Consider the following 56,492-nt stretch of genomic DNA (forward strand, 5'->3'; position numbering starts at 1 on the left):
TGCCGAGTGGTGGGGTAAGAGCGTTTTGCTTACTTTTGCGCTGTTCAAAAGTGAGCCGCCGTCAGGCGGAACCCATATCAGCCGTTACCGCAAGAATGGATATGTACTCCGCCTAATCCAACACCCCAGAGGCCGCCACGCGAGCAAGCGCCCTCGCCACAGGCCGCTACAACGTTGTGTAGATTCCTATGCTGCAGATGTGCAGGACAGGTGTCACTTGCCATGCCGGATACAGCGACAGTTGCCGGAGACACCTGTTACATCCACCGTCGCGCCAGATGCCCTGCAAGAAATAAATGCATTCCTGCAGGCGCTGTTTTTCCTTGTGAAAACAGCTGGTTGAGTAGCAGCCTGGGTTGCCGCCAGGAGGACTGCGTCATTCGTGGCACCCCAATTGCTATAGCTTGCTTAGCCAGTCGCCGGCATAACGGCCATTGATCCATAAAAACAATAAAGTCAGGAGAACCAAATGAGCGACTTTTCGCGCCGCAACTTTCTCAAAACGGCCACCCTTGCTTCTGCCGCCGTTGCCGCCGCCGGGCTCGGTCTGTACAGCGGCAAGAGCCAGGCTGCCGAGTTCAAGCTGAAGTTTGCCAACAACATGCCCATCAGCCACTCCATGAATGTGCGGGCGCGGGAAATGGCCAAGGCGATTCGTGAAGAAACCAACGGCGCGGTGCAAATCCAGATCTTCCCCAGCAGCCAGTTGGGCAGCGACACCGATACCCTGGCCCAAGTGCGCTCGGGTGCCGTCGACATGTTTGCCCTGTCGCCGGTGATCCTGGGCACGATGGTGCCTTCAGTGCAGATCAGCGCCGTCGGGTTCGCCTTCAAGGATTACGAGCAAGTATGGAGTGCGATGGACGGTGAGCTCGGCGCGCATGTGCGGGCCGAGATCGCCAAGACCGAGACCCTGTTTGCGTTCGACAAAATCTGGGACAACGGTTTTCGGGTGACCACCACCAGTACCCGCCCGATTGCCACCCCCGACGACCTCAAGGGCATGAAGCTGCGCGTGCCGCCGAGCCCCATCATCATGTCGATCTTCCGCGCCTTTGAAGCGGCGCCGACCAGCATCAACTTTTCCGAAGTGTACTCGGCACTGCAGACCCGCATCGTCGAGGGCCAGGAAAACCCGCTGACCCTGGTGGCCTCGGCGAAACTCTATGAAGTGCAGAAGTACTGCTCCCTGACCAACCATGTCTGGGATGGCTTCTGGATGCTGGGTAACAGCGCCTCCTTCAAGCGCTTGCCCGCGGACGTGCAGGCCGTGGTCAGCAAACACATCAATACCGCCGTGCTCGCGCAGCGCGATGACCTGGCCAAGCTGCAGGGCACCATCCGCGATACGCTCAAGCAGCAAGGCCTGGAGCTGGTGGCGGCGCCACCGGAACCGTTCCGCGAGCGCCTGCAAAGCGCCAATTATTATGGCGACTGGCACGACAAGTTCGGCGACGCCGCCTGGTCCATCCTCGAGAAATATGCCGGGAAACTGGCATGATGGTCGCGCCAGCGGCAGTGGCCCCCACGTCTACCATGCGCCTGCCGGCCCGGGCGCTTGTCTGTCTGAACACATGGACCATGCGGGCAGTCGGGTTGATCACCGTCGCGTTGATGGTGATCGAAACCTGCGTGCTGCTGGCGGGAGTGATTTACCGCTACCTGCTCCACAGTCCGCTGATCTGGTCCGATGAGCTGGCGTCTTCGCTGTTTATCTGGATGGCCATGTTTGGTGCGGTGCTGGCGCTGGACCGCGGCGAACACATGCGCATGTCGGCGCTGGTGAACAAGCTGCCGCAAGCCTGGCGCGGCTTCTGCGAGACGCTGTCGGCGCTGGTGGTGTGCCTGTTCGTGGTGATGATCATCGCCCCGGCCATGCAGCACTCCCATGAGCAGATGTCGATCACCACCCCGGCGCTGGGCATTCCCGATGGCCTGCGCGCAGCGGCCTTGCCGGTCGGTGCGGTGTTGATGCTGCTGGCCGCCGTGTCGCGCATGGCGCGGTTTTCCACGGTGCGCCAGTTCATGGCCGGGATTGCCGTGGTGGCGCTCGTGGCCTCGGTGTTGTGGATCAGCCAGCCGTTGCTGGTGGACCTGGGCAACTACAACCTGATTATCTTTTTCCTGGTGCTGCTGGGGGCCTGTGTCTTCGGCGGGATTCCCATCGCGTTCGCCTTCGGCACCGCGACCATGGCGTACCTGGCGCTGGCCACCCATGCACCGTTGTCGATTGTGGTCAGTCGCATGGACGAAGGCATGTCGCACATGGTGCTGCTGGCGGTGCCACTGTTCGTGATGCTGGGCGTGGTGCTGCAACTGTCCGGCATGGCGCGCACGCTGATCGACTTCATGGCCTCGTTGCTCGGTCATGTGCGCGGCGGCCTGCAGTATGTGTTGCTGGGGGCGATGTTCCTGGTCTCGGGGATTTCCGGTTCCAAGGTCGCCGACATGGCGGCCGTAGCACCGGCCCTGTTTCCTGAAATGAAAAAACGCGGTTCCGAGCCCGAAGAACTGGCCGCGCTGCTGGCGGCGACCGGGGCGATGACCGAGACCATTCCGCCAAGCCTGGTGTTGATCACCATCGGCGCGGTGTGCAGCGTCTCGATTACCGCGCTGTTCATCGGTGGGCTGATGCCGGCGGTGGTGGCCACCGTGGTGATCGCGCTGGTGTGCTGGTGGCGCTCACGCAAGGAAGCCATGCCCAATGTTCAGCGTGCGCCGCTGTCGGTGGTCGCGCGCACGTTCATGATCGCTGTGCCGGCGCTGGCCCTGCCGGTGCTGATCCGAGTGGCAGTGCTGGAAGGCGCGGCCACCGCGACCGAGGTCTCCACCATCGGTGTGGCATATGTGGTGATGGTCGGGCTGGTGATGCACCTGTTCATGCGCCACATCGAGTTCAAGAAGGTCTACCCGATGATGCTCGAAGCGGCGGCACTCTCCGGCGCCATCCTGCTGATCATCGGCATGGCGTCCGCCATGGCCTGGGCACTGACCCAGTCGGGCTTCTCGGCATCGCTGGTGGACCTGATCAGTGAAATCCCGGGCGGAGCCATCGGCTTCATGATCGTCACCATCGTCACTTTCGTGATCCTGGGCAGCGTGCTCGAAGGCATCCCGGCGATCGTGCTGTTCGGGCCACTGATGTTCCCGCTGGCCGAGATGCTTTCGATTCACCCGGTGCATTACGCCATGGTGGTGATCCTGGCCATGGGCATCGGCCTGTTCGCACCACCCCTGGGGGTTGGTTTCTACGCCGCCTGCGCGATCAGCAAGGTTTCCTCCGACCTGGTCATCCGGCGTGTATGGGGCTACCTCGCGGCATTGATCCTGGCGTTGATTATCGTCGCCTGTTTCCCATGGATTTCCATCGGTTTCCTTTAAGAGAGCACTTGTCATGAGCCAATCAGCCAAACAACAACTGCCAGGCGCCGCGGAACTTGGGCGCGTGGCCCTGGTGACCGGGGCCGCCATGGGGATCGGTGCCGCCATCGCCGAACGCCTGGGGCACGACGGGCATACCGTGGTGGTGGCCGACATCAACCTGGCGGCGGCACAAGAAATGGTCGCCGGGCTGGATGCCCAAGGCATAACGGCGATGGCCCTGGTCATCGACGTCGGTGACGCGCAGTCCATAGCCGCGGCGTTTGCCTTGCTGCAAGCGCGCTTCGGGCGCTGTGATGTGCTGGTCAACAATGCCGGGGTGGCCAAGACCCAGGCGTTCCTGGAGTGCGACCTCAGCGACTGGCAGCGGGTCCTGAACATTAACCTGACCGGTTCGCTGCTCTGCGGCCAACACGCGGCGCGGCTGATGCAGGCCAATGGCTGGGGGCGGATCATCAACGTCGCCTCGATCAGCGGTCTGCGCGCCAGCTTGGGCCGCACGGCCTACGGCACGTCCAAGGCCGCGCTCATCGGGCTGACCCGGCAGATGGCCGTCGAGCTTGCCGAGTACGGGATTACCGTCAACGGCATTGCCCCAGGCCCGGTGGATACCCCGTTGACGCAGAGGCTGCACTCGGCCGCGACGCGCGATTCCTATGCCCGCGCCGTACCGATGCGCCGCTATGGCACTCCGGCGGAAATGGCTGGGGCGGTGGCCTTCCTGGCATCCGATGATTCGTCGTACATCAGTGGCCATGTGATTCCGGTGGACGGCGGTTTCATGGCATCGGGCATTCTGGAGATCTGAAGGGGCGCGGTGGACAGGAGCGCGCCTGGGTCCTTATGCTGCCGGGTTCATACAAAAACAAACAAAAAATTATGAACCCCAACGCTCCAACCTCTGTGCTGTGGCACTGGCTCGCGCGTCCGCGGCGCAGTCTGGTGGCGCGCTACACCCTGCTTTCCGTGGTGGTCATGAGCATCGCCCTGATTGCCCTGGCGATTTTCTACGAGCAACTGGCCAAGGATTTGCTCAACCGCTTGACCGGTGAGCGGCTCGATGCCCAGGCGCTGTCCACGGCCAACCGTCTGTCATCGTTTCTCGATGACCGCTTCTACCAGCTGTCGGCGTTGTCCAACCACCCGAACATGCCGGACTTCATCACCGACCAGTCGCGTCCCAGCAGCGATGTGGATTCACTGCTCAAGCTCGAGGGTGACCTGCCGTTCCTGTACGGCGTGCTGTTCTTCGATGAGCACGAGCAGTTGCTCAATGTGCTGCCCGGCCAAGCGGCCTCGGGTGAACCCTACTGGACCAATTCGCAGTGGTCGGTCGCCGGTTTGCCGAGCACCCGCGTCGGTGATGTCGAGGTGATCGGGCCGTTGCTGCCCAAGGCCGGACGTTCCGGTGGATTTTTGATTCGCAAGCTGATTCGCAGCGGACGCACCGATCATGGGGCGAGTATCGCCTTGCACCTGCGCCTGGCGTCGTTGACCGAACTGCTGGTCAGCGCCGGTATGAGTGGGGTGGTCGCACCGTTGTTGCGGGTGCCGGGCGGGGTGTTCATCGATCCCACCGGGCGCGTGGTTCCGGCCCCCACGCAGTGGCGCGAGGGACCGCAGATCCTGCCGGGTTGGCAACTGGTATTCAGCGTCCAGCCGGGGGCGATCCTCGAACCCTTGAACGATGCTCGCCAGTGGTTGTACTGGGTGGCCGCGAGCTTCATCGGGTTTATCCTCATCGTGTTTTTCACCCTGTCGCGGCAACTGCGCGCACGGGTCAGTACCCTGCTGCAGGGGGCTCATCAATTGTCGATGGGCGACCTCGGTTATCGCCTGGCGGAGCAGCCGCACAACGACGAGATCGGGCATGTCGCCAGGGCCTTCAATGTGATGGCCGAGCGTTTGGCGGCTGTGATGGAAAACACCGTGCGCAGTGAAAACCTGGCGGTGTTGGGTACGTTCGCCACCGGCGTTGCCCATGAGGTGCGTAACCCCCTGGCAACCATGAAGACCACCGTGCAAGCGCTGCTGCGGCGTGAACAGGAGCCGGAGCGGCGGATGCTGTTGAGCGATCTCGGTCAGGAAATCGATCGACTGTCCCATGTCACCAGCGACCTCCTGGAGTACGGCCGGCCACACCCGGCCCAGCCCCAGGCAGTGGACGTGGCGCAGTTGTTCGAGCGCATCGCACGGCAGGTGGCGGCGGATAGCCAGGCGCACAATATCGAGCTGCGCTGTTGGACCGAACCCGGGTTGCAGCTGTACGTCGACCCGGAGCAAGCCCAGCAAGTGCTGCTCAATCTGTGCCTGAACGCGGTACAGGCCAGTCCCGATGACCAGGTGGTGCACCTGCGCGGCGAAGCCTCGGGCGAGCGCGTTTGCATCAGCGTGCTGGACCGTGGTTGCGGGATATCCGAGGCCGACCTGCAACAGATTCGCCAACCCTTTTTCACCTCCAAAGCCCGGGGCACCGGGCTGGGCTTGAGCATTTGCCAACAACTGCTGGAGGCCAACGCCGCCCGCATGGAAATCGTCAGTACGCTGGGGGAGGGCACGCAGGTCACGCTTGATTTCCCTGGCCTCAGTGCACGCGCTAAGTGAGCCGTTGATGTCTGAAATTCACGTTTTGATCGTTGATGATGAAGAGGCGCTGGTGCGCTCTCTGAGCTATGCCTTGCGTGCGGAGGGCATGCGCATCAGCACGGCCGGCAGTGGCGAGGCGGCGCTGGAGCGGGTCAAGGGCGGGCCCGCCGACATCGATATGGTCCTGCTCGACCTCGGCCTGCCGGGCATCGATGGCCTGGCCACGCTCGACGGCCTGCGCGCGCTGCAGCCCGGGTTGCCGGTGATCATGATCTCTGCGCACGGCGATACGCGTGCGGCGGTGCAGGCGGTGAAAGGCGGGGCGACCGACTACCTGACCAAACCCTTCGAACTGGATGACCTGTTGGCGACCATCGCCAGCACCCTGGCCACACCCGGGCCCGTGGCCGAGTCGGATGGCCAGCGGATGGACGCCGGCCTGCACGGCCAGAGCCCGGCGATGTGCACCCTGAGTGCGGCGGTGCAGCGCATCGCCCGCAGTTCGGCGACGCGCATCTTGCTGCTGGGCGAGTCCGGTACTGGCAAGACATTGGTGGCGCAGGCGCTGCATGCCCATAGCTCGCGGGTGGCCCACGCCTTTATCGAGGTCAATTGCGCCGCCTTGCCGGAGCAGTTGATCGAGGCCGAGCTGTTTGGCTCGGAGAAGGGCGCCTATACCGGTGCCCATCAAAAGCGTGTGGGGCTGGTCAGCCAGGCCGATGGCGGAACGCTGTTTCTCGATGAAATCGGCGAGTTGCCCCTGGCGTTGCAAGCCAAGCTCCTGCACTTCCTGGAGAACGGCAGTTACCGTGCGGTGGGGGCCAATCGCGCCAGCAACGCCGACGTACGGGTGGTGGCGGCGACCAATCGCGACCTGGCGGAAGATGTGCGCCTGGGGCGGTTTCGCGAGGACCTGTTTTATCGGCTGAACGTGATCACCGTGGACATCCCGGCCCTGCGCGAGCGCGGCGATGATGTGCTGCTGCTGGCCGAGTATTTTGCCCGACGCCAGGCCCTGGAGGAGGGCGTCGAGGCGATCCGGTTCGAGGCGGACTGTCTGGCGGCGCTGCGTGCCCATCGCTGGCCGGGCAATGTTCGCGAGCTGAAGAACCTCATCGAGCGCCTGACCATCCTGTCCCCGGGCCGGGCGATCAGCGCAGCGTTGTTGCCGGCACCGATGCACGGCCCCGAACTGGCGAGCGAGGCCCAGGCGCTGGGCGATCAGCTGGAGCGCGCCGAGCGCGAGCTGGTGACCGATGCCCTCAGCCGGACCGCCGGGCACAAGGGCCTGGCCGCGCACCTGCTGGGGATCTCCCGGCATGCGCTCAAGCGTCGCTTGCAACGCCTGGGCATCGAGCGCTAACCGCTCAACCTTGCGCGGGGGATGAGCGCTAACCGCTCAACATCCCCGCTACCACCACACCCGCCAAACCCTTGTGGGAGCGAGCCGGGCGGCGCTCCGCTTGCTCGCGATGGCGGTGTGTCAGGCACCGTTGATGTTGGCTGTGCCTGCCCCATCGCGAGCAAGCCGCAAGCGGGCGCTCGCTCCTACAAGGGTTTGGCTGGTTCGCTTTGCCCATCCTTGAGACCTTCCCCAACACCTCTGGCACAGCCCTTGCTCTAGCAACCCGGCTGTCCAACAAGAGGCGTTATCAACGCCCAACAGGAATTCATTGTATGTCCCTGCCCCGTCATTGGTTTCAGGTTGCCCTGGCCTTCAGCAGTGTGCTCGTGAGCGTTGCCGCCTGTGCCCAGGTTGGCCGGCTGGAGTTAGGCGTGGCCGCCGGTCAGGCCGACCTGACCATGGGCTGCCTGTACCCGATGACCGAGCGCGCCGCGATCTACGGCCAGGACAGCATCGTCGGCATCCAGGTGGCCCTGGACGAACTGCATGCCCGGCGTGAGGCGGGCGAGTTGCTGCCGCGCCTGCGGGTGATCGTCGATGACGACCAGTCGAAGGCGTCCTATGGCGTCAGCCTGGCCAAGAGTTTTATCCACAAGGACGGCGTGCAGGTGTTGTGCGGCATGGTGTCTTCGGGGGTGGCGCTGGCGGTCAGCGAGCTGGCCTACCAGGAGCGGGTGCTGATGATCGGCACCGACCATGCGTCCTCGCGCATGACCCTGGAAAACGGCCATCCGTATTATTTTCGCGTGACCAACGACACCTGGACCTCGATGGCGGCCGGTGCCCGTTATCTGCAAGCGCTGCAGAAAACCACGGGGTGGAAGCGCCTGGCGTTCATCGGCCCGGACTACGAGTACGGCCACGTCTCCCGTGATGACCTGCATGAAGCCTTCAGCCAGTTGGGCGTGCAATTCGAAGATGTCACCGAGCTGTGGCCACGGCTGTACGAGCCGGACTATTCGGCGTACATCGCCGCCCTCGAGCAGGCCAAGCCCGACATCATTGTCTCGGCCCTGTGGGGCGGCGACCTGCACGCCTTCATCAAGCAGGCAGCCGGTACCCGGTTGTTCGAAACCTCGCGCCTGGCCAACTTCGACACGGGTGGCAACTACGACTTCCTGGTGTCACTGGGAGCCAAGGCGCCGCCGGGGTTGATTCTCTCGGCCCGCCACCACAACAACTGGCCGGCCACCGAGCGCAACCATTCCTTTGTCGAGCGCTTTCGTGCCCTGAGCGGGCGATACCCGACCTACGCCGCCCAGGGCGCCTACACCGGCGTGATGGTGCTGGCCAAGGCCTATGAGAAAGCCGCCGGGGCCACCGACAGCCAGGCATTGATCAAGGCGTTGGAGGGGCTGGAGATTGCCCTGCCGGAAGACCCGGACGGTTTCGCTTCACGGATTGACCCGATCACCCACCAGATCCAGCAAACCCAAGCGGTTGGCACTCCTGTGGCCAATTCCGATTTTCCTCCGGCGCAACTGATGCTGGGGGAGTGGTCGGTGTATTCGGCGCAGGAGCTGCAGCTCGATGACGCCACGCTGGCGCGGCGACTGGCCGCACGTAAACGCAGTACCGAGGGCCAGGCACCTTAGGCCGTTCATTCATCCACCGAGACATCAGCCCATGTACAACTATAAAAAAACCATGCTCAAACACCCCCTGGCCCTGGCCATCGCTGCCACGGGCCTGGCCCTGTCCTTGACCACCAGCGTCCAGGCAGCCGAGAACGGCAAGTTCCGCATCGGTATCGTGACCTTCCTCTCGGGCCCTGCGGCCGGCCCGTTCGGCGAACCCTCGGCGAATGCCGCCAAGGTGCTGGTGGAAGGGCTGAACCAGGGCAAGCTGCCCGCGCCCTACAACACCATTGGCATCAACGGTGCCGAGATCGAAGTGGTGATCATCGATGAGGCCGGTGGTGCGGCCAAGCAGGTGGAAGAGTTCCGTAACCTGGTGCAGCGCCAGAAGGTCGATGCAGTGGTGGGCTACATCTCGTCCGGCGACTGCCTGGCCATTGCCCCGGTGGCCGAAGAGCTGGGCGCGATGACGGTGTTCTACGATTGCGGCACTTCGCAGTTGTTCAATGAAGACAAGACCCCGCAGTTCGTGTTCCGCACCAGCCTCGATGCGGCCGTGGACAACATCGGCGCGGCGCGTTACCTGGCCAAGGTCCGCCCGGACGCGCAGAAGGTCGCCGGGATCCAGCAGAACTACGCCTGGGGCCAGGACAGCTGGAACGACTTCACCCACTCCATGGAGCAGTTGATGCCCAAGGCCAAGGTGGTCGAGTCGCAAATGCCCAAGGTGTTCCAGGGCCAGTATGGCGCCGAGATTTCCGCCTTGTCGGTCAAGCGCCCGGACATCATCCACTCCAGCTTCTGGGGTGGCGACATGGAGGCCCTGGTACTGCAGGCCAACGCCCGTGGCCTGCTGGAGGATGCAACCGCCGTGCTGACGTGCGGCGAGTCGGCGATCGACCGCTACAAGGACCAGGCACCCAACGGCATGATCATCGGCGGCCGTGGGCCATTCGGTGCGTTTGCCCCGGATAACGAGCTCAACCGCTGGTTCAAGGGCAGCTACCAGGCGGCCTACAAGACCGACCCGACGTACCCGGCGAGCAAGATGGCCCAGGCGATTCTCGGCCTCAAGCACGCGGCGGAGAACGCCAAGGTCGAGTCGGGCAAGGTCCCGGCACCGCTGGAGATCGCCAAGGCCTTCAAGGGCGCGACCTTCGAGTCGGTCTCGGGCCAGGTGCAAATGGCCCGGGCCGGTGGTCACCAGGCGATGCAAGGCATTGCCTACGGCGAGTACCAGTACGACGCGGCGAACAAGAAGGGCGGCGTGCAGAACGTCATCGCCTTCAACGGTGAGTGCGTGACCCCGCCGGACGGTACCACCGCGCTGGAATGGATCAAGGCCGGCTTCCCGGGTGCCCAGTGCAACTGAGCCGCGCCGCGTGATTGATCCACTGTGGCGGGCCTGCGGGCGCCGCCACCTCTTTGCCAAGGTAGGACCCCTATGATGAGTCTTTTTGCGGTGCTGATTGACGGCACCATCTATGCCTCGTGGCTGTTCCTGGTAGCCGCCGGGCTTACGGTGATCTACGGGGTGATGCGCATCCTGAACATGGCCCATGGCAGCTTCTACGCCATCGGCGCCTATACCGCCGCGTCGCTGGTGGGCTGGTATTTCAACAACGGTATCGGGCCGGTGTGGGCGGGGTATCTGTTGATGCTCGGCTGTGCGCTGGTGGCCGGTCTGATCGTCGGGCTGATCATCGAGCGCGGGTTGTTGCGCTTCATGTACGGCCGCGACGAAGTGCTGATGGTGATCATCACCTACGCCTTGCTGCTGGTCCTCGAAGACAGCATGAAGATGGTCTGGGGGGTGAATCCTTACTTCGCCTATCAGCCGTATGCCGAGATGGGCCGCAGCGCCCTGGCGGGGCTCAAGGTGTCCAACTACGACCTGATGCTGGTCGGTGTGTCGGTGGTGCTGGGCCTGTGCCTGTGGCTGTGGCTGGAGCGCACCCACCAGGGCAAGGTGCTGCGCGCGGTGATCCATGACCGGGAAGTGGCGATGGCCATGGGCGTCAACGTGCGCCGCATGTTCACCCTGGTGTTCGTGCTGGGCACCATGCTCGGCACGCTGGCGGGTGCCCTGACGGCGCCGGCGATTTCCGTGGTGCCGGGCATGGGCGTGGAAATCATCGTGCTGGCCTTTGCCGTGGTCGTGGTCGGTGGCATGGGCAGCATCGAAGGGGCCGCTGTTGGTGCCTTGCTGGTGGGCCTGAGCCGCGCCGCCGCCGTGCACTACGCCCCGGAATTCGAACTCTTTGTGATCTACGGCGTGATGGCGCTGGTGCTTGCGGTGCGTCCGCAGGGCCTGTTCGGCCGCGTGCTGGCGAGGAAAATCTGATATGCGCCTCAATAGAACCGAACTGATACTGCTCGGCGTCGCGCTGCTGCTGGCCGCCGGCGGCTTGATTGCGCCGCAATGGCTGGTGTTCCTGCTGACGATGGCCCTGGCCAAGTCGATGGTGGTGCAGGGCGTGGTGATGCAGATGCGCGCGGGCCTGGTGACCTTCGGCCAGGGCCTGTACTTCTGCGTCGGCGGTTATGCCGTGGGCATGAGCGGGCACTTCCTGGAGATCTCCGACCTGGCCTTGCTGCTGGTGATCGGGGTGGGCGCAGCCGTGTTGCTGGCAATGCTGCTGGGCCTGTTGATGACCCGCTACCGAGAGATCTTTTTCGCCATGTTGTCGTTGGCGTTCTCGATGATCCTGTACGGCGTGCTGGTCAAGAGCTCGGCCCTGGGCAGCACCGACGGCTTCAACGTCAAGGCCTGGAGCCTGTTCGGCTGGAGCCCGGCCCAGGGCCAGGCGCCGCTCGCGCTGTTCATCATCATCGTCGGCGTCTGCGCGGTGTTGGCGGTGTTGCTGCACCGCTACAGCCGCAGCAGTGCCGGGATGATGTGCGAAGCGATTCGCGAAAACGAAGTGCGCGTCGAGTACCTCGGCCAATCTCCCCGTTGGGTGCTGTACATGAACTACGTGGCGGCGGCTGCGGTGTCGGCCCTGGGCGGCGGCTTCATGGCGCTGTCGGCCGGGCACATCGACCCGGAAATGGCGTACTGGATCACCTCTGGCGAGTTCGTGTTCATTGCCTTGCTCGGCGGTACCGCCCACGTCGCGGCGCCCTTCATTGCGGCGATTGTGTTTGCGGTGGTGCGCACCTATGCCATCGAGCTGGTGCCCCATAGCTGGCAAATGATTCTGGGCTTCACCTTGCTGGCGATCATCGTGTTCCTGCCCAAGGGGTTGTGGAGCCTGTTTACCGGACAAGCGCGGAGGGCCAAGGCATGAGCTGCATTCTCGAAACTCAAGGACTGTGCAAGGCATTTGGTGCGGTCACCGCGGCCAAGGACGTCAACGTGCGCATTCGGCCGGGCGAAGTGGTCGGCGTCATCGGTTCCAACGGCGCCGGCAAGACCACCTTTATCAACATGGTCACCGGCTACCTGAAACCCAGCAGTGGCCAGGTCCTGTTCAATGGCCAGTCGATCATCGGCCGCACGCCCCGGGCGATTACCCGCCTGGGCATGGCCCGCTCGTTCCAGGTCGCCCAGTTGTTCCCCCAGTTGAGCGTAATGGACAACCTGCTGATCGCCGTGGCGGCGGCGCAGAACCCGTTTCCCTCGCTGCTGGCGCCGATGCGCACGGCGGCGCGGGTGGCGTTGGCCGACGCGATGCTTGCGCAGTTCGACATCGCCCGCTGGCGCGATACCCAGGTCACCGCCGTGCCGCAGGGTGTGCGCAAGCTGATCGATATCGCCATGGCGCTGATTGGCGAGCCACAGATGCTGCTGCTCGACGAACCCACCAGTGGGGTCAGCGCCGAGGAGAAAACTGCGCTGATGGACACGGTGATGCGGGTGGTCGCCGAGCGCCGGGTGACGGTGTTGTTTGTCGAGCACGACATGGACGTGGTGCGTCGTTACGTCTCGCGCATCCTCGCGTTCTACAGCGGTGAAGTACTGGCCGACGGGGTGCCGGAACAGGTGCTGGCCAATCCCCGGGTGCAGGAATTTGTCACCGGTAGCCAGAAAGTTCACCTGAGGGCCGCGCTATGAGTCTTGAAATTCGCAACCTGAGTGTATCGATCGAAGGGGTACCGATCCTGCACCAGGTGTCGCTGGCCGTGGGCGCCGGGCAGATGGTGGGATTGATCGGCCATAACGGTGCCGGCAAGACCACGCTGATCCGCGCCATCATGGGGTTGCTGGACGCCGACGCGGGTGACATGTCCTTTGCCGGGCAGGACCTGCGCACCCTGCCCAGCTTCAAGCGGGCAGCGGCGGGTATCAGCTATTTGCCGGAGGATCGGCGGTTGATCCCGGCGTTGACGGTCGAGGAGAACATCCTGCTGCCGGTCTGGGCCAATCACTTGGCCGACAGTCAGCGCCGCCTGGAATGGGTGTACAGCCTGATCCCGGAGATCGCCCAGTTCCGCGACCGCAAGGCCATGCAACTGTCGGGCGGCCAGCAAAAACTGGTGGCGCTGGCCCGGGCGCTGATGCCCGGCAACAAGCTGCTGTTGCTCGACGAACCCTTCGAGGGCGTGGCGCCCGTGCTGTCGAGGCGCTTGAGCGAGGTGATCGCCAAGCTCGGGCAGGAAGGTTTGTGCGTGCTGATCAGCGAGTCCGATGACACTCATTCTGCTGACCTGGTCGATGCGTTGTTTCGCATCGAGCGCGGCAGCGTGACAGTAGGGTAGGGAACACCATGTCGACATTTAACTTTGAAACCACCCCACGGGTGATCTGTGAAATTGACGGCGCCTTGCGCCTGGGCCAGTTGTGTCGCGAGCTCAAAGCCGAGCGGGTACTGCTGGTCAGTGACCCAGGCCTGCTGCGCGCCGGCTTGCTCGATGCACCGCTGGCGGCGATGCGCGAGCAGGGCGTGCAGGTCACGCTGTACAGCGATGTGCAGGCGGATCCGCCAGTGGCCGCGGTGCTGGATGCGGTGGAAGTGGCGCGCGGTTGCAGCGCCCAGGCGGTCATCGGGTTGGGCGGCGGCAGCTCCCTGGACACCGCCAAGCTGGTGGCGCTGCTGTGTGGTCACGAGCAGTCGCTGGAGTCGATCTACGGCATCAACCTGGCCAAGGGGCCACGTTTGCCGTTGATCCAGGTGCCGACCACCGCGGGCACCGGGTCCGAGGTCACGGCCGTGGCAATCGTCACTACCCCCAGCCATGAAAAGAAGGGCGTGGTCAGCCCGCTGTTGTATCCGGACATCGCCTTGCTGGATGCGCGCTTGACCGTCGGCCTGCCGGCGGCGATCAGCGCCATGACCGGGGTCGATGCGATGGTGCACGCGATCGAGGCCTATACCAGCGTGCACAAGAAAAACGTGTTGTCCGATGGCCTGGCGGTGCAGGCCCTGCGTTTGCTGGCGGGCAACCTGGATCGGGTACTGGCCGAGCCGGGTGACTTGGCGGCGCGTTCGGACATGCTCCTGGGTTCGATGCTGGCCGGCATGGCGTTCGCCAATGCGCCAGTGGCGGCGGTGCATGCGCTGGCCTATCCACTGGGTGGGCAATTCCACGTGCCCCATGGCTTGAGCAATGCCCTGGTGTTGGTGCCCGTGCTGAATTTCAACCGTTCGGCGGCCGAGCCGCTGTACGCGCAACTGGCCTCGGCGGTACTGCCGCAGCAGCGCTTTGCCAATGCGGCCGAGGCGTGCGAGGGGTTCATCGATTTCATGACCCGCCTGGTGGCGCGCATGCCGTTCGCCCAGCGTTTGCATGAGGTGGGCGTCACGGCCCAGGACCTGTCCCGGCTGACCGAGGACGCGCTGAAGGTCGAGCGCTTGCTGATCAACAACCCGCGTCCGCTCAACCGCGACGATATTCACGCCATCTACGCCTCGGTGCTGTAGGGCGAAGGAGTGATTCATGAGTTACGAATTCAGAAGCGTACCGCGCATCCTGTGTGAAGCCGGTGCGCTGCAACAGGTCGGGCACGTGCTCAGCGGGCTGGGTGCACAACGGGTGATGCTGGTGTGCGACCCGGGCATTGTCAGCCTGGGTTTTGCCGCCAGTGCGCAACAGGCCTTGCACGCTGCTGGCTGCGAGGTGACGGTGTTCGACCAGGTGGTGCCCGATCCTTCGGCCAGTGTGGTCAAGCAGGCCGCAGCCCAGGCGCGCGCGTTCAAGGTCGATGGGGTGTTGGGGCTGGGGGGCGGCAGTTCCCTGGATGCGGCGAAACTGGTGGCCTTGCTGGTCAATAGCGAGCAGTCCCTGGAAGCCATGTACGGCACCGATAATGCGCTGGGGCAACGGGTGCCGCTGGTGTTGATGCCAACCACCGCCGGCACGGGTTCGGAGGTGACCTGGGTCTCGGTAATCACTGATGAGCAGCAGTGCAAACAGGTGGTGTACTCCCCACAATTGCTGCCCGACGTGGCGGTGCTCGACCCCGAGTTGACCCTCGGCCTGCCGCCCAAGGTCACTGCCGCCACCGGCCTGGATGCCATGGTGCATGCCATCGAGGCCTACACCAGCCGCACGCGCAAGAACCCAATTGCCGACAGCCTGGCCACCGCCGCCTTGGCTTTGCTGGGACGCAATCTGCCCAAGGTGCTGGCCGATGGTCAGGACGTCGCGGCACGCACGGCGATGCTGCAAGGTTCACTGATGGCGGGCATGGCATTCGTCAATGCTTCGGTGGCGGCGATCCATGCCCTGGCCTATCCGTTGGGGGCGCGCTTCCATATTCCCCATGGCCACGCCAACGCCCTGGTCATGGCACCGATCATTCGCTTCAACCTCGCCCAGGCGCAGCGCCAATATGCTGAACTGGCAGCCTATCTGCTGCCGGACCAGCGGTTTGCCGATGAGGCCACGGCGGCCGAGGCGTTTGTCCTGGCCATTGAGGCGCTGGTGCGCGACAGCGGCCTGGAGACGCGTTTGTCGAAGCTACAGGTCGACGAACAGGCCATCCCGTCGATGGCCACGGAAGTGGTGGTAGGCATTCGCCGCTTGATCGACAGCAATCCACGGGGCATGACGGAACAGGATGTAGCGGCCATCTATCGCGGGATTTTCTAAGCAGGAGCGTTGGCCTGGCGCTGAGTGTGAATCCATTCGGCCCAGGCCATGCAACCCGGGTGGTGGTTCTGGCCTGATGCCGGGTGGGCTGGCTGAGCACTCAATGTGAAGCTACATTTTCCTCTTTGAGTGCAAGGAACAATCATGCGGATATGGATGGCAGCGCTGGGGTGTGTGGTATTGGCGGGGTGTTCGTTGCCGGCCTCGCTGGTGCCGGGGGAGCCGAACCTGAGCAAGGAGACTGCCAAACCGCCCAAGGAATACGCGGCGTGTGTGTTGCCAGCCTGGCAGCGCGAGGTGCCCAAGGCTACCCAGACCCAGATCTCCAACGGCTGGCGGATCAACGCGCCCAGCATCATTACCGCCGATGAGATCGTCGATATCGTCAAGTACAAGGACGGCAGCAAGGTCTCGTTGTACCAGGGACCGCCGTGGGCCAAGTCGGCGGCCTTGCGCAAGGCGGTGCGCGATTGCCTGTAGCTCATGGGCTGGCTTGGGTTTCACAGACGAAATAATTGCTCTGGCGGTTTTTCGCGGTGAGGTCCTTGGTCAATTGTCTGGCCGCCGCGACGCACTGTTGATAGGCATCGGGCTGCACCCAATGTTCAACGGCAATCACCTGGCAGTCGCTGCGCGAAGCGTCGGTGCACAGGTACAGCAGTAGAAAGACCGTCATACACTCTCCCGCACGCTCGCTGGCAGAATCTGTGCCGCCAGTACCCAGTATGTACGTCTCCATGACTTAGGCCAGCCTCGCGGCCGCCATTAGTCCATCAAGGAAGTTTTCATGATCACCACCACTACCCATTCCATCGAAGGTCGGCAGATTGCGGCGTACCTGGGCATCGTCAGCGCCGAGTCCGTGCAGGGCATCAATGTGGTGCGGGATATATTTGCCGGCATGCGCGATTTTTTCGGCGGGCGTTCCCAGACCCTCGAGAAAGCCCTGCGTGAAGCCCGTGCCCAGGCCACTGACGAGCTCAAGGAGCGCGCCCGCAGCCTGCAGGCGGATGCGGTGGTGGGGGTCAACTTTGAAATCAGCATGCCCTCCGGCAAGGGCAGCATGCTGGTGGTCTTTGTGACCGGTACCGCGGTCAAGCTCAAGTAACCCGACTTGGGCCATTCGTCGGCGGATGGCTTTTTGAATGGGTGGTCCGGGTATGACCGGCTAGTCTGGAATCTCTTGAGGGTCTGTGCTTTTCAGGCAAACGCTTGTTTGTCGGTACCGACCTGTAGGGAGGGACGCAGAGATGAGCAATCCGTACATCGAAGATGATGGCGCTGAGTACCCGATCAACAACTGTGTGCACTGCGGGCAGACAGATTACGTCTCGGGGTTTGGCCAAGCGCCGAGCAAACCGGGCCAGGTCCGTGCGTCCGCAGTGAGCAGGACTTCCAGTAAACCGTTCATGCCCAGGGTCACCGTGCCATTGCGCAAGTGATCGAAAACCCGACAGACCCCGCCGATGTGCGGGGTTTTTTGTGCCTGCGGTTTGGCGGGAGGAGGGGTGATATGCAGGTGTGTCATATTTTGTATCAATGTAACCAGGAGTGGTTGGGGTGTTTCACGTTTCTTTCACAAGCCAAAACGTAGGCTCAGCTCATCCGTTAAAAGCAAGTCTTGTCAGCCCGTTCCCCAGCGGGCTTTTTTTTGCCCGCGATAAAACTCTTCGGCTAATTGCTGTCCAACCCACGCGCACAGCAAGGTTGGCGGCGTCCTCGTCTGGACACCCCCCTTCAGTAGCAGCCCATTTCTACGATTCAATACTCTGTTTGAGGTTCATGTCATGCGTTTAACTCTGCCTGCTCTGGTTCTGGGGCTTCTGGTCGCTCAAGGTGCAATGGCTTCCGGTGATGGCACCGCGGCGTTGGGTGGCGGCCTGGGTGGCGCGTTGGGCAACGTGGTGGGTCAGAAGCTCGGTGGCAGCACCGGCGCGACCATTGGCGCGGGTGTAGCCGGCGCTGCCGGTGGTGCTGCGGGCGCCCACAAGGGTAATCGCACCAAGGCCGCCATTGGCGGTGGTGTCGGCGCGGCCGGTGGTTCGGTCATCGGGCGTTCGCTGGGCGGCAAGAATGGTGCAACCATCGGCGCCGGCCTGGGCGGTGCCGCCGGTGGCGCGGTAGGTAACAGCATGGGCAAGAAGGGTCACTGATCCTTCGCGGCGATGCACCGGAAGGAGCGGGCGCCGGCTTGCGGCTTGCTCGCGATGAACGCAACGCGTTTATTCAGGCAGCATGGGTAATCGTTGACGTCCATCGCGAGCAAGCTCGCTCCTACAGTCAATCTGGCTGTCCGCACATTTTGCGTACGACCGCCACAAAACCAAGATCAAACGAACGTAGCCCTAGGCAGTTCCCACAGCCAGGGTTCACAGCTCCAGTTGATCGGCGCGGATGCCGAATGCCGTGGCGATCTTTTCTCGGGTGGCGCGGCGTGGTTTGTTGACTGCCTCCTGTTGGGCAAACGCCGGCTGGGAAATGCCCAGGCGCCTGGCCACCTCTTCCTGGGTCAGGTTCAGGTGCTCGCGCCACGCGCGAATCGGGGTGGCCCCGTCGACAATGCGGCTGACCACCGAGTGTGGAATCAGCTCGGCAGTGCCAGTTTGGCTGATGTACTGCTGATAGGGGATGACCACAAAGGCCGGCTCGCCGTCCGGGCCCTTGATGATTTGAATCTCAGTAGGTGCGTTCATCGCGTTTTTTGACCTCTTGAATGCTGATCACCTGGATCGCGCCGTCCCACTCGAATAACACCCGGTAGTTGCCGACCCTGAGTCGATAGCCATAGGCATGAGGGCCCAGGGCTTTGACGTTGCTCACATCGGGCATGCGTTCGAGCAGCGTGACTGCGTCGCGTATTTTCCGTTGCTGGTCACTGTGTATCCGCAGCAGTTGCTTGACGGCTTTGCGGGTCCAGTAGATTTCGTTCATGAGAGTCTAATAAGTCTTCCATAAGTTAATCAACAGTTATCTTATAAAATAATAAGTTAACGTCTCACGCTTTCCCTGCGCTCGAGATTCACCCTGGGCCCTGCTGTCGATGTTGCGACTGGCAAATGGTTGCCCCATGTAAACCAGGCTCGTTATGCTGCTGAACCCTTTCTTCGACCGTTGCGCGGTCGATCAGGGCCATGGCCGTACCTGAGCCGTTCCTGGAATGTTGTGTTGATAACGGATCAGATGCGATGAGTGCACAGCTGGAGTTGGGCCCGATCAAGGCCGTGATTTTTGATATGGATGGTCTGTTGCTGGATACCGAGGGCATTTACACCGAGGTCACGCAGATCATCGCGCAACGCTACGGCCGTACGTTCGACTGGAGCATCAAGCAGAACATCATTGGCCGTGGCGCCGCCGACCTGGCGCGTTATTTGGTGCAGGCGCTAGAGTTGCCCATCAGTGCCGAGGAGTTCCTGCGGGTTCGCGAACCCTTGATGCAGGAACGTTTTCCTCTTGCGCTGGCGATGCCAGGGGCGCGGGAGTTGGTTGAGCACTTGCAGGCCAACAATATTCCGATTGCCGTGGGCACCAGTTCTTCGAGTCAGTCCTTCGCGCAGAAAACCACCTTGCACCGTGACTGGTTCGCGCTGTTCGACACCATCGTCACCGCCGACGACCCTGAAGTCGGTGCCGCCAAGCCGGCCCCGGATATCTTCCTCACCGCCGCGCGCCGCCTGGGCGTAGCGCCTGAGGATTGCCTGGTGTTCGAGGATTCGCCATTTGGCGTCACTGCGGCGAAAGCGGCGGGGATGACCGCGGTAGCGGTGCCGGACGCGGCCATGGCTGACGAAAAGTATGCCCATGCCGACAGCATCTTGCGTTCGTTGAAGGCTTTTTCGCTGCAGGCCTATGGCTTGCCGGCACTTGAAACCGCCTGATCACTGATCCAGGCACAACAAAACGCCGGGTAACCTGGGCAGGGTTACCCGGCGTTTTATTGTGCCGGTAAAGGTCTCAGGCGCCAAAACCACCGTCGATGGTCAAGCTGGCCCCGGTGATGTATCCCGCTTGCGGACCGGCCAGGTAGGCAACAAAACTGGCGATTTCGTCAGCGGTGCCATAACGGCCCACAGCCATCAGCGGGATCAGGCTTTCGGCGAACTCGCCGTGGGCCGGGTTCATGTCGGTGTCGACCGGGCCGGGTTGCACGTTGTTGATGGTGATGCCCCGTGGACCCAGGTCGCGGGCCAGGCCCTTGGTCAGGCCGACCAGTGCGGCCTTGCTCATGGCGTAGGGGCCACCACCGGCGAAGGGCATGCGGTCGGCGTTGGTGCTGCCGATGTTGATAATGCGACCGCCGGCGCCCATGTGCCGTGCGGCTTCCTGGCTGGCGATGAACACGCTGCGCACATTGATAGCCAGCGTCTGGTCGAAGTCTTCGAGTTTGAAATCCTCCAACGCAGCAATGGCCAGCACGCCCGCGTTGTTGACCAGGATGTCCAGCCGCCCAAAGGTTTGCACGGTGCTATTGACCGCCTGGCGGATGGCCACGGCATCGGCGCTGTCGGCCTGGATCGCCAGGGCTTTGCCACCTGTGGCAATGATGCTGTCCTGCAGCTCCTTTGCCTTGGCGGTGGAGCTGACGTAGGTAAAGGCAACGGCGGCGCCTTCAGCGGCCAGGCGCTGGACGATGGCCGCGCCGATACCGCGGGAGCCGCCCTGGATCAGCGCTACTTTGCCGCTGAGAGGTTGAGTGGTCATGTCGATCTCCAAAGTCCCGAGGCGAAGTGTCCCGGTTGATGGAGCCTAGTATTGATTTCCCATTACCCCCTGAGTAGACCCTGATTGCGATAGTCTGTGTAAACCAAAAGTTTATAGTGGCGATCATGGAAACCTTCAGCAGTATCGAATGCTTCGTCCGTAGCGCCGAGGTCGGCAGCTTTGCCGAGGCTGCACGACGCTTGAGCCTGACCCCGGCGGCGGTGGGCAAGAGTGTCGCCAAGCTGGAGGCGCGCCTGGGTGTGCGGCTGTTTCAGCGCAGTACCCGGCGCCTGACGCTGACCGAGGCCGGTCAGTTGTTTCTCGGTGAGGTCAGCGCCAGCCTGCATACCATCCAGAATGCGGTGGCGAACCTGGCCAGCGCCGAAGGGCGTCCGGCCGGGACCCTCAAGGTCAGTATGGGCACGGTGTTCGGCCGGTTGTACATCGTGCCGTTGCTGGGGGAGTTCCTGGGGCGCTATCCGGCGATCAACCCGGATTGGCATTTCGATAACCGCCAGGTCGACCTGATCGGCCAGGGCTTCGACGCGGCGATCGGCGGCGGCTTCGAGCTGCCCCAGGGGGTGGTCGCCCGTCGACTGACCCCGGCCCATCGGGTGCTGGTGGCGTCCCCGGAGTACCTGGCACGCCAACCGCCGGTGCTCGAACCGGATGATCTGCGCCACCACGACGGCATCCTGATTCGCTCGCCGCAGACCGGTCGCGTACGTTCCTGGCAATTGACCAGTCGCCAGCAGCAACACAGCCCGCTGAACCTCAAGGTGCGGATGACCCTCAGTGACTCGGAAGCGGCCTGTGCCACGGCGACCCAGGGTCTGGGCATTGCGCTGGTGAGCATGCCGTTTGCGCTGGGTTATCTACAGGCGGGAACGTTGCAGCGGGTGTTGCCGGACTGGTACGTCGATGACGGCAACATTTCCATCTACTACGCCGAGCACAAGCTGCTACCGGGCAAGACCCGGGTGTTTGTCGATTTCATCATCGAGCAGTTTGCGCAGCAGCAGTGGGCTGTGCGATTCAGTGCGGTCTGAATCGCGCGGCGTGATGGTCGCGAGCAAGCTGTGCTCCCACCAGGATCAGGCTTTCTTGATGATGTTGCCGGCGTGCAGGCCGCATTCTTTCTGGGTGGCCTCTTCCCACCACCAGCGACCTTCGCGCTCGTGCTGGTTCGGCAGCACCGGGCGGGTGCAGGGTTCGCAGCCGATGCTGATGAAGCCGCGCTCGTGCAGGCTGTTGTAGGGCAGCTCCAGCATGCGGATGTAGCCCCAGATCTCTTCGCTGCTCATTTGCGCCAGCGGGTTGAACTTGTACAGCGGGCGCTCGGCGGTGGAGAACGCGCTGTCGATTTCCAGCACGGCCACCTGGCTGCGGGTTCCCGGGCTCTGGTCGCGGCGTTGGCCGGTGGCCCAGGCGCGCACAGTGGAGAGTTTGCGGCGCAGCGGTTCAATCTTGCGGATGCCGCAGCATTCGCCGTGACCGTCCTTGTAGAAGCTGAACAGGCCTTTTTCCTTGACGAAAGGTTCCAGCTTGCTGTGGTCCGGCGACACCAGTTCGATCTGGATGTTGTAGTGCTCGCGGACCTGATCGATGAAACGATAGGTCTCCGGGTGCAGGCGCCCGGTGTCGAGGCTGAAGACCTTGACGTTTTTATTGAGCTTCCAGGCCATGTCCACCAGCACCACATCCTCGGCGCCGCTGAAGGAGATCCACAGGTCGTCCCCGAACTCGGCAAAGGCCAGTTTGAGAATGTCCTGGGCGGATTTGTTGGCATAGGTCGCGGCGAGTTCAGCGACGTCGAACGATGGGCTCATCAGGGCGGTTTCCTACAGGTCTGTGGCGCTAAGCGCTCTATATGCAGGCGATGTTAGCAAAAACCCGGGCCCGCTGGCGCGCTTGTCTGCGTTGCGCAGCGGGTGATGACTCGCTAGAGTTCGGCAGTCCTTTTGCTCGCTCAACTCAATAATCAGTACAAATGGGAGTGTGTTGTGGAAATTGCCTGTCTCGACCTGGAAGGTGTCCTGGTCCCGGAAATCTGGATCGCCTTTGCCGAAAAAACCGGGATTGAATCCCTCAGGGCAACCACCCGGGATATTCCCGACTACGACGTGCTGATGCAGCAGCGCCTGCGCATCCTCGACGAGCACGGCCTGAAGCTGGCCGATATCCAGGAAGTGATCGGCACCCTCAAGCCGCTGGAGGGCGCCATCGAGTTCGTCAATTGGCTGCGTGAGCGCTTCCAGGTGGTGATCCTGTCCGACACTTTCTACGAATTTTCCCAACCGCTGATGCGTCAACTGGGCTTCCCGACCTTGCTCTGCCATCGCCTGGTCACCGACGAGACCGGTCGGGTCACCGGTTATCAGTTGCGCCAGAAAGACCCCAAGCGCCAGTCGGTCCTGGCCTTCAAGAGCCTGTACTACCGGGTGATCGCCGCGGGTGATTCGTACAACGACACCACCATGCTGGGCGAGGCTGATGCCGGGATTCTGTTCCATGCACCGGACAATGTGATCCGTGAGTTCCCGCAGTTTCCGGCGGTGCACACGTTTGCCGAGTTGAAGCAGGAATTTCTCAAGGCTTCGAACCGGGAGTTGAGCCTGTAACCGTCCTTGAGGACGCTATCGCGAGCAGGCTCGCTCCCACAATGGAATGTGCTCCCTGTGGGAACGAGCCTGCTCGCGATGTTTTTATAGGTTCTGCAGGGTTTCGAGCAGCACCTTCACCTTGGTGATCGACTCCTGATACTCGGCCTGCCACTGCGAGTCGGCGACGATTCCGCCGCCGCCCCAGCAGCAGACTTGGGCATCTTTGACCAGTAGGCTGCGGATGGCGATCGAGCTGTCCATTTGCCCGCGCACGTCCAGGTACAACAACGAGCCGCAGTACAAGCCGCGACGGGTGGGTTCCAGTTCGTCGATGATCTGCATCGCGCGGATTTTCGGCGCACCGGTGATCGAGCCGCCAGGAAAGCTACCGGCGATCAGGTCCAGGGCGTCCTTGTCGGCTGCCAGCTCGCCGGTGACGCTGCTCACCAGGTGGTGCACGTTGGGGTAGCTTTCCAGGCTGAACAATTCCGGTACGCGCACCGAACCGATGCGGCAGGTGCGGCCCAGGTCGTTGCGCAACAGGTCGACGATCATCAGGTTTTCCGCGCGATCCTTGGGGCTGGCCAGCAGTTCAGCGGCATTGGCCGCGTCTTCGACGGCATCGCGTCCGCGTGGGCGGGTGCCTTTGATCGGGCGGGTCTCCACCTGGCGCTGGCTGACTTTGACGAAACGCTCGGGTGACAGACTGAGTACTGCACCGCCGTCGGGCAGGCTCTGAAAACCTGAGAACGGCGTCGGGCACGCTGCCCGCAGTGCGCAATAAGCGGTCCAGGCGTCGCCCTGGCACTGCGCGCGGAACCGTTGGGCAAAGTTGACCTGATAGCAGTCACCGGCCTGGATGTAGTGCTGGATGCGCTCGAATGCCTGCCGATAATCCTCAGGACTGAGGTCGGGCCGCATCGGTCCCTCGAGGCTGAAAGTCGCGCTGCTCGCTGCGGCCGGCTGGCTGAACACGTCGCGCAGGCGCTGGCGCTCGGCCGCGCTGACGTGGGGGTGAAACACCAGTTGGCTGGTGCCCAGCAGGTGGTCGCTGATCAGCGCCCAGGCATACAGGCCGAAGCGCGCATCGGGCAGTTGCAGGTCGTCTTGCGCCTGGTGGGGCAGGGCCTCCAGGTGCCGGCCGAAATCGTAGCTGAGGTAGCCGATCAGGCCGCCGGCGAATGGCAGTTCGAAAGGCGCCGGGATGGTCGCTTCACCCAATTGGCCGAGAGTGCTGCGCAAGCGTTGCAGGAAGCCTGCGCCGCTTTCATCCGGCGCGACCGCCAGCGTCGCCAGCGGCCAGGCGCTGAGCAGGTCATACCGCCCGCGCTCGGCGGTCGGCCGGCCACTGTCGAGCAGCACGCTGCCGGGAGCATGACGGATCGCCGCGAAATACTCGGCGGGGTTGGCGTGATAGGGCAGCGGGTATACGGAACAGGTCGACATGAGCGGGGTAGATCAGCCATTGAGGCGGGGTGGCGATTGTAGTCCTCTGTAGGAAATGCTCCTAGAGGGGATTGGCCATCAACAGCAGGCTGGCTCCCCCACGGACCCAGTGTGGGAGCCAGCCTGCTGGCGATAGGTGCAGCGGTTTCGGCGATCAGCCCTCGACCGCAGGAATATGCCCGAACCGGTCCTGGACAAACCGCACGCGCTCTTCCACGGTTTCGCTGATGCCCTGGGCCTTGAGCTCTTCCAGGCGCGCTTCCACCGCGTGGGTGCGCAACGTCAGCCCGCAGTCGTTGGCAATCTGGATGTTCAGCCCTGGACGCGCGTTGAGTTCGAGGATCAGCGGGCCTTTTTCCTGGTCCAGCACCATGTCGACGCCAATGTAGCCCAGGCCGCACAGTTCATAACAACCGGCGGCAAGCTTCATGAAACCGTCCCAGTAGGGCAGTTGCACGCCGTCCACCGCGTTGGTGGTGTCCGGGTGTTTGGTGATGATGTTGTTCAGCCAGGTACCGCGCAACGTCAGGCCGGTAGCCAGGTCGACACCAACGCCGATGGCGCCCTGGTGCAGGTTGGCCTTGCCGCCGGACTGGCGGGTCGGCAAGCGCAGCATGGCCATCACCGGGTAGCCCATCAGCACGATGATGCGGATGTCCGGCACGCCCTCATAGCTGATGCTCTTGAAGATCTGGTCGGGTATCACCCGGTACTCGATCAGTGCACGGTCGCGGTGGCCGCCCAGGGAGTACAGGCCGGTGAGGATGCTGGAAATCTGGTGCTCGATTTCCTCATGGCTGATGATCTTCCCGGAGACGGTCCGATAGCGCCCTTCGAAACGGTCGGCGATCACCAGGATGCCGTCACCGCCGGCACCTTGTGCCGGCTTGATGACGAAGTCGCTGTGGCCGTCGATGATCTCGCCGAGCTTGTCGATTTCCTTCTCGGTGGAGATCACCCCGTACATCTGCGGCACGTGGATACCGGCCTTGATTGCCCGTTCCTTGGTGATGATCTTGTCATCGACGATCGGGTACAGGCTGCGCTTGTTGTACTTGAGCACGTAGTCGGCGTTACGCCGGTTGATGCCCATGATGCCCCGCGCCTCCAGGGCCTTCCAGGTCTTCCAGAAACCGAACATTACGAGTCAGCCTTGAGGAAGGCTTTAAAACGCACCAGCTCGGTCAGGCGGTAACCGCGATAACGCCCCATGGCCAGCATGAAGCCCACCAGGATCAGCAGGATCGCCGGGAAGGTGAAGACGAAGTACACCAGCTCAGGCACGCTCATGATCAGGTGCGCCAGGGAGGCGGCGAACAGAGTGCCGATCGCCACTTTCATGGCATGGCCACCGCCACGTTCTTCCCAGGTAATCGACAGGCGTTCGATGGTCATGGTCAGGATCACCATCGGGAACAGCGCCACCGACAGGCCGCGTTCCAGGCCCAGCTTGTGGCTGAACAGGCTGATGGCGGCAATCAGCACCACCACGAACGTCAACACCACCGACAAGCGCGGCAGCATCTGCAGTTTCAGGTGCTCAAGGTAGGAGCGTAGTGACAGGCCCAGGGCGGTAATCACGGTAAACAGCACGATCCCGAAGCCCAACTGAGTCTCGCGGAAGGCCAGGGCGATCAGCACCGGGGTGAAGGTGCCCAGGGTCTGCAGGCCGATCAGGTTGCGCAGGATCAGGATCACCAGCACGCCGATCGGGATCATGACCATGATCATGAAGGTCTGCTGGGTTTGCAGGGGCAAGCCGTACAACGAGTACTCGAGGAAGTTGGCGTCGGTGTTCTCGTCGGTCAGCTTGGCCAGGCGAATGGCGTTCATTTCGCTGTTGTTCAGGCTGAAGGTCACGGTGGCTTTCTTGCCGCCATCGACAGTGATCAGGTTGTCATCGCCGGTCCACCACAGCAGGCGGTCGCTTGGCAGGCCCTGCTCGCCAGTCTCGGGGTTGAAGTACAGCCAGTCGGTACCGTTGAAGCTGCGCAGCCAGAGTTCCGGGGTCTGGGGCTGGTCGGCCACCAGGCGAATGGTGTGGACCTTTTCCACCGGCACGTGGGCGATGGACAGCAGCAGCTCGACGATCTTGGCCTTGTGCGCCGGCGCCGGGTCGCCCGCCAGGAGCATCTTGGCGTTGTCGTCGTTGCTGTTGTTGACCCGCTTGATCGCTTCGCTGATGAAGGTCTCGACGTCGGCCGAGTGCTGGCGGATCGGCGCGAGCAGGGCTTCGGCGGCGATCTTCTCCGGACCTTCGATGGCGATGCTGTCGCGGAAGGTCGGGCCCTTGATCTTGGGTTTATCGGCGGTGTAGCGCTTGGTCAGCACCAGGCGGTAGTACAGGGTCTGGTTGCCCTTGGCGCGGCGTGCCGACCAGGTGACCTTGCGGTTGCCGTCGACGCGGTTGACCGCCACCCCATAGTTGTTGGAGATGAAGCTTTCATTGAGGCTGACATAGTCGCGGCTCAAGGGCGGCACGAACATCTGGATCTTTACCGGGTCCTTGGCGCTGGCGACAAACTCGACCTTGGCGTCGATGTTCCACAGGTCGTCGGTGGCGTCTTCGGTCACCGGGATGCCCAGCACGAAAATCTGATAGGCCGTAACTGAAATGCCCAGCACCACCAGGATGGCGATCAGCAGTTTCAGATGAAGGGTAAGAGCGCGCATGGGTATTACTCTGCGGTGTGAACGTCGGTGGCGCAGGCGGGTTTGCCAGCAGCGTATTTAAGGCTAGGGTCGACCAGTGCATCAAAGCGTTTCAGGGCTTCGGAGCCGATCAAGAGCGGGTATTGGAATGCACTTCGGTCGGTCAAGTTCACTTCTATGCTGCGCAAAGCCGATCCCATGCAGATATCCAGCTCGATTACCGGACGTGCGGTGTACTTCTTGCCCTCTTCGGGATCGTAGTCGCCGGCGCGCCGCTTGATCTTGCTGACCCGGGCCAGCGGGCGTTCGATCGGGTGCGAGTGGGCGGCGTCGATAGCCAGGTAGAAGCGCACCCAGGACTCGCCGTTGCGTTTGAAACGCTTGATATCGCGGGCACTGAGGGAGGCGGTCTTGGCCCCGGTGTCGAGTTTGGCCGCGACTTCCAGGTCGATGCCTGACAGCTGGGCGTATTCGTTGAGGCCGTACACGGTCTTTTCACCCGCGTAGCCAAGGCTCGGCAGGCAGGACAGGCAGAGCAATAAAGGGAGGTGCTTGAGTCTCATAAATCCTGGCGCGTTGCTGTCCATTCTTCAGTTCAAGGTGACTGGCATTGCTGCACAAGCGCCTCGTGTGCCTGCCATAAAAAGATGACAGGCAAATGCGGGCGGCATTCTAGCACGGTGGTTTTCTGGTGCCAGCGCCGAGGTGATCCTTCGATTTCGATTTATCCAAAGGGTTTATTAGACGATTGTCGACAATCACTCTATTTCCTTTGACTGGTAGGCTGGTATTGGCTAGTTTATGGCGCATTGACTCACAAGGTGTCGACAATATGCTGGATCAACTCGATCCCCCGGTGCTGGCCTCGGACGATTCGGAAACCCTTTCCGAGAACGTCTTTCGCCGCATCCAGGCGGCCATCGTCAAAGGTGACATCGCCCCGGGCAGCAAAATCTCCGAGCCAGAGCTGGCGCGCACCTACGGCATTAGCCGCGGGCCGCTGCGCGAGGCCATCCACCGTCTCGAAGGCCAGCGCCTGCTGGTGCGCGTACCGCACGTCGGGGCCCGAGTGGTATCGCTGAGCCACGCCGAACTGATTGAACTCTATGAAATCCGCGAGTCGCTGGAAGGCATGGCCTGTCGCCTGGCCGCCGAGCGCATGAGCAGCGAAGACATCGACGAGCTGCGCCGGGTCCTGGAGACCCACGAGCGCGACGAGGCGTTCCAGGCAGGCGTGGGCTACTACCAGCAGGAAGGTGACTTCGATTTCCACTACCGGATCATCCAGGGCAGCGGCAACCGCACGCTGACCCAAATGCTTTGCGGCGAGTTGTATCAACTGGTGCGCATGTACCGCATCCAGTTTTCCGCCACTCCCAATCGGCCACGCCAGGCGTTTGCCGAACACCACCGAATTCTCGATGCCATCGCCGACCGTGACGGTGAATTGGCCGAGTTGTTGATGCGTCGCCACATCGGCGCTTCAAAACGCAACATCGCCCGTCACTATCAGGACGGCGCCCACCAGACAGTCACTCCACGAGGTGAGTCATGAGTTCCAACAAGAGCACACCAGGCCAGCGTTTCCGTGATGCGGTTGCCAGCGAGCAGCCGTTGCAAGTGGTCGGCGCGATCAACGCCAACCACGCGCTGCTGGCCAAGCGCGCCGGTTTCAAGGCTATTTATCTGTCCGGTGGCGGGGTGGCTGCCGGCTCCCTCGGCGTGCCGGACCTGGGCATTACCGGGCTGGATGACGTGTTGACCGACGTCCGCCGGATCACCGACGTCTGCGACCTGCCGTTGCTGGTGGACGTCGACACCGGTTTTGGTTCCTCGGCCTTCAACGTGGCCCGCACCGTCAAGTCGATGATCAAGTTCGGCGCGGCGGCGATCCACATCGAGGACCAGGTCGGCGCCAAGCGTTGCGGCCACCGTCCTAATAAAGAAATCGTGACCCAGCAGGAAATGGTCGACCGCATCAAGGCGGCCGTGGATGCGCGCACCGATGACAGCTTCGTGATCATGGCCCGCACCGACGCCCTGGCAGTCGAAGGCCTGGAGTCGGCCCTGGATCGTGCCGCCGCCTGCATCGAAGCCGGTGCCGACATGGTGTTCCCGGAAGCCATCACCGAGCTGGAAATGTACAAGTTGTTCGCCAGCCGCGTGAAAGCGCCGATCCTGGCCAACATCACCGAATTCGGCGCCACGCCGCTGTACACCACCGAGCAACTGAGGGCGGCCGACGTGTCGCTGGTGCTGTACCCGCTGTCGGCGTTCCGCGCCATGAACAAGGCCGCCGAGAACGTCTACACCGCGATCCGTCGCGATGGCACGCAGCAGAACGTCATCGACACCATGCAGACGCGCATGGAGCTTTACGATCGCATCGACTACCACACCTTCGAGCAGAAGCTCGATGCGCTGTTCGCGGCAAAGAAATAAGGCAAACCCTGTAGCAGCTGCCGAGCCCGCGAGGCTGTGTTCGAGTCCGAAGGACTCGCCAGCTGCTACACATATACGTTGTTAATCAGAAAGAACTTGCCGATTCCCTAAAAAATTCAAGATTGGAGACAGCAATGGCCGAAGCAAAAGTATTGAGTGGCGCCGGGCTCCGTGGTCAGGTTGCCGGGCAAACCGCACTGTCCACCGTTGGCCAGGAAGGTGCAGGCCTGACTTACCGTGGCTACGACGTGCGCGAACTGGCGGCGGATGCGCAGTTCGAGGAAGTGGCCTACCTGCTGCTGTACGGCGAGCTGCCGAGCCAGGCGCAACTGGACGCCTATGTGGCCAAGCTGAGCAAGCTGCGCGACCTGCCGCAAGCCTTGAAAGAAGTCCTCGAACGCATTCCGGCCGACGCCCATCCGATGGATGTGATGCGTACCGGCTGCTCGTTCCTCGGTAACCTGGAGGCCGAGCACAACTTCAGCGAGCAGCACGACAAGACCGACCGCCTGCTGGCCGCCTTCCCGGCGATCATGTGCTACTGGTATCGCTTCAGCCACGACGGCAAGCGCATTAATTGCGTCAGCGACGAGCCGTCCATCGGTGGTCACTTCCTGCACCTGCTGCACGATGAGAAGCCGAGCGAGTTGCACGTCAAGGTAATGAACGTGTCGCTGATCCTCTACGCCGAGCACGAGTTCAATGCGTCGACCTTCACCGCGCGGGTTTGCGCTTCGACCCTGTCGGACCTGTTCTCCTGCATCACTGCGGCCATCGGTTCGCTGCGTGGCCCGCTGCACGGTGGCGCCAACGAGGCGGCGATGGAAATGATCCAGCGTTTCTCGTCGCCTGAAGAAGCGATCAAGGGCACCCTGGGCATGCTCGAGCGCAAGGACAAGATCATGGGCTTCGGCCACGCGATCTATAAAGACAACGATCCGCGCAATGAAGTGATCAAGGGCTGGTCGAAAAAACTCGCCGACGAAGTCGGTGACACTGTGCTGTTCCCGGTCTCCGAAGCCATCGACAAGACCATGTGGGAGCAGAAGAAACTGTTCCCCAACGCCGACTTCTACCATGCCTCGGCGTACCACTTCATGGGCATCCCGACCAAGCTGTTCACCCCGATCTTCGTCTGCTCGCGCCTGACCGGCTGGGCGGCACACGTGTTCGAACAGCGCGCCAACAACCGCATCATCCGCCCGAGCGCCGAGTACACCGGCGTCGAACAGCGCAAGTTCGTGCCAATCGAACAACGCTGATCTGGAGGGCGCTGACGCAGGGATCTGAACATTATGCAGATCCCTGTGGGAGCGGGCTTGCCCGCGATGACAGGGTCACATTCGACATAAATGTCAGATGACCCACCGCAATCGCGGGCAAGCCCGCTCCCACAGTGGATTGCATTGATCTCAGCCCTGCTGCCAGCAGCCCCCTTTGAAACTACCGTGACCGAGTCCTGACGATGAACACTGAATTTCGCAAATCGCTTCCCGGCAGCCATCTGGATTACTTCGACGTTCGCGCGGCGGTCGATGCGATCCAGGCGGGCGCCTATGCCACCCTGCCGTACACCTCTCGCGTGCTGGCGGAAAACCTGGTGCGGCGCTGTGATCCGGCGACCCTGACCGACTCGCTCAAGCAATTGATCGAACGCAAGCGCGACCTCGACTTCCCATGGTTCCCGGCGCGCGTGGTGTGCCACGACATTCTCGGCCAGACTGCCCTGGTGGACCTGGCTGGCCTGCGTGACGCGATTGCCCTGCAAGGTGGCGATCCGGCGCAGGTCAACCCGGTGGTACCGACCCAGTTGATCGTCGACCACTCCCTGGCCGTCGAGCGCGGTGGTTTTGATCCCGAGGCGTTCGAGAAGAACCGCGCCATCGAGGACCGCCGCAACGAGGACCGTTTCCACTTCATCAACTGGACCAAAAAAGCCTTCAAGAACGTCGACGTGATCCCGCCGGGCAACGGCATCATGCACCAGATCAACCTGGAGAAAATGTCTCCGGTGATCCAGGTGCGTGACGGCGTGGCGTTCCCCGATACCTGCGTCGGCACTGACAGCCACACCCCGCACGTCGATGCCCTGGGCGTGATCGCCATCGGTGTCGGTGGCCTGGAAGCCGAAAGCGTGATGCTCGGCCGTGCCTCCTGGATGCGCCTGCCGGAAAGCGTCGGCGTCGAACTGACTGGCAAGCTGCAACCAGGCATCACCGCCACCGACATGGTGCTGGCGTTGACCGAATACCTGCGCCAGCAAAAAGTCGTCGGTGCCTGGCTGGAATTCTTCGGTGAGGGTGCATCGCGCCTGACCCTGGGCGACCGTGCAACCATTTCCAACATGGCCCCGGAATACGGCGCCACCGCGGCGATGTTCTACATCGACCAGCAGACCATCGATTACCTGAAACTCACCGGCCGCGAAGACGAGCAGGTGCGTTTGGTCGAGCAGTACGCCAAGCAGACCGGCCTGTGGGCCGACAGCCTGGCGGGCGCGCAGTACGAGCGCAGCCTGAGCTTCGATCTGTCTTCGGTGGTGCGCAACATGGCCGGCCCGAGCAACCCGCACGCCCGTGTCGCGACCTCGGACCTGGCGGCCAAGGGTATCTCCGGGCAATGGGATGACGTGCCAGGGCAAATGCCTGACGGCGCGGTGATCATCGCGGCCATCACCAGTTGCACCAACACCAGCAACCCACGCAACGTGATTGCCGCCGGCCTGCTGGCGCGCAACGCCAACAAGCTGGGCCTGACTCGCAAGCCGTGGGTCAAGTCGTCCCTGGCGCCGGGTTCGAAGACCGTGGCCCTGTACCTGGACGAGGCCGGCCTGACCGATGAGCTGGAACAACTGGGTTTTGGCGTCGTGGCGTTTGCCTGCACCACGTGCAACGGCATGTCGGGTGCACTGGACCCGGTGATCCAGCAAGAGATCATCGACCGCGACCTGTACGCCACCGCCGTGTTGTCGGGTAACCGCAACTTCGACGGACGGATTCACCCGTACGCCAAGCAAGCATTCCTTGCGTCGCCGCCACTGGTGGTCGCTTACGCCATTGCCGGGACCATCCGTTTCGACATCGAAAAAGACGTGTTGGGCGTGGTCGATGGCCAGGAAATCCGTCTGAAAGACATCTGGCCAAGCGACGAAGAAATCGACGCGGTGGTCAAGGCCTCGGTCAAGCCGGAGCAGTTCCGTCAGGTGTACATCCCGATGTTCGCCATCCACGAAGACACCGGCCCGAAAGTCACGCCGCTCTACGACTGGCGCGAGCAGAGCACCTACATCCGCCGTCCGCCGTACTGGGAAGGCGCGTTGGCCGGGGCACGTCCACTCAAGGGCATGCGCCCGCTGGCCGTGCTGCCGGACAACATCACCACCGATCACTTGTCGCCGTCCAACGCGATCATGCTCGACAGCGCCGCCGGCGAATACCTGGCGAAAATGGGCCTGCCGGAGGAAGACTTCAACTCCTACGCAACCCACCGCGGTGACCACCTGACCGCGCAACGCGCGACCTTCGCCAACCCGAAACTGTTCAACGAAATGGTCCAGGAAAACGGCAAGGTCAAGCAGGGTTCGCTGGCGCGGGTCGAGCCGGAAGGGCAGGTCATGCGCATGTGGGAAGCGATCGAAACCTACATGGAACGCAAGCAGCCGCTGATCATCATCGCCGGTGCTGACTACGGCCAGGGCTCGTCCCGCGACTGGGCGGCCAAGGGCGTGCGCCTGGCGGGTGTGGAGGCCATTGCGGCCGAAGGCTTCGAGCGTATCCACCGCACCAACCTGGTCGGCATGGGCGTGTTGCCGCTGGAGTTCAAGCCGGGCACCGACCGCAAGACCCTGGGTATCGACGGTACCGAAACCTACGACGTGGTGGGCGCTCGCACCCCGCGTGCAACCCTGACCCTGGTCATCACTCGCAAGAACGGTGAGCAGGTCGAGGTGCCGGTGACCTGCCGCCTGGATACCGCTGAAGAGGTGTCGATCTACGAGGCGGGCGGCGTGCTGCAGCGCTTTGCCCAGGACTTCCTCGAATCGGCTGTCGCCGTTTAACAGAACGTGCCGCGCGGGGCGTCAGTCCCGCGCCGGCCCATTAAGGACCATCATGGCTCACGCACCTCAGATCAAGATTCCCGCCACCTACATGCGTGGTGGCACCAGCAAAGGCGTGTTCTTCAGCCTCCAGGATTTGCCCGAGTCGGCGCAGGTTCCTGGCCCGGCGCGCGACGCGCTGTTGCTGCGGGTGATTGGCAGCCCGGACCCTTACGAAAAGCAGATCGACGGCATGGGCGCCGCGACCTCGAGCACCAGCAAGACGGTGATCCTGTCCAAGAGCCTCAAGGCCGATCACGATGTGGATTACCTGTTTGGCCAGGTCTCCATCGACAAGCCGTTTGTCGACTGGAGCGGTAATTGCGGCAACCTGTCGGCAGCGGTCGGTTCGTTCGCCGTCAGCAGTGGCCTGGTCGATCCTGCCCGGGTGCCGGACAACGGCGTGGCCGTGGTGCGCATCTGGCAGGCCAACATCGGCAAGACCATCATCGCCCATGTGCCGATTACCCAGGGCGCGGTGCAGGAAACCGGTGATTTCGAACTCGACGGCGTGACCTTCCCGGCCGCTGAAGTACAGTTGGAATTCATCAGCCCGGCGGCCGAGGAAGAGGGCGCTGGCGGTTCGATGTTCCCCACCGGCAACCTGGTGGATGAACTGCACGTGCCGGGTGTTGGCACCTTGCAGGTGACCATGATCAATGCGGGCATCCCGACGATCTTTGTCAATGCCGAGGATATCGGTTACACCGGCCGCGAATTGCAGGGCGAGATCAACGGCGATCCCAAGGCATTGGCCATGTTCGAGACGATCCGTGCTCACGGCGCCTTGCGCATGGGCTTGATTGCCAACCTCGACGAAGCGGCCAAGCGCCAACACACCCCCAAGGTAGCGTTCGTCGCGCGGCCCAGCGATTACCTGTCCTCCAGCGGCAAACCCGTGGCGGCGGGCGATGTCGACCTGCTGGTGCGGGCGCTGTCCATGGGCAAGCTGCACCACGCAATGATGGGCACCGCAGCAGTGGCCATCGGCACCGCGGCGGCCATCACCGGCACCCTGGTCAATCTGGCGGCCGGCGGCGTCGAGCGCAACGCGGTACGTTTTGGCCACCCATCCGGCACCTTGCGGGTCGGCGCTGAAGCCAACCTGGTGGACGGCGAATGGAGCGTGACCAAAGCCATCATGAGCCGCAGCGCGCGAGTGCTGATGGAAGGCTGGGTGCGGGTCCCTGGGGATTCGTTCTAACCTTGAAACATAGCCCCTTGTGGGAGCGAGCGCCCGCTTGCGGCTTGCTCGCGATGGACGTTAACGATGACGCGTATCGTCTGATTAAACGCGTTGTTCTTGAGTTCATCGCGAGCAAGCTCGCTCCTACAGGGGGGAATATCATAAGAATAGGTTGTCCGTGTTAGCCCTGAACCGAGGTCCCATTTACGAACCACTGCCCGAGTGAATCGAACATGAGCGCCAACGTTGACTTAAACGACCGTCCTGACTATGACCAGGTCCTGCAGGACATCGCCGACTACGTCCTGAACTACCGGATCGAGTCCCGGGAGGCCCTGGACACCGCCCGCAACTGCCTGCTCGATACCCTCGGCTGCGGCCTGCTGGCCCTGCGTTTTCCCGAATGCACCAAACACCTTGGGCCGATGGTCGAAGGCACGATCGTGCCCTTTGGCGCCCGGGTGCCAGGCACGAGTTTTCGCCTGGACCCGGTCAAGGCGGCCTGGGACATCGGCTGCATCGTCCGCTGGCTCGACTACAACGACACCTGGCTGGCTGCGGAATGGGGTCATCCCTCGGATAACCTCGGGGCGATCCTGGCGCTGGCCGATCACCTGTCGCAAAAGCGCCTGGCCAATGGCGACTCGCCGCTGACCATGCGCGCGGTGCTCGACGCGATGATCATGGCCCACGAGATTCAAGGGGTGATTGCCCTGGAGAACTCCTTCAACCGGGTCGGCCTGGACCACGTGCTGCTGGTCAAGGTCGCCTCGACCGCCGTCAGCGCCAAACTCCTCGGCGCCAGCCGCGAGCAATTGCTGGCGGCGCTATCCCACTCCTTTGTCGATGGCCAGGCCTTGCGCACCTACCGGCATGCGCCGAACGCCGGCTCACGCAAATCCTGGGCCGCCGGTGATGCGTCCAGTCGCGGGGTGCGCCTGGCAGACATTGCCCTGCGCGGGGAAATGGGCATTCCGGGCGCGCTGACTGCCACGCAATGGGGGTTCTACGACGTTCTGTTCAGCCACACCAACAAGGACCTGGCGCTCAAGCCAGCGGATCAGCGCGCCTTCAGTTTTTCCCAGCCTTACGCCAGCTACGTGATGGAAAACGTGCTGTTCAAGATCAGCTTCCCGGCCGAGTTCCATGCGCAGACCGCCTGCGAGGCGGCGGTGACCCTGCATCCGCAGGTGCGTAATCGCCTGCACGAGATCGACCGGATTGTCATCACCACCCACGAATCGGCGATCCGCATCATCTCCAAGGTCGGGCAACTGGCCAACGCCGCCGACCGCGACCACTGCATCCAGTACATGACCGCCGTACCGCTGGCGTTCGGTAACCTGGTGGCCGAGCAGTACGAAGATCAGTTCCACGCTGCGCACCCGATCATCGATGTCCTGCGCGAGAAGATGGTCATAGTCGAGGATCCACGTTTTACCCGCGAGTACCTGGAGGCCGACAAACGTTCGATCGCCAATGCCCTGCAGGTATTTTTCAAGGATGGTTCGAGTACCGAACAAGTGCTGGTGGAGTACCCGATCGGCCATCGCCGCCGGCGCGCCGAGGGCATTCCGTTACTCGAGGACAAGTTCAAGGCCAACCTCGCCACCCGCTTCACTGCCCAGCGCTCGGCGCAGATCTTTGCCCTGTGCAAGGATCAGGCAGCCCTTGAAGCGACTCCGGTGAACCGCTTCATGGATCTCTTCGTGATCTGACCGCTAACCCTGTCCCGCTGAATGCCGTGGCTGGCTGTTACCTGGCCAGCCACTTCTCCACGGGCAATTTGGTGATCGCAAACCCCATCAGCAGCACCGCCGAGTAGCCGATCAATTCCCGCGAAATCACCTGTCCCTCGTACCAGGCGCCAATCATCACCGCGAACACCGGGAAAATGATGAACACGAAAGACAGGATGATCGGGCTCAAGCGCTTGAGCAGGATGAAATACACGATGAACCCGCCCACCGACGCCACCAGTCCCAGATAGAGCAGGGCACCCCACGAACGCGCGCTGATGGCCGCGAATGCCGGGGTCTCGACCGCCAGTCCCGTAACAAACAGCAGCAGCCCGGCGATACCGATTGGCAAGGTGTTGTAGGTGATGACGCTGATGGCGCTCCCGTGTTTCTTGGTCACTACATAACACAGCGCATGCAGGATGGCCGCCGTGAGAATCGCCAGTACGCCGAACAGTTCGGCGTGGTCCAGGTGCAAGCCCTGGCTGCGGATGATCATGAACAGGCTGGCAAAGCCGATGGCGATGCCGAGCACCTGGGAGGCGTAGATTTTTTCCCGCAGGAACAGCGCCGAGAACACCAGGATAAACACCGGCATGCAGCTGAACAGGAGTGCCGTGAGCCCTGACGAAACGTGCATCTCGCCATAATTGAGCAAGTAATACGGCAGGCTGAAATACGTCAGCGTAACGAACAGGAAGAACCAGCGACTGCCCTTGGGGAACAGCAAGGGTTCGCGGCGCCACGCGGCAAAACTCAGGAACAGCGGGAAGGCGATCAGAAAACGCAGGCCGGCAGCGGTCAGCGGCGGCACGCTTTCGACGGCGATCTTGATCCCCAGCCAGGTCGTGCCCCAGCTCAGGCAGACAATCAGAAACAGCACGCTGGTGATCAATCCAGCCAGCCAGCGGCGGGGGTGTCTTTGCGGGGTATCGACGGCGATGGCGGTGGGCATGCTCGGGCACCTTGGTGTGATGGGAATTGACCGGGTCATGGAAAAGGTCTATCCCTGATTGAACCTGTTTTCAGCACGCTATTCGGGGTGGTAATGGCTGTCAAAGTAAGTATTGCCATGGTGTCAATCCTGCGGGATGCCCTCAGCCATGGAACCGGCATGAAGTACCAGCGCCTCAGCGACGGGGTAGAGCAGGGCATGGCTGACGGCGTGCTCGCGCCTGGCTGTAAATTGCCGCCCCATCGCCTGCTGGCGGACAGCCTCGGGGTAACGGTGGGCACGGTCAGTCGCGCCTATGCCGAGCTTGAGCGCCTGGGCAAGGTGGTCGCCCGGGTCGGTGACGGTACTTATGTCCGTGAGCAGGGCATGGAGCGCCCGCGTGACGGTGGGTTCCGCAATGTCAGCGAGCAACCACCGCCGTGCCTGGACATGAGCCGCAATCAGCCGATTCCCGGACGCCAGGCGTTGTGCCTGAGCCAGGGGCTGCAGGCCCTGGCGAGTGATCCCCAGGCCATGCAGCGCATCAGCGGCTACACCGCGGACGCCGGCCTGCCGGAGTATCGGGCGGCGGGCGCGCGGTGGCTCGGGCACGGCGAATTTGTCGCCAGGGCCGAGCAGGTGATTTGCGTCAACGGCGGCCAGCACGGTTTGCTGTGTGCCTTGATGGCGCTGCTCAAGGCCGGCGATACGCTGGTCACCGAGCAGTTGACCTACCCAGGCTTGATCAGCGTGGCGCGCAATCTGGGGATCAAGCTGATTGGCCTGGCCATGGACGCCGAGGGGTTGTTGCCAGCGGCTCTGGACGAGGTCTGTCGCCAACACCGGGTGACGGCGCTGTACTGCACGCCGACCCTGCAAAATCCGACGGCCGCGGTAATGTCCACCGCGCGTCGTGAGGCCCTGGTGGAGGTCTGCCGGGGGCACAATCTGTTGATCATCGAGGATCAGGCGCACGCCGTGCTGGTCCAGGAGCGGCCGTTACCCCTGAGCCATTTTGCTCCGGAGCGTACGGTGCTGATCGCCAGCCTGAGCAAGGCGGTGTCGGCGGGCTTGCGGGTCGGCTACCTGTATGCGCCCCAGGCCTTGCTCAGCCGTTTGTCGGCAGCGGTGCGCGCTTCGTGCTGGATGGCCACGCCCCTGGCCCTGGAGTTGGCCACGCAGTGGATCGAAAGCGGTGTCGCCCGGCAGTTGCTGGAACAGCAAATTATCGAAATCAGCCGGCGCAAAGCGCTGGTCGAGGGCGTGTTGCAGGGCTTGCAGTACCGCACGCACGCACAGAGCCCGCATTTCTGGATCGACGTGCCCGAGCCGTGGCGCGCGTCCCAGGTCGAATCTGAGCTCAAGCGCAGCGGCTACTTGATTGCCACCGCCGAAGCGTTTGCGGTGGGGCATGGGGCCGTGCCGCAGGCGATCCGCGTCAGCGTGTGCAATTCGGTGGGGGATGATCGGTTGTTGCGCGAGGGGGTCGAGGCGGTGGTGTCGGCATTGCGGGAGGTCGGGTAGTCGGTCCGCGCGGGCAAGCCAGGCTCCTGCGAAGAGCCCGGCGCGCCTGCGCTGGCGACTCGGCTGGCTACTTGAAGCGGCGCTCGACGCCTTTTTCCACGAGGATCTTGGCGGAAATCTCTTCCACGGAAAAATGCGTGGAGTTGATGTTCGGGATGTTCTCGCGGCGGAACAGGTTTTCCACTTCACGCACCTCGAACTCGCACTGGGCGTAGCTCGAGTACCGGCTGTTGGGCTTGCGCTCGTTGCGGATGGCGGTGAGGCGGTCCGGGTCGATGGTCAGGCCGAACAGCTTGTGCTGGTGGGCGCGCAGGGCGGCCGGCAGTTGCAGGCGCTCCATGTCGTCCTCGGTCAGTGGGTAGTTGGCTGCGCGGATGCCGAACTGCATGGCCATGTACAGGCAGGTCGGGGTCTTGCCGCACCGCGACACGCCCACCAGGATCAGGTCGGCCTTGTCGTAATAGTGGGTGCGCGCGCCGTCGTCGTTGTCCAGGGCGAAGTTCACCGCCTCGATACGCTCCATGTAATTGGAGTTGTGGCCAATGGAATGCGACTTGCCGACCGAATAGGACGAGTGCTCGCTCAGCTCCAGCTCCAGCGGGGCGAGGAAGGTCGAAAAAATGTCGATCATGAAACCATTGGACGTGGCGAGAATCTCACGAATGTCCTGGTTGACGATCGTGTCGAAGATGATTGGACGAAAGCCGTCCTTTTCGGCGGCCGTGTTGATTTGTTGTACCATGGCACGCGCTTTATCGACGCTGTCGATGTACGGCCGGGTGAATTTGCCGAAGGTAATGTTTTCGAACTGCGCCAACAGGCTTTGACCCAGGGTTTCGGCCGTAATGCCCGTGCCATCGGAGATAAAGAAAGCAGATCGTTTCATTTGCGCCTTGGGCCTTAAGCTGGTGACGATTCTTGGATATGATAGGCGCGATTTGGCGGCCCGGATTGGCCGGCATTCTCACTTATTTTCCAGGTCCAGGCCATATAGCTGGCAAATGCTCCCTTGAGCGGCCAGTACCCTGAGCTTTTCCAACACAGTTAGTGGAGAGATCACCTTGGTAGAGTACGTAGTTTCCCTCGATAAGCTCGGCGTCCATGATGTAGAGCATGTGGGGGGCAAGAACGCATCCCTGGGCGAGATGATCAGTAACCTTGCAGGTGCCGGTGTGTCGGTCCCGGGTGGCTTTGCCACGACAGCTCAGGCTTATCGTGATTTTCTCGAATTAAGTGGTTTGAACGACCAGATCCACGCCGCGCTGGATGCGCTGGACGTGGATGACGTGAACGCGCTGGCCCGTACCGGCGCGCAGATTCGTCAATGGATCATGGAAGCCGAGTTCCCGGAGAAGCTCAACGCCGAGATTCGCACCGCGTTCGCCACCCTGTCGGCCGGTAACCCGGACATGGCCGTGGCCGTGCGCTCTTCGGCCACCGCCGAAGACTTGCCGGACGCCTCGTTCGCCGGCCAGCAGGAAACCTTCCTGAACATTCGTGGCGTCGAGAACGTCATTCGTGCGGCCAAGGAAGTGTTCGCTTCCCTGTTCAACGACCGTGCCATTTCCTACCGCGTCCACCAGGGCTTCGACCACAAGCTGGTGGCCCTGTCGGCCGGTGTGCAGCGCATGGTGCGTTCGGAAACCGGCACCGCCGGCGTGATGTTCACCCTCGATACCGAGTCGGGCTTCCGTGACGTGGTGTTCATCACCGGCGCCTACGGCCTGGGTGAAACCGTGGTCCAGGGCGCAGTCAACCCGGATGAATTCTACGTCCACAAGGGCACGCTGGCCGCGGGTCGCCCGGCGATCCTGCGCCGCAACCTGGGCAGCAAAGCAATCAAGATGATCTACGGTGACGAGGCCAAGGCCGGTCGTTCGGTCAAGACCGTCGACGTCGACAAGGCCGAGCGCGCGCGTTTCTGCCTGTCCGACGCGGAAGTCAGCGAGCTGGCCAAGCAAGCGATGATCATCGAGAAGCACTACAAGTGCCCGATGGACATCGAGTGGGCCAAGGACGGTGACGACGGCAAGCTGTACATCGTGCAGGCCCGTCCGGAAACCGTGAAGAGCCGCACTTCGGCCAACGTCATGGAACGCTATCTGTTGAAAGAAACCGGCACCGTGCTGGTGGAAGGCCGTGCCATCGGCCAGCGCATTGGCGCCGGCAAGGTCCGCATCATCAAGGACGTGTCCGAGATGGACAAGGTCCAGCCGGGCGACGTGCTGGTTTCCGACATGACCGACCCGGATTGGGAACCGGTCATGAAGCGCGCCAGCGCCATCGTCACCAACCGTGGCGGCCGTACCTGTCACGCGGCGATCATCGCCCGTGAGCTGGGGATCCCGGCGGTAGTGGGCTGCGGTAACGCTACCCAGCTGTTGAAAGATGGCCAGGGCGTGACCGTTTCCTGCGCTGAAGGCGACACCGGTTTCATCTTCGAAGGCGAACTGGGCTTCGACGTCAAGAAAAACTCCGTGGACGCCATGCCGGACCTGCCGTTCAAGATCATGATGAACGTCGGCAACCCGGACCGCGCCTTCGACTTCGCGCAGTTGCCGAACGCCGGTGTGGGCCTGGCCCGCCTGGAGTTCATCATCAACCGTATGATCGGCGTGCACCCCAAGGCGCTGTTGAACTACGACGGCCTGCCTGCGGAAATCAAGGAAAGCGTCGACAAGCGTATCGCTGGCTACGACGATCCGGTCGGTTTCTACGTCGAGAAGCTGGTCGAGGGCATCAGCACCCTGGCTGCCGCGTTCTGGCCGAAAAAAGTCATCGTGCGCCTGTCGGACTTCAAGTCCAACGAATACGCCAACCTGATCGGCGGCAAGCTCTACGAGCCGGAAGAAGAGAACCCGATGCTGGGCTTCCGCGGTGCCTCGCGTTACATCAGCGAAGCCTTCCGTGACTGCTTCGAGCTCGAGTGCCGCGCCCTCAAGCGTGTGCGCAACGAGATGGGCCTGACCAACGTCGAAATCATGGTGCCGTTCGTGCGGACCCTGGGCGAAGCCAGCCAGGTCGTCGACCTGTTGGCCGAGAATGGCCTGGCCCGTGGCGACAACGGCCTGCGCGTGATCATGATGTGCGAACTGCCATCGAACGCGATCCTGGCTGAAGAGTTCCTGGAATTCTTCGACGGTTTCTCCATCGGCTCCAACGACCTGACCCAGCTGACCCTGGGCCTGGACCGTGACTCCGGGATCATCGCGCACCTGTTCGATGAGCGTAATCCGGCGGTCAAGAAGCTGCTGGCCAATGCCATTGCCGCCTGCAACAAGGCCGGCAAGTACATCGGCATCTGCGGCCAGGGCCCATCCGATCACCCGGACCTGGCCAAGTGGCTGATGGAGCAGGGCATCGAAAGCGTTTCGTTGAACCCCGATTCCGTACTGGAAACCTGGTTCTTCCTGGCTGAGGGTCAAGCTTCGGCTTGATGGTGTGAACAGGTCGCTCGCTCGCGATGGTCGTCAAGGCGCGTTGCCCTGGCGTCCATCCCTGTAGGAGCGAGCTTGCTCGCGATGGTCGCTAACGATAACGCGCACATGCTGGACAAACGCGTTGTCCCGACGTCCATCGCGAGCAAGCTCGCTCCTACAGGAATAAGAGCAAGCGACCTGTTTTTGAGATTCAAGTAGGGCGGGCTCCTCCGGATGCCGCCCTTTTTTGTGCAAGAGCATTATGCAAAGCAGCAGTAACCTGTTTCCTGTCGCCTTGCTCAGCGCCGAACGTCGCGGCGATCTGAGTGAGGACGTCTATCGCCTGAAACCGGGCAACAGCCCGGACGGCACCGTTGAGCTGGCAGTGACCCGCCTGGGCATGGCCGATGAACCCGCTATGCGCGGGGTTCCGGTGATTTTGCTGCACGGCAGTTTTTCCAACCGGCGTTTCTGGTTTTCCCCCAAGGGCCTGGGTTTGGGGGCGTACCTGGCACGCGCCGGTTTTGATGTGTGGATTGCGGAAATGCGCGGGCACGGCCTGTCGCAGCGCAATCAGCACTACCGCAAGAACCGCGTGGCCGACTATGCCCGCTACGACCTGCCGGCCATCGCCGCGTTCGTCCGCGAACAGAGCGGGCAGGCTCCGCACTGGATCGGCCATTCATTGGGCGGCATCACCCTGGCCGCCGCGCTCGGGGGGCACTACCTGGAAGCGTCCGATGTCGCCAGCGCCGCATTTTTCGGCACGCAAGTGAGTCGCACCTACTGGCCGCTGAAAATTCCCCCGGTGGAATGGAGCGGACGTTTCATCCTCAAGCGTTTTGCCCAACTGTCGGGGTCTCGCCTCAAGCGTGGCCCGGAGGACGAACCGATTGGCCTGGCTCTGGAAAGCATGCGCTGGTTCGGTCTGTTCGGACGTTTTGGAGACGCCGACAAGGACTGGTGGGCGGGCTTGGCCGAAGTGCAGGTGCCGGTCCTGGCCGTCAGCGCCAGCAACGATCACCAGGACCCCGACTGGGCGTGCCGCAAACTGTTCGAGCAAATGGGCTCGACGCACAAGCAATACATTTGCCTGGGCCGCGCCCAGGGCTTTGCCGATGACTTCGGGCATGTGCAAATGCTGGTCAGCAAAGCCGCGCAAGTCGAAGTCTGGCCATTGGTCCAGCGTTGGCTGACAGACCCGCAGGCACCCGTGCAGGCGCAGACGCTCGCCACGGTCGGCGCAGACTGACGTGAACGCTCTATCAAGGGCGTTTCGTTCCTGTCCGCTTACGGCTAAGATATGACGCATTGAGCTTTTCTGGTCACTTTACGTGGCGATGCTGGTGGCGGTGTTCGCGGAAAAACGGCTTTAAACCGCAACCCTCAGCGCTCGTTTCCTTTAAGGTGACATCCTCGATTGTCTTCCTCTTTACAGGAGTTTCTCGATGAATCATTACCTCACTCCCGACCTGTGCGATGCCTATCCGGAACTGGTACAGGTCCTGGAGCCGATGTTCAGCAATTTTGGCGGCCGTGATTCCTTCGGCGGTGAAATCGTGACCATCAAGTGCTTCGAAGACAACTCGCGGGTCAAGGAGCATGCCGAGCTCCCGGGGAACGGCAAGGTACTGGTAGTCGATGGCGGCGGTTCGCTGCGCTGCGCGCTGCTGGGCGACATGATTGCCGAGAGAGCGGCCAAGAACGGCTGGGAAGGCCTGGTGATCTACGGCTGCATCCGCGATGTCGATGTCATCGCACAGACCGACCTGGGGGTGCAGGCCCTTGCCAGTCATCCGAAGAAGTCCAACCGTCGTGGTCTTGGCGAGATCAATGTACCGGTGACCTTTGCCGGTGTGACGTTCCGTCCGGGCGAATACATTTATGCGGACAACAACGGCGTGATCATCTCGCCGAGTCCGTTGCAAATGCCTGAATAAACGGCGACCAGACAGGGGTGAGGATGTTCGAGGAAGAAAACGCGCAGTGGGGGCTGGTCCATGCCCTGGTGCTGGATGGAAAAGGCGGTGCGCGTTCGATTGCCCGGACTGAACTGGATGACCTGCAACTGCAACCCCACGAAAGCCTCTGGCTGCACTGGGATCGCAGTCACCCGCAAACCCAGACCTGGCTGCGTAAATCCAGTGGCCTGAGTGAGTTCAGTTGCGACCTGCTGCTGGAGGAGAACACCCGGCCGCGCTTGCTGGCGCTGCCGGACTCCGAATTGCTGCTGTTTTTACGCGGGGTCAACCTCAACCCTGGTGCCGAGCCGGAAGACATGGTCTCGGTGCGTATCTTCGCCTCGGCCCAACGGGTCATTTCCCTGCGCTTGCGCCCACTGCGCGCCACCGATGAATTGTTGGTGCAGTTGGCCGAGGGCAAGGGGCCGCGGACGGCTTCCGAACTGATCCTGTATATGGCCCAGTACCTCACTCACAAGGTCCAGGACCTGGTGGGCGATCTCTCGGAAGTGGTCGATGTCGAAGAAGAAAAACTGGATGCCGACGAACGGTATACCCCCGAGCACGGCTCCATTTTGCAGATCCGTCGGCGTGCCGCCGGGCTCAAGCGTTTTCTGGCGCCGCAGCGGGATATTTTCGGACAACTGACGCGGATCAAACTGCCCTGGTTTGTCGAGGATGATGGCGATTACTGGAACGAATTGAACAACAGTCTGACGCGTTATCTGGAAGAGCTGGAATTGACCCGCGAGCGGGTGGGGCTGGTGCTGGAGGCCGAAGACCGGCGTCTGAGCGTGAAAATGAGTCGCACCATGTACCGCTTCGGGATCATCACCGGGATCTTTTTGCCGATGAGTTTTCTGACCGGTCTGCTGGGCATCAACGTCGGTGGCATTCCGTTCTCCGAGAGCCCCTATGGCTTCCTGGTTGCCTGCCTGTTGATGGTCTCGGTGGCGTTGGGGCAGTGGTGGTTGTTCCGGCGTTTGCGCTGGGTATGAAGGAGCGTCATGTGACCCGGGGAATTTTGATCGCGTCTTTCACAGATATCACGAGAGGTGCGTATGCACGATCCGTTTGAACAGTCTTTGCGTGACATGCTCCAGGCATCCCCGTCCACCCGCGACGATGATGCGTGCCTGGGTCGTGTACTGAAAACCGCCAACCGCCAGGTGGGTGCCGGTGATCTGTTCAGTCTGCTGGGCCGCTGGGTGCCGGCACTGATGATTGCCCTGAATAACGGATCGGCCCATGTCTCGCCGGTTTCCCGTCGTAAACCTACCGCAAGCACTGCTGATAAGGCTGATTGAATATGGAACTTGATCTCTGGACTCAGAGCCTCGTCACGGCAATGACTGCGTTGTGGACCAAGGTAGCGAACTTCATTCCCAATCTGTTTGGCGCCCTGGTCGTGCTGCTGCTGGGTTTTGTCGTGGCCAAGTTGCTGGACACCTTGCTGTCGAAATTGTTGGCCAAGCTGGGCCTGGATCGCTTGATGGGCGGTACCGGTTTGACCAAGTTGATGTCTCGGGCGGGTCTGCAGGTTCCGATCTCGACCCTGATCGGAAAAATCGTCTACTGGTTCGTTTTACTTATTTTTCTGGTTTCTGCTGCAGAATCCCTTGGCTTGGAGCGAGTTTCGGCTACGCTCGATATGCTTGCGTTGTATTTGCCGAAAGTATTCGGTGCCGCGTTGGTGTTGCTGGTAGGGGTATTGTTGGCGCAACTGGCCAATGGCTTGGTGCGCGGCGCTGCAGAAGGGGTCGGTCTGGACTATGCTGCGGGCCTGGGGCGAATCGCCCAGGGCCTGGTGATCATCATCAGTATTTCGGTGGCGATCAGTCAGCTCGAAGTCAAAACCGACTTGCTGAACCATGTGATCGTGATAGTTTTGATAACCGTTGGTCTGGCAGTCGCCTTGGCCATGGGATTGGGTAGCCGGGAAATCGCCGGCCAGATTCTTGCGGGAATCTATGTGCGTGAGTTGTATCAGGTTGGGCAACAAGTGCGTGTTGGTGAGGTCGAAGGCCAGATCGAAGAGATCGGCACGGTTAAAACTACATTGCTGACCGACGAGGGTGAGCTAGTATCACTCTCCAATCGGATCCTCCTGGAACAGCATGTTAGTAGCCGCTAACCCGGCAAACCCTGCTAATGTATGCCGCCGCGAAATGCCCGATACCCTTGGGCCGCGGCGGACATTGACCTGACTGTCGGCCCGACTTGTTTTGAATAAACCCCAATCGCTATCCACGCGCTACGACCCCCGCGAGCTCTCTGATGAGGAGTTGGTCGCGCGCTCGCACACCGAGCTGTTTCACGTAACGCGCGCTTACGAAGAGCTGATGCGGCGTTACCAGAGAACTTTATTTAACGTCTGTGCACGATATCTTGGGAACGATCGCGACGCGGACGATGTCTGTCAGGAAGTGATGTTGAAGGTGCTGTACGGTCTGAAGAACTTCGAAGGTAAATCCAAGTTCAAGACATGGCTATATAGCATCACGTACAACGAATGCATCACACAGTATCGAAAGGAACGGCGTAAGCGTCGCTTGATGGACGCTTTGAGTCTGGACCCCCTCGAGGAAGCGTCGGAAGAAAAGACGCCGAAACCTGAGGAGAAGGGTGGACTTGATCGCTGGTTGGTGCATGTGAACCCGATTGACCGGGAAATTCTGGTGCTACGATTTGTCGCAGAGCTGGAATTTCAGGAGATCGCAGACATCATGCATATGGGCTTGAGTGCAACAAAAATGCGGTACAAACGCGCTCTAGATAAATTGCGTGAGAAATTTGCAGGCATTGCTGAAACTTAGTTCGGCGCAAATATCTCTTACGTGTAGGCAAGTTCTGATAGACTTGCCGCCGAGTTGTCCCCCGGTTTGCGGGACTGCTTTACAATCACCAGATGGGGATTTAACGGATGAAACTGAAAAACACCTTGGGCTTGGCCATTGGTTCTCTTATTGCCGCTACTTCTTTCGGCGTTCTGGCACAAGGCCAAGGCGCAGTTGAAGGCGAGCTGTTCTACAAGAAGCAGTACAACGATAGCGTCAAGCACATCGAAGACGGCTTCAACCCAGGCGCTCGTATCGGTTACTTCCTGACCGACGACGTTTCGATCGATCTGAACTACGATCAGACTCACCACACCCGTTCGAACGACGGTACTGGCAACCAGAAGATCAAAGGTGACACCGGCTCCCTGCTGGGTACCTACCACTTCGGTCAGGCTGGCGTAGATTCCCTGCGTCCGTACGTTTCCGGTGGTTTCGGTCACCAGAGCCGCACCAGCGTCAAAGCTGACGGTCACAGCGGTCGCGATCAGTCGACTCTGGCTATCGTTGGTACCGGCGTTAAGTACTACTTCACCGACAACCTGTTCGCTCGTGCCGGCGTTGAAGCTGACTACGCAATGGACAACGGTAAGTGGGACTACTCCGCCCTGGTTGGTCTGGGTGTGAACTTCGGCGGCAACGCCGGCGCAGTAGCTCCAGCTCCAGTTCCGGCACCGGCTCCAGAGCCAGAGCCAGAAGCTCCAGTTGCTGAAGTGGTACGCGTTGAGCTGGACGTCAAGTTTGACTTCGACAAATCTGTTGTTAAGCCAAACAGCTACGCTGACGTGCAGAACCTGGCTGACTTCATGAAGCAGTACCCACAGACCACCACCGTGGTTGAAGGTCACACTGACTCCGTAGGTCCAGACGCTTACAACCAGAAGCTGTCCCAGCGTCGTGCTGACGCTGTTAAGCAAGTTCTGGTCAAAGACGGCATCGACGCTGGCCGCGTTAGCTCCGTTGGTTACGGCGAATCCCGCCCAGTTGCTGACAACGCAACTGACGCTGGCCGTGCTGTTAACCGTCGCGTAGAAGCGCAGGTTGAAGCTCAAGCTAAGTAATTAGCTCGCAGCTCGCGAAAAGCCCGGCTTAGGCCGGGCTTTTCTTTGCCTGCGATTTACTGCCAGGGGTTACAACGCTGCGCTGGACGGCCATGGCAACTGTGTCACGGACGCCGGCAGGCTCTGATCCAGGGCTGCAGAGGCGGCCACGGCACCTATCACAAGGATCGCTGGGCTTTTTAACTGGAAGCTGTAGGCATCTTCTTGCATGGCTGTCAGGTTGCTCCGGCATTCGCGTTGGTTCGGCATTGAAGCGTTTTCAATCATTGCCACTGGCGTATCCACCGCCATCCCGCCGTCCAGCAACTGCTGGCGAATTTCCCCGAGTTTTGCCACACCCATGTAGATCACCAGGGTGGTCCCGCCCTGGGCCAGGGCGCGCCAATTGAGCTCGCTGTCGTCCTGGGTATGGGCTGTCACCAGGGTCACCCCCCGCGCAACGCCGCGCAGGGTCAAGGAAATATCGCACTGTGTGGCCCCCGCCAGGCCGGCGGTGATGCCATTGACCAGTTCGACCTCGATCTGCCGTTCGCGCAACCACTGGGCTTCTTCACCACCCCGACCAAAGATGCACGGGTCGCCCCCCTTGAGCCGCACCACGCACTTGCCCTGGCGGGCATAACGCAGCATCAGCCGATGGATAAATGCTTGTGGGGTCGAGCGGCAGCCACCGCGTTTGCCCACGGCAATGACCCGCGCCTGGGGGCAATGTTGCAGCACGGCTGGGTTGACCAGGTCGTCGATCAACACCACTTGTGCTTCGCTCAATGCCCGTACCGCCTTGAGGGTCAGCAATTCAGGGTCACCCGGGCCTGCACCCACCAACCAGACTTTTGCGCTCATGTTGCATTCCTCACGAGGTGATTGCGGCTGGCCGCACTTGGGCGGCCAGCAGACGCTTGATTTCCGGGACACAGGAGCCGCATTGCGTGCCGCAACCCAGTTGTTGTTTCAGGCCTTGCAGGTCCAGGCCACTGCGAATGCCCGCGCACACTGTGCTGTGGCTGACGTTCTTGCAGTTGCACAGGGTTTTCTGCGCGCCAGAGTCGGCACCGGCAGCGCCCGGCGGAGCGCTCAGGGGGGCCAGCAGCCAGGGCCGCAGTTGCGCATCGACGCGACCTTCCAGCCACAGGTTCTGCAACCAGTGCCGGGCCAGCGTTTCCCCGGCCAGGCGGATCGCGGTGATGCGCCCCTGTTCGATACGCACGCGCTTGCCAATGGCGCGACGCGGATCGTCGTAGGCCAATACCGGGCCCTGGTCCAAACCAAGGTGCAGGTCGATCTCCTGCAGCCGTTGCGGGGTCGGCGCCTGGGCGCAGGCGGCGCGTATCAGCAGTGCCGGCCGCTCACGCCCGGCAAGGCTGAGGCTGACGTAGGCAAAGTCCTCGCATAGCGGACGCAGCGCCTCGAAGTGCTGTTGAACATTGCCCTCGACCAGGGCGAAGAACTGCCACGGCAACTCAACGGCTTCAATCCGTACGCCGCTGTGTTTCAGCTCGGGCTGTTTGGACAGCGGGTCGAACGCCGGCTGGGTCAGCACGTTCACGCCGCCCTTGAGGAAGCGGTCGCCCCAGTGCATGGGTAAAAAGGCCTGCCCTGGGCGGACCGAGTCATCACTGGCGAGCTCGACGATCACGCTGCCGCGGCGACTCTTGAGGTTGACCAGGTCGCCGGCATTCAAGTGTTGGCGCTGCAGTTCATCCGGGTGCAGGCTCAGGAGCGCTTCGCTGACATGGCCGAACAGCTGCGCCGCGGTGCCGGTGCGGCTCATGCCGTGCCATTGATCGCGCAGGCGTCCGGTGATCAGGGTCAGGGGAAAGTGCGCGTCGCGTTGTTCCTTGGCCGCGCAAAACGGCTCGGCGATAAACTGCGCCCGCCCGCTGGCCGTGGGAAATATCCCGTCCACGTACAGGCGCGGCGTACCGCGGGTGGCGCCTTGTGGGAAGGGCCATTGCTGCGGACCCAGGCGGTCGAGCAAGGCGTGGCTGATGCCCGACAGGTCCAGGTCGCGTCCGCAGGTCAGCTGTTTGAATTCATCGAACAGTTGCCCAGGGTGATTGAAGGCAAACAGGCTGGCCTGACCCGGACGCAGGTATTTCTCCAGGCGTTGGGCGAAATCCACGGTGATGGCCCAGTCCGGGCGGGCTTCGCCGGGTGGGGCAATGGCCCGGCGAACGTGGGAAATCCGCCGCTCGGAGTTGGTCACCGTGCCTTCCTTTTCCCCCCAACTGGCGGCTGGCAGCAGCAAGTCGGCGAAGGGCGCGGTTTCGGTGGTGCTAAAGGCTTCCTGCAACACTACGAACGGGCACGCCTGCAAGGCCGCGCGCACGTTCTGTTGGTCGGGCAGGGACTGCGCCGGGTTGGTGCAGGCGATCCATAGCGCTTTGATTGTGCCGTTGTTGACCTGCTCGAACAGTTCGATGGCGCTCAGCCCGGGAGTTTCCGGCAGCGTGGGCACGCCCCAATAGGCGGCTACCTCGGCGCGATGCCCGGCATTGCTGGCCTCGCGATGGCCTGGCAACAGATTGGCCAGGCTGCCGGTTTCTCGCCCGCCCATGGCATTCGGCTGACCGGTAAGGGAGAAGGGGCCTGCGCCTGGGCGGCCGATTTGTCCGGTGGCCAGGTGCAGGTTGATCAGTGCGCTGTTCTTCGCGCTGCCGGCAGTGGACTGGTTCAAGCCCATGCACCACAGCGACAGAAAGCTCGGCGAGGTGCCGACCCATTGCGCGCACTGCTGCAACTGCGCGACGCTGATGCCGCACAGTTGCGCCACCATGGGGGGCGTGTAGTCGCGCACCAGGTTCTTCAGTTCGGCCAGGCCCTCGGTGTGGGCCTGGATAAAGTCGCGGTCGATCCAGTCTTCCCACAGCAGCAGGTGCAAGATTCCGTGGAACAGCGCGACATCGGTGCCCGGCAGAATCGCCAGGTGCAGGTCGGCCAGGTCGCAGGTGTCGGTGCGCCGAGGGTCGATGACAATCACCTTCATCTGTGGCCGACGGGCCCTGGCTTGCTCAAGGCGGCGAAACAGTACCGGATGGGCGTAGGCCATGTTACTGCCGACGATCATCACGCAATCACTCAGTTCCAGGTCTTCGTAGCTGCAGGGCGGTGCATCGGCGCCCAGGCTGCGCTTGTAGCCCACCACCGCCGACGACATGCACAGCCGCGAATTGCTGTCGATGTTGTTGGTGCCCACCAACGCCCGCGCCAGCTTGTTGAAGGCGTAGTAGTCCTCGGTCAGCAGTTGCCCGGAGATGTAGAACGCCACGCTGTCCGGGCCGTGCTCGGCGATGGTTTGGGCAAACACGCTGGCGGCGTGGTCCAGGGCGCTGTCCCAGTCGCTGCGGGCGCGGGCCAGGCCCTTGCCCAGGCGCAACTGCGGGTACAGCGCGCGGGCCGCCAGGTCGCCGGTCAGGTGCAGGGTCGAGCCCTTGCTGCACAGTTTGCCGTAGTTGGCCGGGTGCGTCGGGTCGCCGCTGACGCCGAGGATCTGCTCGCCGTCATGCTCGATCAGGACGCCGCAGCCCACCCCGCAATAGCAGCAGGTCGAGGCAGTCGTCTGGCGCTTCATCATGACGCTTCCTGCAGTGTCAGGTCCTGGTCACCGGCAGCGGTCAACGCTGGTTCGCCAAACATCAGGTGATCGCGGATCGCGGCAATGCCCTGCTGTTCGCGGATCTGCTGGAAGTACCAGCCGCCATCGGCGGTATCGCCGTACAGGCAGGCGCCGACCAGCACGTCATCCTTGATCACCAGTTTTTTGTAGATCCCGTCGATTGGGTCGCGCAGGGTGATGGTCTCGGTGCCTTCGCCGCCCATGAAGTCGCCAGCGGAGAACAGGTCGATGCCGGTGACTTTCAGCTTGGTCGAGGTCACCGAGCCTTTGTAGGTGGCAAAGCCCAGCTGTGCCAGGTGGTTGGCGCAGACCTTGGCCTGCTCGAACAACGGCGCCACCAGGCCATAGGCAATGCCGCGATGGCTGGCGCATTCGCCGATGGCGTAGATGCGCGGGTCATAGGTCTGCAGGGTGTCGTTGACCAGGATGCCGCGGTTGCAGGGCAGGCCGGCTTGCTCTGCGAGCTCGCTGGCCGGGCGGATCCCGGCGGCCATCACCACCAGGTCGGCGGGGATGATGTCACCGTTCTTGAACTGCACCGAGCCGACCCGACCGTTGCCGGCGTCGAGCAGGGCCTGGGTCTGCTCACCCAGGCGAAAGTGCAGGCCACGCTGTTCCAGGGCGGCTTGCAGCAACTGGCCGCTGGTTTTGTCCAATTGCCGTTCCAGCAACCACTCGCCGATGTGCACGACGGTCACGCGCATGCCGCGAAGCATCAGGCCGTTGGCCGCTTCCAGGCCCAGCAGGCCGCCGCCGATGACCACGGCGTGACGGTGGGTCCGGGCGGTGTCGATCATGGTCTGAGTGTCGGCGATGTCACGGTAGCCAATCACCCCCTGCAGGGTGTTGCCCGGGATCGGCAGCATGAAGGGCGTCGAGCCGGTGGCGATCAACAGGCGGTCGTATTCGGCGCTGCTGCCGTCGGCAGCGATCACCCGGCGCTTGATCCGGTCGATCTCCACCACTTTGCGGTTGAGCAGCAAGGTGATGTTGTGGTCCTGGTACCAGGTGAGGTCGTTGAGCTCGATATCTTCGAAGGTCTGTTCACCTGCGAGCACCGGGGAGAGCAGGATGCGGTTGTAGTTGGTGTGGGGTTCGGCGCCGAAAACCGTGATGTCATACAGGTCGCTGCTCAGCTTGAGCAGTTCTTCGAGCGTGCGGATCCCGGCCATCCCGTTGCCGATCATCACCAGTTTCAATTTTTTCATCGGGTTCTCCGCAAGCTCAGGCCAGTGTCATCGGGTCGATAGGACTGGCTCGGTGTATTTCGCGCAAACAAAAAAAGGCGTCCCGCTAGTGGCCTAGCGAGGACGCCTTTGTCCTGGTCCCGTTCTCTCGGGCAGCGCACCCTTCGTCGTTGAAGGCTGGGCTTTATGTGTGGTGAAAGGGCTAATGCAGTGGTTGTGCCAAGTGGCGTAGGCCGCCGCTTTATCGGGCCCATCGCGGTGTTCGGGCGCTGCCGGCGGGGTTTTCTGCACCGATTGAAGGCGCGGCGCACAGCAATGGCGCGACGCTCCTGGGTTTGCGCGGCCCAGGGTTAGTGGCGAACAAGGGAAAACAGCAGCACCAGGTTGATCATCAACAACACCAGCGCCAGGGTCCGCCAGACTTTCACCGGCTCGCGCTCCAGCAGCGGCCTGGGTCGCACGCTCAAGCTGCCGCGCTCGCCGTGTTCGAGAATCAGCAGCCATTGCTCGGCGGTTTCGTAGCGCTGGGCCGGGTCGGCATCTACCCCGCGCTCCAGGCTCTGCCCCAACCAGTCCGGCAGATCCGGGCGGTAGCGCTGGGCATTCACCGGCTGGCCGAAGCGCGGACGCTGGAAGGCTTCGATTTCGCCGTAGGGAAAATGCCCGGTGGCCAGGTAATACAGGGTCACGCCGACGGCATACAGGTCTTGTTGCGCAGACGGCGCCTCACCGTTGAAGGCTTCCGGGGCGATGTAGCTCGGGGTGCCGGGCAGTGCGTTGGCCTGGTCTTCGGACAAGCCCGGGCAGTACGCCAGGCCAAAATCCAGCAGACGCAGCTCACCGTCTTCACTGAGCAGCAGGTTTTCCGGCTTGATGTCGCGGTGCAGAATCTGCCGCCGATGCAACAGGCCCACCGCGCGCAACAGGCGCTCGGCCAGTGCCTGCCATTGCGCCAGCGGCAGAGGGCCGGTCTGGGCGAAGGCCTGGGCAAGGGTCTGTCCCGGGTATTCGCGCATCAGGTAATACAGGTGCTGACGCTGGGTAGCCGGATGGACCTCGGGAAAACTGCGTCCGGCGACGCGCTTGAGAAACCACTCCTCCGACAGCAGGGCCTGGGCGGCCTGGCTGTCGTCGCTCAACTGCGCCGGCAAGGTTTTCAGCAGCCATGGTTGCTGCTGGTTGTCGTGGACCCGATAGATCAGTGACTGTTGGCTTTGCCCCAGCAGTTTCTCGACTTGCCAGCCTTCGAAGCGCTGGCCGGGCTTGAGGGGAGGCGGCAAGGGCCATTGCTGCAGGTGGATCAGCGCGTCGCCGATGCTCGCCTCGCCGAGGGCGTCGACCCGCACCAACAGCGCGCTGGCATTGTCCTGGCTGCCGGCCAGGTGCGCGGCATTGACCAGGGTCTGTGCCGCGCTGTGCAGGTCCGGTTGATCGCGCAGAATCGCGGCAATCGTGGTGTCGCCCAAGGTTGCCCAGACGCCATCGCTAAGCAGCACGAAGCACTCGCCGGCGCGCAACTCGCCATCGAGAAAATCCAGCACCAGGTGTTGGTCCAGGCCCAGCGCGCGTTTGAGCACATGCTGCATGCCCGGTTGCTCCCAGACGTGGTCCTCGCTGATGCGTTGCAATTGCTCGGCGTGCCAGCGATACACCCGGCAATCGCCGACGTGGGCCAGGGTGAAGCGTTGTCCGCGCAGCACCAGCGCACTGACGGTGGTGAGCAGCGGCAAGCCGCCACCGTTGGCCTGCAGCCAGCGGTTCTGCGCCAGCAACAGGCGGTCCAGGGACTGCGCCACGCCCCAGGTCTGCGGGGTGGCGTAGTAATCCAGCGCCAGCGCCTGCAAGGTGGTACGTGCCGCCAGCCCGCCATCGGCGCATTGGCTGACGCCATCGGCGATGGCGAACAGACACCCCTTGCTCGCGGCCAGTTCCGCGGCGGGAGTGACCAGGCGCAGGGCGTCCTGGTTTTCCTCGCGCGGGCCGATGGCGCTGGCTTCGGCAAAGCTCAATTGCAGGCTCATCGACGCCTCAGACCCGCGCGGCGGTCACGGCAGCCGAGCCCCAGGTGGTTCTCCAGCGGCGCTTGACCCCGTGCAGGCCGAACCACGCCAGGACGCCCAGGCTGGCGAACAGCCACAAGGCCAGTTGATAACTGCCGGTGCTCTGCTTGATCGCCCCCATGCCGGCGGCGAGGGCAAACCCGCCGATCCCGCCCGCCATGCCGATCAATCCGGTCATCACGCCGATTTCCCGGCGAAAACGCTGGGGCACCAACTGGAACACCGCGCCATTACCGGCGCCAAGGCCAAGCATGGTGCAGACGAACAGGGCCAGTGCCGCATAGGAACTGGGCAGGTTGAAGCCGACGGCGGCAATGCACACGATCGCGACGCCGTACATCAGCAGCAGGGTGCGGATCCCGCCGAAGCGATCGGCCAGGGCGCCACCCAGTGGGCGCATCAGGCTGCCGCCAAATACGCAGGCGGCGGTATAGTATCCGGCAGTCACCGGGCTCAGGCCGTACTGGTCGTTGAAGTAGCCGGGCAGGGCACTGGCCAGGCCGATGAAACCGCCAAAGGTCACGCAGTAGAAGAACATGAACCACCAGCTGTCGCGATCACCGAGGGCCTTGAAGTAGTCGCTCATGGATTTGGCCTTGGGCCGTTGCGGCGCGTTTTTCGCCAGCCAGGCGAAGACGATCAAGGTCAGGATCAGCGGGATCAGGGCGAAACCGAATACGTTGCTCCAGCCAAACGCGGCTGCCAGCACCGGCGCGATCAGCGCGGCGAGCACGGTGCCCGAGTTGCCCGCACCGGCAATGCCCATGGCCTTGCCCTGGTGCTGCGGCGGGTACCACTGCGAGGCCAGGGGCAGGGCGACGGCAAACGAAGCCCCGGCCATGCCCAGGAACACCCCCAGCAGCAGGGCTTGCTCGTAGCTGTGGATGCCCAGCTTCCAGGCGCCGAACAGCGCGCAGATGACGATGACCTGGCCGATCAGGCCGGCGGTCTTGGGCGACAGGCGGTCAGCGAGCAAGCCCATGACAAAACGCAGCAAGGCCCCGGCGAGGATCGGCGTGGCCACCACCAGCCCGCGCTGTTGGG

At 62.4% G+C, this 56,492-nt stretch carries 51 protein-coding genes and 1 pseudogene (1 of these 52 running past the window's edge); 36 read left to right on the plus strand and 16 right to left on the minus strand.

Annotation, left to right across the window (positions count from 1 at the left end; all coding sequences use genetic code 11):
- From ACM6IP_RS24025 to ACM6IP_RS24095, 15 genes are all read left to right on the plus strand, one after another.
- The coding region (locus ACM6IP_RS24025; RefSeq protein ID WP_414862413.1) for a hypothetical protein at positions 1-343 on the plus strand (343 nt) is incomplete at its 5' end.
- Between the two features lie 126 nt (positions 344-469).
- Positions 470-1,501, plus strand: coding sequence for a TRAP transporter substrate-binding protein (locus ACM6IP_RS24030; protein WP_159997155.1), 1,032 nt, complete (start codon positions 470-472; stop codon positions 1,499-1,501).
- Complete coding sequence (locus tag ACM6IP_RS24035; protein WP_095165555.1) at positions 1,498-3,381, plus strand: TRAP transporter large permease subunit; 1,884 nt, start codon at positions 1,498-1,500, stop codon at positions 3,379-3,381. The genes ACM6IP_RS24030 and ACM6IP_RS24035 overlap by 4 nt, the downstream gene beginning before the upstream one ends.
- A 13-nt stretch (positions 3,382-3,394) precedes the next feature.
- Positions 3,395-4,189 (plus strand): SDR family NAD(P)-dependent oxidoreductase, encoded by a 795-nt coding sequence (locus tag ACM6IP_RS24040; protein WP_159997153.1) that lies wholly within the window; start codon positions 3,395-3,397, stop codon positions 4,187-4,189.
- Between the two features lie 71 nt (positions 4,190-4,260).
- On the plus strand, positions 4,261-5,985 hold the full coding sequence (locus ACM6IP_RS24045) for a sensor histidine kinase (protein ID WP_095165652.1): 1,725 nt from the start codon (positions 4,261-4,263) through the stop codon (positions 5,983-5,985).
- 7 nt (positions 5,986-5,992) lie between these two features.
- Positions 5,993-7,330: a sigma-54-dependent transcriptional regulator gene (locus ACM6IP_RS24050; protein ID WP_414862414.1), complete on the plus strand. Its 1,338-nt coding sequence runs from the start codon at positions 5,993-5,995 to the stop codon at positions 7,328-7,330.
- Positions 7,331-7,644: 314 nt separating this feature from the next.
- Positions 7,645-8,967, plus strand: a complete 1,323-nt coding sequence (locus ACM6IP_RS24055; protein WP_414862415.1) for an ABC transporter substrate-binding protein — start codon at positions 7,645-7,647, stop codon at positions 8,965-8,967.
- A 31-nt stretch (positions 8,968-8,998) separates the two neighbouring features.
- Positions 8,999-10,321: an ABC transporter substrate-binding protein gene (locus ACM6IP_RS24060; RefSeq protein ID WP_414862416.1), complete on the plus strand. Its 1,323-nt coding sequence runs from the start codon at positions 8,999-9,001 to the stop codon at positions 10,319-10,321.
- A 75-nt stretch (positions 10,322-10,396) separates the two neighbouring features.
- Positions 10,397-11,293, plus strand: a complete 897-nt coding sequence (locus ACM6IP_RS24065; protein WP_202982092.1) for a branched-chain amino acid ABC transporter permease — start codon at positions 10,397-10,399, stop codon at positions 11,291-11,293.
- A 1-nt stretch (position 11,294) separates the two neighbouring features.
- Positions 11,295-12,239 carry a branched-chain amino acid ABC transporter permease gene (locus ACM6IP_RS24070; protein WP_095165544.1) on the plus strand — a complete coding sequence of 315 codons (945 nt, stop codon included), beginning with the start codon at positions 11,295-11,297 and terminating at the stop codon, positions 12,237-12,239.
- Positions 12,236-13,006, plus strand: a complete 771-nt coding sequence (locus ACM6IP_RS24075; RefSeq protein ID WP_095165542.1) for an ABC transporter ATP-binding protein — start codon at positions 12,236-12,238, stop codon at positions 13,004-13,006. Before ACM6IP_RS24070 ends, ACM6IP_RS24075 begins: the two co-directional genes overlap by 4 nt.
- Positions 13,003-13,650 (plus strand): ATP-binding cassette domain-containing protein, encoded by a 648-nt coding sequence (locus tag ACM6IP_RS24080; RefSeq protein ID WP_159997147.1) that lies wholly within the window; start codon positions 13,003-13,005, stop codon positions 13,648-13,650. Before ACM6IP_RS24075 ends, ACM6IP_RS24080 begins: the two co-directional genes overlap by 4 nt.
- 8 nt (positions 13,651-13,658) lie before the next feature.
- Positions 13,659-14,813, plus strand: coding sequence for an iron-containing alcohol dehydrogenase (locus tag ACM6IP_RS24085; RefSeq protein ID WP_414862417.1), 1,155 nt, complete (start codon positions 13,659-13,661; stop codon positions 14,811-14,813).
- Positions 14,814-14,829: 16 nt separating this feature from the next.
- Positions 14,830-15,984: an iron-containing alcohol dehydrogenase gene (locus tag ACM6IP_RS24090; protein ID WP_414862418.1), complete on the plus strand. Its 1,155-nt coding sequence runs from the start codon at positions 14,830-14,832 to the stop codon at positions 15,982-15,984.
- Positions 15,985-16,128: 144 nt separating this feature from the next.
- Entirely contained in the window at positions 16,129-16,464 is a 336-nt protein-coding gene (locus ACM6IP_RS24095) for a hypothetical protein (protein ID WP_159997143.1), read from the plus strand.
- 1 nt (position 16,465) lies between these two features.
- Here the strand turns inward: ACM6IP_RS24095 and ACM6IP_RS24100 are convergent, their stop codons facing one another.
- Complete coding sequence (locus ACM6IP_RS24100; protein WP_095165532.1) at positions 16,466-16,660, minus strand: hypothetical protein; 195 nt, start codon at positions 16,658-16,660, stop codon at positions 16,466-16,468.
- Between the two features lie 111 nt (positions 16,661-16,771).
- On the opposite strand from ACM6IP_RS24100, the gene ACM6IP_RS24105 reads away from it, so the two are divergent.
- The 3 genes from ACM6IP_RS24105 to ACM6IP_RS24115 all read left to right on the plus strand — a co-directional run bounded on the left by ACM6IP_RS24105 (position 16,772) and on the right by ACM6IP_RS24115 (position 18,137).
- Entirely contained in the window at positions 16,772-17,092 is a 321-nt protein-coding gene (locus ACM6IP_RS24105) for a YbjQ family protein (RefSeq protein WP_414862419.1), read from the plus strand.
- 142 nt (positions 17,093-17,234) lie between these two features.
- Positions 17,235-17,426, plus strand: a complete 192-nt coding sequence (locus ACM6IP_RS24110) for a hypothetical protein (protein ID WP_414862420.1) — start codon at positions 17,235-17,237, stop codon at positions 17,424-17,426.
- Positions 17,427-17,771: 345 nt separating this feature from the next.
- Positions 17,772-18,137 carry a glycine zipper domain-containing protein gene (locus tag ACM6IP_RS24115; RefSeq protein WP_095165526.1) on the plus strand — a complete coding sequence of 122 codons (366 nt, stop codon included), beginning with the start codon at positions 17,772-17,774 and terminating at the stop codon, positions 18,135-18,137.
- Positions 18,138-18,353: 216 nt separating this feature from the next.
- On the opposite strand, the gene ACM6IP_RS24120 is transcribed toward ACM6IP_RS24115, so the two are convergent.
- Positions 18,354-18,677 carry a helix-turn-helix domain-containing protein gene (locus tag ACM6IP_RS24120; RefSeq protein WP_095165524.1) on the minus strand — a complete coding sequence of 108 codons (324 nt, stop codon included), beginning with the start codon at positions 18,675-18,677 and terminating at the stop codon, positions 18,354-18,356.
- Positions 18,661-18,915, minus strand: a complete 255-nt coding sequence (locus ACM6IP_RS24125) for a type II toxin-antitoxin system RelE family toxin (RefSeq protein ID WP_095165523.1) — start codon at positions 18,913-18,915, stop codon at positions 18,661-18,663. Before ACM6IP_RS24125 ends, ACM6IP_RS24120 begins: the two co-directional genes overlap by 17 nt.
- A 254-nt stretch (positions 18,916-19,169) precedes the next feature.
- On the opposite strand from ACM6IP_RS24125, the gene ACM6IP_RS24130 reads away from it, so the two are divergent.
- Complete coding sequence (locus ACM6IP_RS24130; RefSeq protein ID WP_159997141.1) at positions 19,170-19,862, plus strand: HAD-IA family hydrolase; 693 nt, start codon at positions 19,170-19,172, stop codon at positions 19,860-19,862.
- Between the two features lie 76 nt (positions 19,863-19,938).
- On the opposite strand, the gene ACM6IP_RS24135 is transcribed toward ACM6IP_RS24130, so the two are convergent.
- Entirely contained in the window at positions 19,939-20,685 is a 747-nt protein-coding gene (locus ACM6IP_RS24135) for a 3-oxoacyl-ACP reductase family protein (RefSeq protein ID WP_414862421.1), read from the minus strand.
- A 125-nt stretch (positions 20,686-20,810) separates the two neighbouring features.
- Here ACM6IP_RS24135 and ACM6IP_RS24140 point away from each other — a divergent pair, with 125 nt between their 5' ends.
- Positions 20,811-21,734: a LysR family transcriptional regulator gene (locus tag ACM6IP_RS24140; RefSeq protein ID WP_320332705.1), complete on the plus strand. Its 924-nt coding sequence runs from the start codon at positions 20,811-20,813 to the stop codon at positions 21,732-21,734.
- A gap of 45 nt (positions 21,735-21,779) precedes the next feature.
- Here the strand turns inward: ACM6IP_RS24140 and ACM6IP_RS24145 are convergent, their stop codons facing one another.
- Positions 21,780-22,514: a phosphoadenylyl-sulfate reductase gene (locus tag ACM6IP_RS24145; RefSeq protein ID WP_414862422.1), complete on the minus strand. Its 735-nt coding sequence runs from the start codon at positions 22,512-22,514 to the stop codon at positions 21,780-21,782.
- 174 nt (positions 22,515-22,688) lie between these two features.
- Between ACM6IP_RS24145 and thrH the strand changes: the two genes are divergently transcribed.
- A complete protein-coding gene (gene thrH / locus ACM6IP_RS24150; protein WP_095165513.1) occupies positions 22,689-23,306 on the plus strand; it encodes a bifunctional phosphoserine phosphatase/homoserine phosphotransferase ThrH in 618 nt (205 codons plus the stop codon).
- Positions 23,307-23,390: 84 nt separating this feature from the next.
- On the opposite strand, the gene pabB is transcribed toward thrH, so the two are convergent.
- The 4 genes from pabB to ACM6IP_RS24170 form a co-directional block, all read right to left on the minus strand.
- The gene (pabB, locus tag ACM6IP_RS24155; RefSeq protein ID WP_414862423.1) at positions 23,391-24,734 is read right to left on the minus strand and encodes an aminodeoxychorismate synthase component I; all 1,344 of its coding nucleotides are present in this window, start codon (positions 24,732-24,734) and stop codon (positions 23,391-23,393) included.
- Positions 24,735-24,888: 154 nt separating this feature from the next.
- Positions 24,889-25,875 (minus strand): alpha-L-glutamate ligase-like protein, encoded by a 987-nt coding sequence (locus tag ACM6IP_RS24160; RefSeq protein ID WP_159997133.1) that lies wholly within the window; start codon positions 25,873-25,875, stop codon positions 24,889-24,891.
- Complete coding sequence (locus tag ACM6IP_RS24165; protein ID WP_095165507.1) at positions 25,875-27,407, minus strand: inactive transglutaminase family protein; 1,533 nt, start codon at positions 27,405-27,407, stop codon at positions 25,875-25,877. The genes ACM6IP_RS24160 and ACM6IP_RS24165 overlap by 1 nt, the downstream gene beginning before the upstream one ends.
- A 5-nt stretch (positions 27,408-27,412) precedes the next feature.
- Positions 27,413-27,949 carry an ATP-dependent zinc protease gene (locus ACM6IP_RS24170; RefSeq protein ID WP_095165650.1) on the minus strand — a complete coding sequence of 179 codons (537 nt, stop codon included), beginning with the start codon at positions 27,947-27,949 and terminating at the stop codon, positions 27,413-27,415.
- Between the two features lie 269 nt (positions 27,950-28,218).
- Here ACM6IP_RS24170 and ACM6IP_RS24175 point away from each other — a divergent pair, with 269 nt between their 5' ends.
- The 6 genes from ACM6IP_RS24175 to prpD all read left to right on the plus strand — a co-directional run bounded on the left by ACM6IP_RS24175 (position 28,219) and on the right by prpD (position 36,828).
- The gene (locus ACM6IP_RS24175) at positions 28,219-28,941 is read left to right on the plus strand and encodes a GntR family transcriptional regulator (protein ID WP_095165505.1); all 723 of its coding nucleotides are present in this window, start codon (positions 28,219-28,221) and stop codon (positions 28,939-28,941) included.
- Positions 28,938-29,828 carry a methylisocitrate lyase gene (prpB, locus tag ACM6IP_RS24180; protein WP_095165503.1) on the plus strand — a complete coding sequence of 297 codons (891 nt, stop codon included), beginning with the start codon at positions 28,938-28,940 and terminating at the stop codon, positions 29,826-29,828. The genes ACM6IP_RS24175 and prpB overlap by 4 nt, the downstream gene beginning before the upstream one ends.
- Before the next feature lie 134 nt (positions 29,829-29,962).
- Positions 29,963-31,090: a 2-methylcitrate synthase gene (gene prpC / locus ACM6IP_RS24185; protein WP_414862424.1), complete on the plus strand. Its 1,128-nt coding sequence runs from the start codon at positions 29,963-29,965 to the stop codon at positions 31,088-31,090.
- Positions 31,091-31,293: 203 nt separating this feature from the next.
- A complete protein-coding gene (gene acnD, locus ACM6IP_RS24190; RefSeq protein WP_401127428.1) occupies positions 31,294-33,885 on the plus strand; it encodes a Fe/S-dependent 2-methylisocitrate dehydratase AcnD in 2,592 nt (863 codons plus the stop codon).
- Positions 33,886-33,937: 52 nt separating this feature from the next.
- The gene (gene prpF, locus ACM6IP_RS24195; RefSeq protein WP_414862425.1) at positions 33,938-35,128 is read left to right on the plus strand and encodes a 2-methylaconitate cis-trans isomerase PrpF; all 1,191 of its coding nucleotides are present in this window, start codon (positions 33,938-33,940) and stop codon (positions 35,126-35,128) included.
- Between the two features lie 215 nt (positions 35,129-35,343).
- A complete protein-coding gene (gene prpD, locus ACM6IP_RS24200) occupies positions 35,344-36,828 on the plus strand; it encodes a 2-methylcitrate dehydratase (protein WP_414862426.1) in 1,485 nt (494 codons plus the stop codon).
- 37 nt (positions 36,829-36,865) lie between these two features.
- On the opposite strand, the gene ACM6IP_RS24205 is transcribed toward prpD, so the two are convergent.
- Positions 36,866-37,753 carry a DMT family transporter gene (locus ACM6IP_RS24205; RefSeq protein WP_162530231.1) on the minus strand — a complete coding sequence of 296 codons (888 nt, stop codon included), beginning with the start codon at positions 37,751-37,753 and terminating at the stop codon, positions 36,866-36,868.
- A gap of 144 nt (positions 37,754-37,897) precedes the next feature.
- Between ACM6IP_RS24205 and ACM6IP_RS24210 the strand changes: the two genes are divergently transcribed.
- Positions 37,898-39,307, plus strand: a complete 1,410-nt coding sequence (locus tag ACM6IP_RS24210; RefSeq protein WP_095165492.1) for a PLP-dependent aminotransferase family protein — start codon at positions 37,898-37,900, stop codon at positions 39,305-39,307.
- A gap of 67 nt (positions 39,308-39,374) precedes the next feature.
- Here the strand turns inward: ACM6IP_RS24210 and ACM6IP_RS24215 are convergent, their stop codons facing one another.
- The gene (locus ACM6IP_RS24215; RefSeq protein ID WP_095165490.1) at positions 39,375-40,193 is read right to left on the minus strand and encodes a pyruvate, water dikinase regulatory protein; all 819 of its coding nucleotides are present in this window, start codon (positions 40,191-40,193) and stop codon (positions 39,375-39,377) included.
- Between the two features lie 175 nt (positions 40,194-40,368).
- Here ACM6IP_RS24215 and ppsA point away from each other — a divergent pair, with 175 nt between their 5' ends.
- From ppsA to ACM6IP_RS24255, 8 genes are all read left to right on the plus strand, one after another.
- The gene (ppsA, locus tag ACM6IP_RS24220) at positions 40,369-42,744 is read left to right on the plus strand and encodes a phosphoenolpyruvate synthase (protein WP_095165488.1); all 2,376 of its coding nucleotides are present in this window, start codon (positions 40,369-40,371) and stop codon (positions 42,742-42,744) included.
- Between the two features lie 244 nt (positions 42,745-42,988).
- Positions 42,989-43,978: an alpha/beta fold hydrolase gene (locus tag ACM6IP_RS24225; protein WP_159997120.1), complete on the plus strand. Its 990-nt coding sequence runs from the start codon at positions 42,989-42,991 to the stop codon at positions 43,976-43,978.
- A gap of 196 nt (positions 43,979-44,174) precedes the next feature.
- Positions 44,175-44,666 carry a ribonuclease E activity regulator RraA gene (rraA, locus tag ACM6IP_RS24230; protein WP_095165485.1) on the plus strand — a complete coding sequence of 164 codons (492 nt, stop codon included), beginning with the start codon at positions 44,175-44,177 and terminating at the stop codon, positions 44,664-44,666.
- Between the two features lie 23 nt (positions 44,667-44,689).
- Complete coding sequence (locus ACM6IP_RS24235; RefSeq protein ID WP_095165483.1) at positions 44,690-45,685, plus strand: zinc transporter ZntB; 996 nt, start codon at positions 44,690-44,692, stop codon at positions 45,683-45,685.
- Positions 45,686-45,748: 63 nt separating this feature from the next.
- On the plus strand, positions 45,749-45,994 hold the full coding sequence (locus tag ACM6IP_RS24240; RefSeq protein WP_095165481.1) for a CrfX protein: 246 nt from the start codon (positions 45,749-45,751) through the stop codon (positions 45,992-45,994).
- A 2-nt stretch (positions 45,995-45,996) separates the two neighbouring features.
- Positions 45,997-46,821, plus strand: coding sequence for a mechanosensitive ion channel family protein (locus tag ACM6IP_RS24245; protein WP_095165479.1), 825 nt, complete (start codon positions 45,997-45,999; stop codon positions 46,819-46,821).
- A 91-nt stretch (positions 46,822-46,912) separates the two neighbouring features.
- Complete coding sequence (gene sigX / locus ACM6IP_RS24250; RefSeq protein WP_095165477.1) at positions 46,913-47,503, plus strand: RNA polymerase sigma factor SigX; 591 nt, start codon at positions 46,913-46,915, stop codon at positions 47,501-47,503.
- A 107-nt stretch (positions 47,504-47,610) separates the two neighbouring features.
- Entirely contained in the window at positions 47,611-48,585 is a 975-nt protein-coding gene (locus ACM6IP_RS24255) for an OmpA family protein (protein ID WP_095165475.1), read from the plus strand.
- 69 nt (positions 48,586-48,654) lie between these two features.
- On the opposite strand, the gene cobA is transcribed toward ACM6IP_RS24255, so the two are convergent.
- The 5 genes and pseudogenes from cobA to ACM6IP_RS24280 all read right to left on the minus strand — a co-directional run.
- The gene (cobA, locus tag ACM6IP_RS24260; RefSeq protein ID WP_095165473.1) at positions 48,655-49,428 is read right to left on the minus strand and encodes a uroporphyrinogen-III C-methyltransferase; all 774 of its coding nucleotides are present in this window, start codon (positions 49,426-49,428) and stop codon (positions 48,655-48,657) included.
- A 10-nt stretch (positions 49,429-49,438) separates the two neighbouring features.
- The gene (locus ACM6IP_RS24265; protein WP_414862427.1) at positions 49,439-52,156 is read right to left on the minus strand and encodes a molybdopterin-dependent oxidoreductase; all 2,718 of its coding nucleotides are present in this window, start codon (positions 52,154-52,156) and stop codon (positions 49,439-49,441) included.
- A 26-nt stretch (positions 52,157-52,182) separates the two neighbouring features.
- Positions 52,183-53,409 (minus strand): annotated as a pseudogene (locus ACM6IP_RS24270) (NAD(P)/FAD-dependent oxidoreductase); the annotation flags it as partial.
- Between the two features lie 329 nt (positions 53,410-53,738).
- Positions 53,739-55,409, minus strand: a complete 1,671-nt coding sequence (locus ACM6IP_RS24275) for a bifunctional protein-serine/threonine kinase/phosphatase (protein ID WP_095165470.1) — start codon at positions 55,407-55,409, stop codon at positions 53,739-53,741.
- A gap of 7 nt (positions 55,410-55,416) precedes the next feature.
- Positions 55,417-56,492, minus strand: partial view of a nitrate/nitrite transporter gene (locus ACM6IP_RS24280; RefSeq protein ID WP_095165469.1) — the 3' portion only. It continues 136 nt past the right edge of the window; only the last 1,076 of its 1,212 coding nucleotides appear in the window; its start codon lies beyond the right edge, outside the window; it ends in the stop codon at positions 55,417-55,419.

The sequence above is a fragment of the Pseudomonas sp. IT-P176 genome (assembly GCF_949767245.1).
In the GTDB taxonomy this organism is placed as follows: Bacteria; Pseudomonadota; Gammaproteobacteria; order Pseudomonadales; family Pseudomonadaceae; genus Aquipseudomonas.

Coding starts and splice junctions, on each gene's coding strand:
- rraA (WP_095165485.1), top strand. CDS start 44,175: ATGAATCATTACCTCACTCCCGACCTGTGCGATGCCTATCCGGAACTG.
- ACM6IP_RS24120 (WP_095165524.1), bottom strand. CDS start 18,677: ATGAACGCACCTACTGAGATTCAAATCATCAAGGGCCCGGACGGCGAG.
- ACM6IP_RS24040 (WP_159997153.1), top strand. CDS start 3,395: ATGAGCCAATCAGCCAAACAACAACTGCCAGGCGCCGCGGAACTTGGG.
- ACM6IP_RS24030 (WP_159997155.1), top strand. CDS start 470: ATGAGCGACTTTTCGCGCCGCAACTTTCTCAAAACGGCCACCCTTGCT.
- prpF (WP_414862425.1), top strand. CDS start 33,938: ATGGCTCACGCACCTCAGATCAAGATTCCCGCCACCTACATGCGTGGT.
- ACM6IP_RS24275 (WP_095165470.1), bottom strand. CDS start 55,409: ATGAGCCTGCAATTGAGCTTTGCCGAAGCCAGCGCCATCGGCCCGCGC.
- ACM6IP_RS24175 (WP_095165505.1), top strand. CDS start 28,219: ATGCTGGATCAACTCGATCCCCCGGTGCTGGCCTCGGACGATTCGGAA.
- ACM6IP_RS24045 (WP_095165652.1), top strand. CDS start 4,261: ATGAACCCCAACGCTCCAACCTCTGTGCTGTGGCACTGGCTCGCGCGT.
- ACM6IP_RS24055 (WP_414862415.1), top strand. CDS start 7,645: ATGTCCCTGCCCCGTCATTGGTTTCAGGTTGCCCTGGCCTTCAGCAGT.
- pabB (WP_414862423.1), bottom strand. CDS start 24,734: ATGTCGACCTGTTCCGTATACCCGCTGCCCTATCACGCCAACCCCGCC.
- cobA (WP_095165473.1), bottom strand. CDS start 49,428: ATGAGCGCAAAAGTCTGGTTGGTGGGTGCAGGCCCGGGTGACCCTGAA.
- ACM6IP_RS24065 (WP_202982092.1), top strand. CDS start 10,397: ATGAGTCTTTTTGCGGTGCTGATTGACGGCACCATCTATGCCTCGTGG.
- prpD (WP_414862426.1), top strand. CDS start 35,344: ATGAGCGCCAACGTTGACTTAAACGACCGTCCTGACTATGACCAGGTC.
- ACM6IP_RS24090 (WP_414862418.1), top strand. CDS start 14,830: ATGAGTTACGAATTCAGAAGCGTACCGCGCATCCTGTGTGAAGCCGGT.
- ACM6IP_RS24130 (WP_159997141.1), top strand. CDS start 19,170: ATGAGTGCACAGCTGGAGTTGGGCCCGATCAAGGCCGTGATTTTTGAT.
- ACM6IP_RS24210 (WP_095165492.1), top strand. CDS start 37,898: ATGGCTGTCAAAGTAAGTATTGCCATGGTGTCAATCCTGCGGGATGCC.
- ACM6IP_RS24135 (WP_414862421.1), bottom strand. CDS start 20,685: ATGACCACTCAACCTCTCAGCGGCAAAGTAGCGCTGATCCAGGGCGGC.
- ACM6IP_RS24145 (WP_414862422.1), bottom strand. CDS start 22,514: ATGAGCCCATCGTTCGACGTCGCTGAACTCGCCGCGACCTATGCCAAC.
- ACM6IP_RS24245 (WP_095165479.1), top strand. CDS start 45,997: ATGGAACTTGATCTCTGGACTCAGAGCCTCGTCACGGCAATGACTGCG.
- ACM6IP_RS24110 (WP_414862420.1), top strand. CDS start 17,235: ATGAGCAATCCGTACATCGAAGATGATGGCGCTGAGTACCCGATCAAC.
- prpC (WP_414862424.1), top strand. CDS start 29,963: ATGGCCGAAGCAAAAGTATTGAGTGGCGCCGGGCTCCGTGGTCAGGTT.
- ACM6IP_RS24125 (WP_095165523.1), bottom strand. CDS start 18,915: ATGAACGAAATCTACTGGACCCGCAAAGCCGTCAAGCAACTGCTGCGG.
- ACM6IP_RS24070 (WP_095165544.1), top strand. CDS start 11,295: ATGCGCCTCAATAGAACCGAACTGATACTGCTCGGCGTCGCGCTGCTG.
- ACM6IP_RS24100 (WP_095165532.1), bottom strand. CDS start 16,660: ATGACGGTCTTTCTACTGCTGTACCTGTGCACCGACGCTTCGCGCAGC.
- prpB (WP_095165503.1), top strand. CDS start 28,938: ATGAGTTCCAACAAGAGCACACCAGGCCAGCGTTTCCGTGATGCGGTT.
- ACM6IP_RS24165 (WP_095165507.1), bottom strand. CDS start 27,407: ATGCGCGCTCTTACCCTTCATCTGAAACTGCTGATCGCCATCCTGGTG.
- ACM6IP_RS24160 (WP_159997133.1), bottom strand. CDS start 25,875: ATGTTCGGTTTCTGGAAGACCTGGAAGGCCCTGGAGGCGCGGGGCATC.
- ACM6IP_RS24050 (WP_414862414.1), top strand. CDS start 5,993: ATGTCTGAAATTCACGTTTTGATCGTTGATGATGAAGAGGCGCTGGTG.
- ACM6IP_RS24240 (WP_095165481.1), top strand. CDS start 45,749: ATGCACGATCCGTTTGAACAGTCTTTGCGTGACATGCTCCAGGCATCC.
- acnD (WP_401127428.1), top strand. CDS start 31,294: ATGAACACTGAATTTCGCAAATCGCTTCCCGGCAGCCATCTGGATTAC.
- ACM6IP_RS24060 (WP_414862416.1), top strand. CDS start 8,999: ATGTACAACTATAAAAAAACCATGCTCAAACACCCCCTGGCCCTGGCC.
- ACM6IP_RS24215 (WP_095165490.1), bottom strand. CDS start 40,193: ATGAAACGATCTGCTTTCTTTATCTCCGATGGCACGGGCATTACGGCC.
- ACM6IP_RS24035 (WP_095165555.1), top strand. CDS start 1,498: ATGATGGTCGCGCCAGCGGCAGTGGCCCCCACGTCTACCATGCGCCTG.
- ACM6IP_RS24080 (WP_159997147.1), top strand. CDS start 13,003: ATGAGTCTTGAAATTCGCAACCTGAGTGTATCGATCGAAGGGGTACCG.
- ACM6IP_RS24075 (WP_095165542.1), top strand. CDS start 12,236: ATGAGCTGCATTCTCGAAACTCAAGGACTGTGCAAGGCATTTGGTGCG.
- ACM6IP_RS24105 (WP_414862419.1), top strand. CDS start 16,772: ATGATCACCACCACTACCCATTCCATCGAAGGTCGGCAGATTGCGGCG.
- ACM6IP_RS24235 (WP_095165483.1), top strand. CDS start 44,690: ATGTTCGAGGAAGAAAACGCGCAGTGGGGGCTGGTCCATGCCCTGGTG.
- ACM6IP_RS24170 (WP_095165650.1), bottom strand. CDS start 27,949: ATGAGACTCAAGCACCTCCCTTTATTGCTCTGCCTGTCCTGCCTGCCG.
- ACM6IP_RS24265 (WP_414862427.1), bottom strand. CDS start 52,156: ATGAAGCGCCAGACGACTGCCTCGACCTGCTGCTATTGCGGGGTGGGC.
- ACM6IP_RS24140 (WP_320332705.1), top strand. CDS start 20,811: ATGGAAACCTTCAGCAGTATCGAATGCTTCGTCCGTAGCGCCGAGGTC.
- ACM6IP_RS24115 (WP_095165526.1), top strand. CDS start 17,772: ATGCGTTTAACTCTGCCTGCTCTGGTTCTGGGGCTTCTGGTCGCTCAA.
- ACM6IP_RS24225 (WP_159997120.1), top strand. CDS start 42,989: ATGCAAAGCAGCAGTAACCTGTTTCCTGTCGCCTTGCTCAGCGCCGAA.
- ACM6IP_RS24095 (WP_159997143.1), top strand. CDS start 16,129: ATGCGGATATGGATGGCAGCGCTGGGGTGTGTGGTATTGGCGGGGTGT.
- ACM6IP_RS24085 (WP_414862417.1), top strand. CDS start 13,659: ATGTCGACATTTAACTTTGAAACCACCCCACGGGTGATCTGTGAAATT.
- ACM6IP_RS24255 (WP_095165475.1), top strand. CDS start 47,611: ATGAAACTGAAAAACACCTTGGGCTTGGCCATTGGTTCTCTTATTGCC.